Consider the following 52,495-nt stretch of genomic DNA (forward strand, 5'->3'; position numbering starts at 1 on the left):
AGGATCGTACATTCCCTAAAACGAGCATTTATTATGAAGATGAATTTGAACATTTACTAAAAATAGAAAAGAAACGTTACGAAACATTATCTTATCCATATTCCTATTTTGAATTTACTGTTCCACAAGATTCCTTAGAAATGATAAATTCTATTTTAAAAGATCATTTGCGTGATATTGATATATTCGGTTATAGTACGACCGAACAAAAAGTTATGATTCTATTACCTGGCACTGAAGAAAAATTTTTATTACCAGTCAAAACTCGTATACAAAACGCTCTTTCTTCTAAAGGAGTGGTATTCTAATGATTTTACTCCTTCTTTACTTTATTTATGCTATTTTGGTTTTTCTTTTATTTCGATTTACGAAAGGTTTGATTACTGAAGATAAGAAAGGAATTATTGAGTTTTGCTTGATTATCTCTCTCCTTTTCCCGCTTGTCGGACTTATTGTATCAGCAATCATGTTATTACTGAATATAAGACGCTCCAAGACCGAGTGGTTACAGCAATACTCTGAGTATGTTTCCTTTCAAGTTGATCATTATGAAGATATTTTGGCATCAGCAAAACAAGATATGGACCTAATTTCATTTTCTTCTGGATTAGAACTAGATAAGCCTGAATTACATAAACAACTCATTGTACAGTTAAGCTCCTCCCCTATTTCCAATGAAGGAGGCTTATTGAAAGAAGCCATTCACCATAAAGATCCTGAAACTGTACATTACGCAGCAACTACTATTAATTTACTAAATGAACGGTACGAAAAACAGATCGAATACTTAAATAAGCAATTCCTACAAAATCCACAAAATGAAATTGCAAAAGAATTGGTTTCTAACTATTTAAGATATGTAGACAGTGGTCTTCTTTCTAATCAGCAAAAGGAAAAAATAATCGCCGAATTTATGAATTTTATTACACAAAGTGTAGAACTATTCCCTACCGAACCTCTTTATCCTTTCCACCTTGGAAATCTGTTTCTACATACAAAACAATATGCAAAGTCTGAAGAACAATTTTTAAATCTTATTCATTTCTATCCTGAATCATATTACGGTTACGTTGGGTTACTTGAAATATATTATGAGCAAAAGTTATGGGACGAGCTCTATAACTTAATCAATAATCTAGCAGCTGCAAAAAGAGTTCATATACTACCGCGTAAATATCAATTATTTGTAAGGCAGTTTGGAGGCGCACACATTGAAAAAGGGGATTAATATATATATCGGAATTGTTAGTATCATTTTATTTCTCTTAATTATATCCATCCTTATATATCGAACAGAAAATTTCTATCAAAAGTTTTCTGTTCCTAAAACTAAAGAAACAGATACTGTTAAAACACTCAAAGCAAAAGATGTAGCCCAAAATGGACAAAAAATGCAATTATACGTTTTAAAAACGGATAATACATTAGGGCAACAAGTCGAATTTAATACGAAAAAGGCAATGGATTACGCACACCTACACTATAAAAATATTACAGCTAATGAAATTAAGGGACTTACTCCCTCTCCCTATACAGGAATTATTATTACAGGTGAAATAATGGCGCAACTTCCACAAGCCGATATTCAAAATTTTGTACAAATGGGCGGAAGAATTATTATCGCAAACCGACTTGATTCAGATTCTTCCTGGAACACATTATTTGGTATTACAAAAAAAGAAGGCTTCAAAGATGTGAAGGGATTAACCTTTGAAGAAGTTTTATTCCCTGGTTATCCTGATCTCTCAAGTTCTTCTCCATTGTTCACTCATAGCTCAATGAATATTACGCTAGATGAGAATACAACTAATACTTGGATTACTGCAGAAGATACTCCCATCCTTTGGACCAATGACTACGGTGAAGGAAAAGTCTTATATTGGAATACAACAGCATTGAACGATAAATTAGGTAGAGGTATGTTCGTTCAATCACTGGGTACTATTTTCCCGACTTTCGCTACAGTACAACTTGGAGCGGAGATTATGTATATCGATGACTTCCCATCTCCAATTCCAAGTGGAGAACTAAAAAACTTAACAACAGAAAAAATTTCTGTTGAAGAATTTTATAAAAAACATTGGTGGAAAAATATGAAGGATATCTCTGAAGAGCTTGATATTAAATATACAGGGGTTGCAATTGGGACATATCAAAATAAAGTAACGCCACCCTTTGAAAATTTTACAGGTAAAAATAGAAATACCTATTTATTATTTGGGAGAGAATTATTAAGTCACGGTGGAGAAATCGGTATTCATGGCTATAACCATCAACCTTTATTATTACCACCAGACCCAGTAGATAAAGCACTTGAATATGTTCCATGGAATTCAAAAGAGGACATGGAGAGATCCTTAGATGCTTTACAAAGACTCGTGTATAACTTCTTTCCAAACGAAAAACTGAAAACCTATGTACCACCATCCAATATTATAAATACGACTGGATTAAGTGCATTAAACGACGCGGTCCCAACTATGGAAACAGTTGCTTCTCTATATGTGGGAAGTAAAAGTAACGGCAGTTTAATTCAAGAATTTGGACCAGACGAGCACAACAAAAATATTTATCACTTCCCACGTATTACGAGTGGCTATGCCATTTCAGATGAAGAACAATTTATTTTAGCTGATGTTACTGCAAATTTAGGGGTTATCTCACATTTCGTCCATCCAGATGATATCCTTGATGAAAAACGTTCGGGTAATTTAACGTGGGAAGAATTATTTAAAGCTTATAAAACGACAATTAAAGAAATACGAGAAAAATATCCTTATATAAAAAGTATGACACAAAGTGAAGCAACTGCTTCCATGAAAATTTATCAAACCGGTGATTTAGCTGTTTCTTATGAAGATGATGCTGTTCACATTGCATATAAAGGATTACCAAACCACACTGCAACGATTATACGTGTGGAAGAAGGGAAAAAATTAAAAACCGGTTCATTCCCATACGGCACAGTTACAAAGCTAGATTCACAAATTTATAGCGTTATATTAAAACAAGCTAACGCTACAATTCCAATTAAAGGGGTATAGCAGATGAGAATAGGTTTAGTCGTTGAAGGAAGTTATCCTTTTGTCAGTGGCGGAGTAGCAAGTTGGGTACAAATGATTATCCAACAATTTAAAGAACATGAATTCACCATCTTTGCGATCGTACCGCAAATAAAAACAGAAGAGGAATATCAATATGAAATTCCTAACAATGTAAAAGATATCATTATGATTCCCTTACAATCAGAAAGTGACTCAAACCATATAAAAACCAATTTAACGACTGATGAAGTACAAACACTTCAAAAATGGTTTACATTCCAAGCTAACGACACAGAAGCATTACAAATATTAGGGAACAAGCAAAAGCTAGGAACACTACATTCCTTCTTCGAAAGTCGTGAATTTTATGAAATAGTGAAAGAAAGCTATTTGTATGAAGAAAGTAGTGGTTCTTTCTTAAATTACTTTTGGATGTGGAGATCTATGTTCACACCAATCATTCAAATTTTACAAATTGATTTTCCTGAATTAGATCTTATCCATTCTGTATCTACAGGCTATGGTGGGCTTCTTGGAGCTGCAATTAGTGCCAAATCTGACATACCATTTATTCTAACAGAGCATGGTATTTATTCTCGGGAACGTGAAGAGGAAATACTCCAATCAACTTGGATACCAATCGAATACAAAAAAAGATGGGTTTCTTTCTTCCATCATTTATCTCACCAAGCATATGAACAAGCTGCTGATGTGATTACGTTATTCGGACGGAATAGTGCATATCAAAAAGAACTAGGAGCTCCGGCCCATAAACTAAAAATTGTTCCAAATGGTGTTACTTTATCTGACTATAAAGGGCTACGTAAGCCAAAACATAATTCAGATAAACTCATTATTTCTGCTATTATACGAGTTGTGCCAATTAAAGACGTAAAAACAATGATTTATGCAGCTAAATTATTATTAGAAAAAGATATTCCGTTTATCTTCTACTTATTAGGTCCTGATACAGAAGAACCAGAGTATGCCCAAGAATGTCGTGATTTAATTCAGCAACTTGGATTAAAAGAACATGTAATAATGACTGGCAGAGTAAACATTAAAGATTACTTAAAACAAACGGATATTCTCGTATTAACTAGCATATCTGAAGGGCAACCACTAGCTATGTTAGAAGGAATGGCATCGGGATTACCATGGGTTGTTACAGACGTTGGTTCTTGTAAGGAGTTAATTTATGGACAAGATGAAGATCCTTACGGCCAATGTGGCTTTGTTGTACCACCTGTATCTCCTGAACAAGTTGCCACCCACTTAGAATGGTATTATCGCCACCCTGAATCCATTCAACAATTCGGAAACAATGGGCGTAATCGTATTGAAGCATATTATCAATTATCAGGTGTTGTTGATAGTTATCGTAAGCTTTATTTAGAAAGGGGTGCGAAAACATGGCAGGTATAGGATTTCGATTACAAAAATTATTTCAGGAAGACTACTATTCTTCAAGGGTAAAAGCTTATGGATTTTCGTTATTTGTTACAGCTGGTCCTTGGTTAGTCGTTATTTTAGCAGTAACAACTATTAGATTCATTTTGAGTTTATTTCATTCTATTTCAATTGAAGAACAGCGTCTTTTCACTATTTCAATTTCATATTGCTTTATTTTTTCTCAAATTATTTACGGAGCATTGCAGCTCATTGTAACTAGATATGTAGCTGACCTTTTATACGAACAAAAAGCTGATAAAGTATTTTCTTCATTTTTAGGAATGACGAAGATCACACTTTTTTTAGCTATTATGTTATGGCTTTTGTTTGCATTTTTCACACCGTTAGCTTTATATTATAAAATCGTGATGCTATTTTTATTTTTAGCTTTAAATATCATCTGGATTCAGTCCATTTATTTAACAGCAGCTAAAGATTATCAATCAATTGCACTGGCATTTTTAATCGGATCCATTTTTTCCCTATTAGGAATTATCCTAGTAGCTTACTGGCACCCTACACTTGGGTTAGAACATGGATCTGCCCTATTGCTTTTAATTTCTTTTACAATTGGTACTTTCATTACACTAGTATGGTTAAGTATCGTTATTGTACGAATGTTTCCAAATAGCGATGCTACTGAACAATTTACCTTTCTTTCTTATTTAGATAAATATCCAGAGTTATTTTGGTCAAGCCTATTTTACAATGTGGGTATTTGGGTATGTAATTTTGTTATTTGGTTTGGAGACGGTCGGGGAAATATTGAAAACACATTTATTTATCATCAAATTTATGATACTGCTGTTTTCTGGGCGTATTTAAGTATTATCCCAACCTATATTTTCTTTGTAGTATCCATTGAAACCAGGTTTTATGAAAGATATAAAAAGTTCTTCGGTTCGGTAAACAATGGCGGAACATTACATACGCTTTTACAATTAAAAGATTCCATGAACTTTGTCTTAAAGCAGGAAATGGAACGTATACTTCGTAATCAAGGTATTTTTTCCTTACTTATTATTTTTATAATATGGATGTTTAGTTCGCAATCTGGAAACACAACACTTAATTACTCTATTCTGCAACTAACTATAGTTGGTGCTTATGCAAATGGAATGGTGCTCGTTATTACATTACTACTTCTATACTTTGAGGATCGTAAAGGGGCATTTCGAACATCAGCTATTTTCTTTTTTGCAAACTTGTTATTAAGCCTTATCCTGCTTCCATTTGGATTCAATGGTTACGGCATTAGTTTCGCAGTTGGATCTTCTATTACATTCCTATATGCTATTTCTAGACTCTTTACTTACATTAAAGATATTGATTATTATACATTTTGCCAGTCAAATATTCCTATAAAACAGCGGACCTTTTTTACCAAATTAGCTAATAAACTTAACGGGAAATAAATACAAAAATGACCTTTGCTCATGCAAAGGTCATTTTTTATATCTACATATTAAACTTCCAAATAGCCATTTTTATTATTTGATTGCCATCTCCAAGAATCTGCACACATTTCTTCTAATCCACGTTTTGCTTCCCATCCTAGTTCACGTTTTGCCTTTGATGCATCTGCAAAACATATTGCCACATCGCCAGGACGACGCTCTGTAATTTTATAAGGAACCTTTTTTCCTGAAACCCTTTCAAATGCTTCAACCATCTCAAGTACACTATACCCTGTACCTGTGCCCAAATTATAAGCATCTACTCCTGTTGTATTCAGTACTTTCTCTAGCGCTTTTACGTGACCTTTTGCTAAGTCTACAACATGTATGTAGTCACGGATGCCTGTTCCATCTTTCGTTGGGTAGTCATTTCCAAATACACTTAATTCTTTTAGCTTACCTACTGCCACTTGTGTGACATATGGCATTAAGTTATTTGGAATTCCATTTGGATCCTCTCCAATACGTCCACTTTCATGTGCACCAAATGGGTTGAAATAGCGAAGTAATGCGATACTCCATTCTCTATCTGCAAATGCTACATCACGCATAATTTGCTCAATCATTAATTTCGTTTGACCATATGGATTTGTTGCACTTAATGGAAACTCCTCTGTAATCGGTGACGTTTCCGGGATACCATATACAGTTGCGGATGAACTAAAAATCATCTTCTTTACATTATGTTTCTGCATTACTTCACATAGCACTAAAGTGCTCGTAATGTTGTTATGATAATATGTTAATGGAATTGCTACTGATTCCCCTACAGCTTTAAACCCTGCAAAGTGAATAACTGCTTCGATTGCATTTTCTTCAAAAATCGCGTCAAGTGCTTCTTGATTTAAAACATCTTCTTTATAAAACTTAAATTGCTTTCCTGTTATTTCTTTCACTCGATTTATAGATTCTACCGAGCTATTCGAAAGATTATCAACTACTATAATTTCGTAACCGCTATTTAGTAATTCTACACATGTATGACTACCAATATACCCTGCTCCACCTGTTACAAGTATTGCCATAATTATAGTCCTCCATATTTCATTCATTATAAACTTCTCAAAGTATATCACATATTTCTTATCCTATGTTTAATATGCGAACACAGAAACTTACATTTTATCCCATAATAATTTTATAACATATACGATTCCAATCAAGTAATAAGAAAAACGCCACATAATTTTTGTTATGTGGCGTTTTTCTTATTAAATTACGTAACAATATACACTTAGAAAATGTGCAAGACTACCTAATAATACAAAAACGTGAAAAATCTCATGATGTCCCATATATTTAAACTCTAGCCATTTTGGCTTTGTTCCATAAATAAATCCACCAATTGTATAAAAAATGCCCCCAAGTACTAAGAAAACAATGCCCCCTGTACTTAAATTCTCAGCTAACGGTGCAAAGAATAAAACAATTAACCAACCCATCGTAATATAAATTGCTGTCGATAACCATCTTGGACAATTAAACCAAAACATTTTAAACACAATGCCACAAATCGCAGTTGCATAGACTAAACAAAATAATAGCAAACCACTTGCTGAATTTAATGTAATTAAGCAAAAGGGTGCATATGTACCTGCAATTAATATAAAAATCATAGAATGATCTAGCTTCCTAAAGAAGTAAATAACACGTTCATTGGCCACAACACTATGATATACAGCTGATGCCGTATAAAGGACCATCATTCCAATCCCAAACAAAATAACAGCTGTAATTGCAGCAAATGATGGCATCTTGATAGAAACTTTCACAAGCATAGCTAATAAGGCAATAAATGATAATATCGCTCCACCTAAGTGAGTAAATGCATTAACTGGTTCCCTTACGTAAGCATTCATAATAACACCCCTCATATAATTACATGTAGTTTTAATAACTACGTGTAATTATATACACATTTCTTTTTAAGGTCAACATTTACAATTTATTTGTTTCGTAATACCATATTTAAGGATGTATTAGACATTAAGTTCCACTAAGTTATAAAAGTGAGGGATTCTACGTGGAAAATATAAATGAATTACTTGAGACATTGCATTTAGAAAAAAATATTAAACTTGAGGATATTCCAAATGTCGACTTATATGTAGATCAAGTTGTCCAACTATTTGAGAATACTTATGCAGATACAACGAGAACGGATGATGAAAAAGTATTAACAAAAACGATGATTAATAATTACGCAAAAGGGAAACTATTCATCCCTATCAAAAATAAAAAGTATTCAAAAGAGCATATGATTTTAATTAGCTTAATTTATCAATTAAAAGGTGCTCTTTCCATTAACGACATAAAAAGTTCATTAGAAACTATAAATGACTCCTTATTAAATGATGATTCATTCGAATTAAATACGTTATACAAAAATTATCTTGCTCTTACTGAAAGCAATGTCGAAAGCTTTAAACAAGACGTAAATAACCGTGTTACAGAAGTAAATGAGATTTCTTCCTTAGAAGACACAAAGCTAGAAAAATTTCTACTACTAACATCCTTCGTGACTATGAGTAATATGTATAGACGTTTAGCGGAGCAACTAGTGGATGATTTAAAAGAATCATAAATAAAAACTATCCACCTATTAAAGTGGATAGTTTTTATTTACTTAATTGCTTCATGAACTTTTAGTTGTTTCCCTTTAATCGTTGTAGTCTTCATGACTTTCAAGACAAGTGGTCCTTTTCCATTTAATATTTCAACGTAAGAAACATTATCTTGTATCGTAATAATGCCTATATCTTCTGCTGTAATACCTTTAATTTTAGCGATTGTACCGACGAAATCTACCGCCCTAATTTTCTTTTTCTTCCCGCCATTAAAGTAAAGCTTCATAATGCCTTTGTTGATGTCTGCATTTTTATCTTTCTTTATAATTGGTTTAGCATGTATCTTTTCTTCAAATGCAGCTTTCCCTTTCATAACTTCTTCTTTTGAAGGTCCAATTGCCTTTGGAATTTCAAAGCCAATATACTCCTCAATCTCTTCTAAAAATCTATTTTCATATGGTGTTATAAATGTAATAGCTTTTCCACTATTTCCAGCTCGTCCCGTTCTTCCAGTACGATGTACATAGCTTTCTTTTTCAAGTGGAATATCATAATTAATAACATGTGTAATATTATCAATATCAATTCCCCTCGCAGCCACGTCTGTTGCTACTAAATAACGAAATTTTCCTTTTCTAAAATCATCCATGACTTCAAAACGATCTTCTTGTACCATACCACCATGTATTTTGTCACAAGGATAGTTAGCTCGTTTTAATTGTCTATATACATGATCTACATTTTCTTGTGTACGGCAGAAAATAATACAGCTATCAGGATTCTCAATCGTTGTTACATCTTTAAGTAGTGAAAGCTTCTCGTCTTCTATCGCCTCAAAAAGAGTATGTTCAATTTTATCCGTCGTAATCCCAGCCGCTTTAATTTCAATATGAGTTGGTGCATTCATATATGTACGTGATAACCTTTCAACATCTTCCGGTAAAGTTGCTGAAAATAGCATTGTCATTCTATTTGTAGGTAATTCATCAATAATTGCCTCTACTTGATCGATAAAGCCCATGTTTAGCATTTCATCCGCTTCATCAATCACTAAATATTTTAATCGCTCTAAAGAAAGGGTCCCTTTTTCAATATGATCCAATACACGCCCTGGAGTCCCTACTACAATATGCGTCTTTTGCTTTAACTCTAATTTTTGACGTGCAAATGGGGATTTACCATAAATTGCGGCGGCTTTAATTCTTTTGAATCGCCCTATATTTGTAATATCTTCTTTCACCTGTACCGCAAGCTCTCTCGTTGGTGTTAAAACTAATGCTTGTGGTTTATTCTCTGCCCACTCCACCATTTCACAAAGTGGAATACCAAATGAAGCTGTTTTTCCACTTCCCGTCTGGGACTTCACAACAAGATCCTTCTTTTGTAATGCGACTGGAATAACCTTACCTTGTACTTCTGTTGGATGATCATACCCTAACCCAGTAAGTGCCCTTACAATTTCTTTACTTAATTTATACTCAAAAAACCCTTTTTCACTCATATATTAACCTCATTTTATTCTGTATTATTTTCTTTTTTATCTTTTGTATACGTTACTATCGCCCTACTTATTATACTTGAAACCTCACATAAAAAGATGGATTATGCCAGATTCATCTTTTTACATAGAAATAAACCTTATCATTTCATATATTGTTCAACTACTTGATAACATCTTTTGCTCGTATTATTAGCATTAACCTTTTCATAGAATCCTACATCCACTCAAAAAAAATAAAAAGAATACATACATCCTTGTATAATTATCTTAATTTTTCAACCTTTTTATAGACGAACAATATAAAACAAAAAACATTTTAAATTCGTTTTTAACGTTGTTTTTTACATATAAAATCTACTTTTTAAAAAAACGTTAAGAAATCCTTTGACTTTTTAATGAAAACAATGTAAATTATCATATGGACGAACATTTTTAATTAATAAAAATAAAATATTCGTATTTTAGGGGTGTAAATGATGGAAAACGTATTCGACTATGAAGATATTCAATTAATTCCTGCAAAATGCATTGTAAATAGCCGCTCTGAATGTGATACAACTGTCACTTTAGGAAAACATAAATTTAAATTACCTGTCGTACCTGCAAATATGCAAACGATTATTGATGAAAGAATTGCAACGTATTTAGCTGAAAATAATTACTTCTATATCATGCATCGTTTCCAACCAGAGAAACGAATCTCATTCATCAGAGATATGCAATCACGTGGATTAATCGCTTCTATTAGCGTTGGTGTAAAAGAAGACGAGTATGAATTCGTACAACAATTAGCTGCTGAGCACCTTACGCCTGAATACATCACGATTGATATTGCGCATGGACATTCTAATGCTGTAATCAACATGATTCAACATATTAAAAAGCATTTACCAGAAAGCTTCGTTATCGCTGGAAACGTTGGAACTCCAGAAGCGGTAAGAGAATTAGAGAACGCTGGTGCTGACGCAACAAAAGTTGGTATTGGACCTGGTAAAGTTTGTATTACTAAAATTAAAACAGGCTTTGGAACTGGTGGTTGGCAACTAGCTGCACTTCGCTGGTGTGCAAAAGCTGCAAGTAAACCAATTATCGCTGACGGTGGTATTCGTACACATGGCGACGTAGCTAAATCTATTCGATTTGGGGCGACTATGGTTATGATCGGTTCTCTATTCGCTGGTCATGAAGAGTCTCCAGGGGAAACAATCGAAAAAGACGGCAAACTTTATAAAGAGTACTTCGGTTCAGCTTCTGAATTCCAAAAAGGTGAGAAGAAAAACGTTGAAGGTAAGAAAATGTTCGTTGAGCATAAAGGTTCTTTAGAAGACACTTTAATCGAAATGGAACAAGATCTTCAATCTTCTATCTCTTACGCTGGTGGAACAAAATTAGACTCCATTCGTACTGTAGATTATGTAGTCGTAAAAAACTCTATTTTCAACGGTGATAAAGTATATTAATTTTTAAACTTAACTCGAAGGACAAGCAGTTTTATGCTTGTCCTTTTTCATATATAGAAATGTAAAATATTTTAATTTTACTGAATTTTCTAGTATCATATTTTTAGATACTTATAATAAGGGGGATATAATATATGAAAGATGTAATTGAGAAACGCTATATTCGTGCAGAAGTTCCTACTGAATTAACATGGGACCTCTCTGATTTATACGAATCTGATAAAGAGTGGGAAACTGCATTACGTGTATTAACAGATGATATAAAAAAACTTGATGCGTTTAAAGGACAATTACACAATAGCCCTACCACCTTATTACATTGCCTACTTTTAGAAGAAGAGCTTTTAATGAAGTTAACAAAACTATATTCATATGCAAATTTAAAAGAATCTACTGATCGTACAAATCCAGTTATTCAAGCGAACTCTTCCAAAATTGCCGCTTTATGGACGAAAGTACATACGGCGCTATCCTTTATTCATAATGAAATTCTCTCATTAGAAGAAGGCACAATTGAAAAATATTTAACGGAAGAAACAAAACTTGAACCTTTCCGTAAATCATTACTAGACATATTACAAAAAAGGCCGCACACGCTCTCTCCTGAAACTGAAGAAGCACTTGCTGCACTTGGCGAAGTACATAGTTCTCCATACAAAATTTACGGTATGACTAAATTAGCCGATATGGATTTTAACTCCATACAAGATGAACAAGGAAATGAACTCCCTGTGTCGTTTGCATTATTTGAAAGCAAATATGAGTTTTCTCCAAGCGCAGACATACGTAGGAAAGCATACTCATCATTTGTTTCCACCTTGAAACGATATAAGAATACAGTGGCAACAACATATGCGACTGAAGTAAAAAAACAAGTAACACTCTCTCGCTTACGCAAATTTGAATCTGTTACTCATATGCTTTTGGAACCTCAAAAAGTTCCACTTGAAATGTATAACAATCAACTCGATATTATTTATAAAGAATTGGCGCCTCATATGCGCCGTTTTGCAGATTTAAAAAAGAAAGTATTAGGACTCGATGAAATGCTGTTCTGCGACTTACACGCACCTTTAGATCCCGAATTTAATCCGACAATTACTTACGAAGAAGCTGGAAAACTTATTCAAGACTCTTTACAAGTACTCGGGGATGAATATAGTTCCATTATCGAAAAAGGATTCAAAGAAAGATGGGTCGACCTTGCAGATAACGTAGGCAAGTCAACTGGAGCATTTTGTTCAAGTCCATATGGTTCTCATCCGTACATTTTAATTACATGGCAAAATACGATGCGCGGCTGTTTCACATTGGCTCATGAATTTGGGCATGCTGGTCATTTTTATTTAGCAAATAAAAACCAGCGTATTATGAATGTACGTCCATCTATGTACTTCGTTGAAGCACCATCTACAATGAATGAATTACTATTAGCCCAGCATTTATTAGCGACGAATGACGATAAGAGAATGCGTAGATGGGTGATCCTGCAACTACTCGGCACATATTATCATAACTTTGTTACTCACTTACTTGAGGGAGAATATCAAAGAAGAGTATACAGCCTAGCAGAAGAAGGTGGAGCACTTACAGCTACAACTTTAACTGAAATAAAAGCAAATGTACTTTCAACATTCTGGGGAGATTCCGTAAAAATTGATGAAGGTGCTGGATTAACTTGGATGCGTCAACCTCATTATTATATGGGCTTATATTCTTACACGTATTCCGCAGGCCTCACTGCATCTACTGCGGTGGCTCAAATGATTAAAGAAGAAGGACAACCTGCTGTTGATCGCTGGTTAGATGTACTTCGCGCTGGTGGTACGATGAAACTACTGGAATTAATGAAACATGCTGGAGTCGATATGTCAAAACCAGATACAATCCGCAGAGCTGTTTCTTACGTTGGTTCCTTAATTGATGAATTAGAGCGCTCTTATCAAGAATAAAGTGAAACTTTAATCAGTGGGGGCCATCCCCCACTGATTATTAGCCCTCACCAATCGGGCTTTTACGGACAGTTGATTCCCTACCTAACTTCTTTGCTTCCGCTGAATTTTGAGGTAGGAATCTTACTGCCCGGCAAATAGCGGGATAAAAAATAAGCCCTCGCTTTATGAGGGCTTATTTCATGTTTACTTTCCAAATCTTTTACGGTATCCACATTTTCTACATAGCTCTTCAACTGCAACTCTTCTGGAAAATCCATCAACAATGTTTGTTGCTCTTTCGCCTTCTATAATGTTAGAGAATGAATCATTATTAATATTTCCAAGGTTAATAATCCCTTCACCATCTAAACAACAAGGAATAACCGTTCCGTTCGCTAAAATACCAGCTTGATTTCGAAGCCCATGACAGAATCCTTTTCCATCATCCTCTTCTTCATGCAATGCTGGCCACTGGAATTCATAGTCTTGATTAATAAAGACACGTTCCGCAATTTTTATACCTTTTCCTGGTGTAAGCTTCTCTTCAATTTGATAAGATAAATTAAACTCATTTTCAATGATAGATAATAACTCTCTATTCTTCTGGATTTCAGCATTTGTTTTATTATCCTGCGTTAAGTTCCATAATCTAAGTGAAACGATTAAATCCGATTGACTTGTCGCCTCTCTAATGAAGGAAAGTATACTTCTTACATACCCCTCTTTGTCTTGTGAACCTGGGTGCCCATCAAAACTATGCAGTGAAAAATTCATTTGTCTTAAAGCAGGCTTATTTAACAATCTATGCCTTCTCTTATTAATTAACGTTCCGTTCGTTGTAATATTAACTTTAAACCCTTTTTCATGGCTTAAATCTAACAATTGATCTATTTTTGGATGCAGCAACGGCTCACCCTTCACGTGCAAATAAATGTAGTCTGTGTGTGGTTTAATTTGGTCTAACCTTTTCGCAAAATCCTCCACAGAAATGAATTGCTTCTGTCTTTCCGTCGGCGGACAAAAGCTGCACGCAAGATTACATACACTCGTAATCTCCAAGTAAAATTTCTTAAACTTCTTCACCTTTAACTCCTCACTTCTATGACTACTTATACTTTTTCCTCTTCATATTACAGCATACTTTTTTAGAAATAGAAACATACTTATTTTAGGAAATATAGAAAACGGCCACATCTGTAGCCGTTTGAATGTACTATTACTATTTATGATACGGTTCTCCACGATTAATCCGAAACGCCCTATACACTTGCTCAAGCAATACTAATCGCATTAATTGATGTGGTAACGTCATCTTTGAAAAAGAAAGAGATTCATTTGAACGCTTCATTACTTCTGAACTTAGTCCAAGTGATCCGCCAATTACAAAGGCAACTTTACTCTTCCCATATGTAGCAAGACGATCTAAGCTTACTGCAAATTCTTCTGATGATTTTTGCTTTCCTTCTATCGCTAACGCAATGACATGCGTATCATCAGAAATTTTATCTAGTATACGTATACCTTCTTTTTCTTTTACAATTAACATTTCTGCTTCACTTAAATTTTCTGGTGCCTTTTCATCTGGCAATTCAATTACTTCTACTTTTGCGTATGCAGATAATCGTTTTAAGTATTCTGCTATACCTTGTTTTAAATATTTTTCTTTTAATTTCCCAATTGAAATAATCGAGATATTCACACGTATTCCCCACCTTACAAACATGTTATCCACATAACTTATCCACATATCCACAATTGTTACCCACATATTGTGTGAGAATCTGTGTTCGATACAACATATGTCGCCTCATTTTGACAAAATTCACATGTTTTTTTCTCTTTTTCTGAGTTATCCACATTGTTAATAACTGGCGCGACTTCACACTCATCCACAATAATATCTAAAGCTAATTCAACATGTTCTAAACAACAAGCTAAGTTCATATTCTTCACCTCACTTTTCTACAATAGAAAACAGGAGGTAGGCCCTCCTGTTTTTAATACTTTTGAATGCCTAGTTTAACCGTTGTTGTTGCTCGTTTTGTACCACGATAAAACGTAAGAGTCATTTTATCATTAATTTTTTTATCATATAAGGCCGTACGGAATCCGATAATATCGCGAACTGGTTTCCCATCTACTGCTACAATCACATCGTGTTCTCGCAAACCAGCATCTGTACCTGGCGAAGGGCTTTTCACATCTAAAATGCAAACTCCCTCTGTTACATTGCCTGGTAAATGCAATGTTTTTGACCAATAGTAGTTTGGAATTTCATTTAATGATCTCAGTTCAATTCCAACATACGGTCTTCTTACTTTTCCGTACTTCTCTAATTCATTCATAATTGGAACAGCTCTAGTAACAGGAATAGCTAGCCCAATTCCTTCTACTTCTTTTGCCGCAATTTTCATTGAGTTAATACCAATTAATTGGCCTGCTGCGTTTACAAGCGCACCACCACTATTACCCGGATTAATTGCTGCGTCTGTTTGCAATACTTCTACTTGCCAATCATAATGTCCATCTTGATCTAAATCTACAGGGACAATACGCTCATTAGCCGAGATAATACCTTGTGTGACGGTTCCAGAAAATTGGAGCCCGAGCGGGTTTCCAATCGCAATGACTGGTTCTCCTCTACGAACAGTATTAGAATCGCCAATCTCAATTACTTTTTTCACATGCTTTGCATCTATTTCTAGTACAGCCAAATCTGTGACCACATCGGTTCCTAATACCTTTCCAGGAACCTTCTTACCATCACTTAAACTTACTTCAATACGATTTGCTCCAGCAACAACATGATTATTCGTTACAATGTAAGCTTGACCATCTGTCTTCTTATAAATTACACCTGATCCCGTACCTGCTTCTGAATCTGCCTCTGAAAAATTATCTCGTTGAATATTAATAACTCCAACAACAGCTTCAGACGCACGATCAACAGCATCCACAAAACTAATTTGTTTAATGCCTTGAGCTTCCGCCATATTACTTCCACTTGCTTCAGCTTGCGGAAACGCATCCGTATCATTTGAAAATAAAGGAGCTCCAAATGCAAATAAAGAAGCTCCTACAATTGTTCCTGCTATGCTAGAAATAACAATACCTTTATGCTTCTTTTTTCTTGCACGTTTCATACGATAATTTTCTTCATCAATAAAGGACATATTTGTTCACCTATCTTCCTGAAAACAACTATATTCACCTTTATTGTTTACTAAAATGAAGAATTATACGTATTGAATTTTTGTCGGCATTTTTGGATCTGTATCGTGAATTTCAAAGGCTTCGCCCACTCCAAATCCCTTTTCCTCTAATACTTGTGATACTGACATACGCGCTAGTTCTTTCATGTTATTATCTAAACTTAAATGGGCTAAATAAATATGTTTTGTCTCATCTGTAATTACATCCGCCATTGCTAATGCAGCATCTTCATTACAAACGTGCCCCACATCACTTAAAATACGTCGTTTAATACTCCATGGATAACGTCCCATACGAAGCATTTCTACGTCATGATTACTTTCAAATACGAAAGCATTAGCTCCCTTAATAACACCTTTCATACGGTCACTCACGTACCCTGTATCTGTAATAAGGGCTAATTTTCTATTATTGTTATGAAAAGCATAGAACATCGGCTCTGCCGCATCATGAGACACCCCAAATGACTCGACCTCAATATCACCAAATGTTTTCACATCCCCAACTGAGAAAATAAACTTTTGCTCAGTTGGGATATTTCCTATTAAGTGTTCCATTGCATTCCATGTTTTCTCATTTGCATAAACAGGTAAATCATATTTACGTGCCAATACACCTAAGCCTTTAATATGGTCACTATGTTCATGTGTTACAAGAATACCCGATACATCATTTATATTTAATTCTGCCTGTTTAAATAAAGCCTCTGTTGCTTTACCACTTAAACCTGCATCGACAAGTAACTTCTTTTCATCTGTTCCTACATATAGCATATTCCCTGTACTTCCACTTGCAAGTACGCTAAAATGCAAACCCATTCTTTCTCACTCCAGTATGTTCATCAACCACTTGATTTTCCTTTTCCCCTAATTCCATAACTTGTCCTTCAATTGCATTTACAAAGAAGTCCTGCTTCTGCTCCGTCTTTAAGTTCCACGTTGGAGCAAGTACTTGGTTATTAGAAGTAGATGCGGTAAGGTTGGCATAACCAATTTGCGCTTCTTTTACATGTGTATTCCCATGAATTTTATTTTTTAAATACAGATTTTCTAAAGCGGTTTGGGCAGTAATAATTTCTTGCTGTTTCGTTTTTTCACTTTCGCCCATTTCTTTTAAATCTGTTAACATCGTCTGCGTGTACGACACAAGTTCATTTTTTTCATTTAATTCCACAACAATCATCGCCTGATCGTTATAGAAAATAGGCTTATCTTTATATTTTTGGAAGAAGTAAATTTTAGAATCTTTCATCGCTCCAAACTCATACTTTTGTCCATCCAATACATAGTTCTTCAAAAAATCATTATACTTATCTTTTGATAACGATTTTGTATTTAAAAAGGGCTCTTTTAGCTTACTTTCTATCTTGTACATATTTTGTATATGCGCCGTTTGATTTTTTAAAGACTGTATGTCTTCTTCTTTAAATGCCTTGTTTTCAGCCCTAATAAATGACTCTTTTTTCGGTTCTTTAGGGAAATTACCCATAGTAATTTTGTTTGCTTTTAATTCTTGATCTATCTTTGTTTCTGCAATAAGCTCCAATTGATTACTATCTTGCTTTTGAATGAATTGAAAAATGAGAAAGAGGTCCAAAACAAAAAAGGTCACAATAAATATGGTTTTAATCCGATCCCAATCCATTTAGTCCCCCCTCATTCCACTCATATATTTTTTGTTTGCCAGCTTCATCTTCAACAAACTTTACATACCAAATTGGCTGTAGTCTCGCTACTTGCCCATCTAGTGATAATTTGTATCCAATCCCAATGTCTTTAATGGATCTTTTATCTACCGCGGCATTATTTTCTAAGGATGCTATTACAACATGACCTGACGGAAGAGTAACCTTCTGCTCTATACCTTTCGTATTTAAAGAAAGCAACGGTCTTTCATATTCCATTACTTCTTCTGATCCCCATACTTGTCTCAATTCAGCTAATCCATCAGTATTGAATACGGGATATCCATCTTCCTGTAAGCGGAATACTGTCTGTCCTTTATTCATATAGTCCAAACGATATGAATCCAAACTCCCACTGTGACCATTTACAAAATCAAAACTTTTTTGTAAAAGCATTAAATTATCTGGCTTTTTCTCACTTAAAACAGAAGAATTTTTATACTTTAGCATATGCTGATCATTTTCAATCTCCATAGACCTAATACCATCTGTAAATATTTCTTTCGATCCCTCGATAATAGGGCTTAAATAACGTGGGTCACTAAAAAGAGCATTCTTAAATGTATCAACCGCCAAATTAGATGAAATATATGTTATATTACTTAATTCTGTCGTTCCATCTGGTAAAAATAGCTTTTTCATATCATTAATTTGATAGTCAAAATAAGGTTTCGCTGATACTATAAATTGATTTTGTGCATTTACAATATCTTTTAAATACACACCACTTAATTTTGCTTCATATATTCTAGAGTTATCACCATCGGAAACAAAATTAATTTTAATTTCTTGATCCCTACTTCTAGAAGGGTCAAGAATAATTCGATTAAAGTGTTTAGGCTTATCTATACTCTTTTCTTTCATACTAAACATAGATTTAACTGCATCAAATGGGATGTTGGTAGGGAAAATAAGTTCAATTTTCCCTTCACCATGCACATAAGAAAGAAAGTCAGCCTTAGCAATCGATATCTCTTTGAACTCATGTAATTCCCCTGCTTCCAAAGTTCTATAGATTGATTCTATATCTCCCTCTCTTTTGCTCCCGTAATGATTTTTATCTTTATGCACAATGATAGAAGTAGGGCGGACAACATCGGCGATTTTCGTTTGAGTATTTCCCTCATTCCCCTGTACAAATTTTGCGTTTTGCATAGATGTGGAATCTGGCACATACGTCCATAAGTTAAAAGTAAGAAATAGACTAATTACAACTAAATTAATTAAAACTATCGTTTTAACATTCTCCATACTCATTCCCATTCGTCCTCTTCATCTGCTGCCATAGGCAATGTGAAATAAATTGTTGTCCCTTTTCCTTCCTCACTCTTTGCCCAAATCGAGCCACCATGTGCCTCAATCATTTCTTTCGCAATTGCTAATCCAAGTCCTGTACCGCCCATTTGTCTTGAACGTGCTTTATCTACGCGATAAAAACGTTCAAAGATTTTATCGACGTTTTCTTTCGGAATCCCCATTCCTTGATCACTTACACTAATCTCCAATAATTCTCCGCGATCACGTAAACGATATGTTACTGTTCCACCTTCTGGTGAATACTTTAATGCATTCGAAATAATGTTATACAATACTTGCGTAATTTTATCCGTATCCATATCAATAAATCGAGATTTTTTAGAGAAAGATCGTTTGAAGCTTACGTTTTGCTCTTTAGACATTTCAAAACGATCAATAATGTTATTAAAGAAGTCAGTAAAGTCGACCCATTCTTTCATTAAACGATGTTCTGTACTATCGAGTTTAGATAGTTGCAATAACGCATTTACAAGTCTAATCATTCTTTCTGTTTCTTCTTGTGTAACTGTTAAAAACTGTGGTGCAATATTTGGATCTTGCCACGCACCGTCTGTAAGTGCCTCTAAGTAACTGCGCATTGTCGTTAATGGCGTTCTTAATTCATGAGAGACGTTTGCTACAAACTCGCGGCGTTCTCTTTCTATACGCTCCTGCTCAGTCACATCATATAATACGGCAATTAAACCATTTGCTTTCCCTGTCTCTTTTTGAATAACAGAGAAACTAGCGCGTAAAATATATGGCTCATTTCTCGTACTAAAATCTAATAAAACAGAATCCGGCTCTTCGTATAAATGATCGAGCGTAAATTCTTCTTGTATTCCCAATACTTCTAAAACAGATTGATCGAGCGCCGTTTCACGCGAAACATTTAGCATCTTTTCCGCAGGATCATTTAATAAAATAATGTCCCCTTTTCGGTCAGTAGCAATTACTCCATCTGTCATATGTGATAATACGGATGACAATTTACGTCTTTCACTTTCTGTTGAAGAACGAGCTTGTTGTAATTTTTTTGATAAATTATTGAAAGATAATGCTAATTGTCCAATTTCATCATGGCTATGCACTTTTACTTTTCTTGAATAGTTTCCTTTTGCCATTTCAATTGCTTGTCTTCGCATATCAGAGATTGGTCTCGTAATCGTTTGAGCTAACAAAATTCCAAGTACAGCTGTTACGAGTAATGCAATAACGGTTCCGGTCGCAAAGATTTGATTAATATCCTTCATCTGCTTATAAACATCTTCCATGGATGCAACAACGTAAATAGCACCAAGTGCATCTTTGTTGTTATCATCCATAATAGGAGTAATCATAACTTGTACACGGTGACCTGTACGGCCATCCTTCTCAATTTTCACTTCTGGTTTTTTTTGTACCAATACCCGCTGAACAGCTATATCAGTTGACGTTCTATTTACCTTGTTTTGCTTTGACTCATCTGAAATAGCGAGCAGCTTTCTATTCGCATCAAATACACTTACCTCTTGAATATCCTTCTTTCGATCAGAGGCAAATTTTCGAATGGAAGTTTTAATCGTTTCACCTGTTGATTCTGTCTCTGCTTTTGTATAACTTTTTTTAAACTCTTGTTTCAAGTTATACGATAATAAGTTCGTTTGTTGCGTTAAAGAATCTCTAAAACCTTGTACAAGACTCTTTTCTAACTCTCTTACGAAATATACCCCAATAACTTGCATAGCTATCAATATTAATAGCATATATATGAGTACAAATTTTAAATGAATAGATTGAAAAAAACCGACTTTCTTCATATACTATTCCTGCTCTGGGTCACGCAAGTAATACCCTACTCCACGTCTAGTGACAATTAATGTAGGATGACTTGGATTATCTTCAATTTTTTCACGCAGACGACGTACTGTTACATCCACTGTACGTACATCTCCAAAATAGTCATAACCCCAAACTGTTTGCAATAAATGTTCGCGTGTCATAACTTGTCCTAAATGTTTTGCCAAATAATGTAATAGCTCAAATTCACGGTGTGTAAGCTCAATATTTTCCTCACGTTTCGTTACACTATACGCATTTGGATTGATAACAATTGGTCCAATAACCATTTCCGTATTTTCTTCTTTTTCTGCCGCACCACCTTGCTGATGACGACGTAAATTCGCCTTCACGCGAGCAAGTAATTCCCTCGTACTAAATGGCTTCGTTACATAATCATCTGCGCCAAGCTCAAGTCCTAATACTTTATCAATTTCAGAATCCTTCGCTGTAAGCATAATAATCGGCATTTCTGAGCTTTTACGTATTTCACGGCAAACCTCTAAGCCATCCTTACCTGGTAGCATAATATCTAATAAAACCATATCTGGCTGTTCTTCAGTCGCTTTTTCAATTGCTTCATCACCATCGTGCGCCATTACAATTTCAAAACCTTCTTTTTCTAGGTTGAACTTCAAAATATCTGCAATCGGCTTTTCATCATCAACTACTAAAATTTTCTTTCCCATCATCGTTTATTTCCTCCTTATAAAGTGAAGCTTTAATCAACCCTCACCAATTGGGCTTTCACGGGCAGCCCTCCCTCCACCTAGCTTCTTTGCTTTCGCTGAATTTTAAGGTGGAGGCCTTACTGCCCATTAAATAGCGGGGTAAAAATATGGTCAATATCCCTAAACACATTGATGTCTACATAGTATGTCCCTATATGACCGCATCTTTTGCTTAAGTACTTTCTCCTCTATTCTCACAGACTCATGTATGATCCACTTTTACACGGAATCCTATACGATCTATAGAAAAACCTCTAGCTTCAACTGCTAGAGGCTCCTCATTCTATTTTAAAATAACTACTCAATTTTGTAAAATTACACAAATAAAAAGGATATTAAGTGGGCCCACTTAATATCCTGAGAGTGGCTCGGGACGGAATCGAACCGCCGACACGAGGATTTTCAGTCCTCTGCTCTACCGACTGAGCTACCGAGCCAAAACTATATATAAAACCACTAATGGTGGTATAAACAAAAGTGGCGGTCCCGACCGGGGTCGAACCGGCGATCTCCTGCGTGACAGGCAGGCATGTTAACCACTACACCACGGGACCAAAAATGAACATAAAAAAACATGACCCGTACGGGATTCGAACCCGTGTTACCGCCGTGAAAGGGCGGTGTCTTAACCACTTGACCAACGGGCCACGAAAAATAAAATGGTGAGCCATGAAGGACTCGAACCTTCGACCCTCTGATTAAAAGTCAGATGCTCTACCAACTGAGCTAATGGCTCATACTCACCAACGTCATATTTTCGTGACGACAAGATGTATCATAACATGTTTTATTTATTTTTTGCAATACCTTTTTTTATTTTTTATAAAAAACAAGAAAAAACTCATGCGGACATGAGTTTTTCCTTAAAAATATCAATTAAGCTTCGTATACGTTACGAACGATATTCGTTTGATTACGATCTGGTCCAACTGAGAACATAGATAATTGAATTCCTGTTAACTCAGAAACACGTTCTACGTATTTTCTTGCATTCTCAGGAAGTTCGTCTAATGATCTTACACCAGTAATATCTTCTGTCCAACCTGGAAGCTCTTCGTATACAGGCTCACATTTCGCTAAAATGTTTAAGTTTGCTGGAACTTCATCGATAACTTCGCCATTGTATTTGTAAGCAACACAAATTTTAAGAGTTGGAATACCAGTTAGAACGTCGATAGAGTTTAATGATAAATCTGTTAAACCACTAACACGACGCGCATGTCTTACAACAACGCTATCAAACCAACCTACGCGGCGTGGACGACCAGTTGTCGTTCCATACTCACGACCAACTTCACGAATTTGATGACCAATTTCATCATGAAGCTCAGTAGGGAATGGACCATCACCTACGCGGCTTGTATATGCTTTACATACACCTACAACGCGAGTAACTTTTGCAGGGCCAACTCCAGTTCCAACTGTTACACCACCAGCAATTGGGTTAGAAGATGTAACGAACGGATACGTACCGTGGTCGATATCAAGCATAACACCTTGTGCACCTTCAAATAATACACGGTGATTATTATCTAATGCATCATTTAATACAACAGACGTATCACACACATATTGCGCGATTTGTTGTCCGTACTCGAAGTACTCTTCGAAGATTTCTTCTACACTGAAACCTTCTGTATCGTACATTTTTTCAAACAAACGATTTTTTTGTGCTAAATTGCGCTCAAGCTTCTCTTTAAATGCTTCACGGTCTAAAAGATCAGCCATACGAATACCAATACGAGCAGCTTTGTCCATGTATGCAGGACCGATACCTTTTTTCGTTGTACCGATTTTGTTATCACCTTTACTTGCTTCTTCTAACTCATCTTGTTTTAAGTGATAAGGCAAAATAACGTGCGCACGGTTACTTACGCGTAAATTATCAGTACTTACACCACGATCGTGTAAGTATTTTAACTCTTCAAGTAATGCTTTCGGATCTACTACTAAGCCGTTTCCGATTACACAAATTTTCTCTTTATAGAAAATACCAGATGGAATTAAGTGTAATTTATATTTAACTCCGCCAAAAACAATTGTATGTCCTGCGTTATTTCCACCTTGATATCTTGCAACTACTTCCGCATGCTCAGAAAGAAAATCAGTGATTTTACCTTTTCCTTCGTCGCCCCATTGTGTTCCTACAACTACTACTGAAGACATTATTAAAGCACCTCCGCAATTTTCAAACGATCTATTCAAACAATATAATTGTACCAAAACCGAAAAAGAAGTCAACCAAAAAGCGAACATTTTTTTATCAAAAAACTTTTTCGTTCGTAAGAATTATATTTTCACACTATGAAAGCCTTATCTTTTCTATAAAAAAAAAGAAACACATCTTATTATAAGAAATGCGTTTCTTTTTTATACTATCGTTATGCCGGCGGCGCATGTCCATCTTCGAAACGACGTTCTAAGTTAACGAACTTATTGAACTCTTTAACGAATGCGAGCTCTACTGAGCCTACTGGACCATTACGCTGCTTTGCAATAATAATTTCAATCGTATTTTTATTTTCCGTTTCTCGATCATAGTAATCTTCACGATATAGGAAGGCTACGATATCGGCATCCTGCTCGATACTTCCCGATTCACGAATATCAGACATCATCGGACGTTTATCTTGACGAGATTCTACACCACGAGATAACTGTGACAAGGCAATAACAGGAACTTGTAATTCACGCGCAATCCCTTTTAGTGTACGAGAAATCTCAGATACTTCCTGCTGACGGTTCTCTCCTGATTTCCCACTTCCTTGAATAAGCTGTAAGTAGTCAATCAAGATCATACCAAGACCCTGTTCTTGTTTTAATCTACGACATTTTGCTCGAATCTCATTTACTTTAATCCCCGGCGTATCATCAATATAAATACCAGCGTTAGAAAGGCTACCCATTGCCATCGTTAATTTCGCCCAATCATCAGAAGTTAACGATCCGGTACGAAGTCTTTGCGCATCAATATTTCCTTCTGCACAAAGCATACGCATAACAAGCTGATCAGCACCCATCTCTAGACTAAAAATCGCTACATTTTCATCCGTTTTCGTTGCTACGTTTTGTGCGATATTTAATGAAAATGCCGTTTTACCTACCGACGGACGTGCCGCCACGATGATTAAATCATTTCGCTGGAATCCTGCCGTCATCTTATCTAATTCAGTAAATCCAGTCGGTATCCCGGTCACTTCACCTTTTTGATTATGCAAAAGTTCGATTTTATCGTAAGCATCTACAAGAACGTCTTTAATATTTTGGAATGCTTTCGCATTCGTCTGATGAGATACTTCTAATATTTTTTTCTCAGCCTCATTTAAAAGACCATCCACATCATCTTCTCTCTCATATCCATCAGATACAATATGAGTCGCCGTTCGAATTAAACGACGTAACAGTGCTTTTTCAGCGATGATTCTTGCATAATACTCTACGTTAGCAGCAGTCGGAACAACTTCTGCTAATTCTGCTAAGTAAGAAACCCCACCAACTTCTTCTAGTAATCCTTGATCAGCCATTGCTGACGTCATCATTACTAAGTCAATTGGCTCCCCCTTATCAGATAAACCAAGCATGACTTCAAAAATCTTTTGATGTTTCGTTCGATAAAATGAGTCAGGTACTAATAGTTCCGATGCCGATGTTAACGCATCCTGATCAATCAATATAGCACCTAAGACTGCCTGCTCAGCTTCTATATTATGCGGAGGGGTACGATCAGCCATTACATCACTCATACGCAATCCTCCTTGCTTAACTTAGTTTTATTGTTCACTAACATGAACTTTTACTGTTGCTGTTACTTGCGGATGCAATTTCACAGTAACGTTTGTATAGCCTAATGCACGAATTGCATCATCCATTTCAAATTTACGCTTATCAAGTTTAATATTGTGAGATTTTTGCATTGCATCTACGATTTGTTTACTTGTGATTGAACCGAATAGACGGCCACCTTCTCCAGATTTAGCCTTTAATTCTACAGTTAATTTCTCTAACGTTTCTTTTAATTGTTTTGCATTTTCAAGCTCTGCTGCTGCATCTTTTTCTTCTTTGCGCTTTTGAGCTTCTAAAGTTTTCATACTGCTATTCGTCGCTTCAGCAGCTAATCCTTGTTTTAGTAAGAAGTTATTTGCATAACCATCTGGTACGTTTTTTACTTCCCCTTTTTTCCCTTTACCTTTTACGTCTTTTAGAAAAATTACTTTCATGATTGTGTGCCTCCCTGTAAATAGTCATCAATAACAAATCGAAGCTTCTCCTCAGCTTCATCTACTGTAACATTTTTCATTTGTGTGGCTGCATTCGTTAAATGCCCGCCACCACCTAAGTTTTCCATAATTAGCTGCACATTCACTTCACCTAAAGACCTGCCGCTAATTCCAATGAAATTCTCGCCACGTTTTGCAATAACAAATGATGCAATAATTCCTGTCATTGTTAATAATGTGTCCGCTGATTGCGCAATAAGCACTTGATCGTAGTAATCATCGCTATCAACTTTTGCAATCGCAATTCCATTTTTATAAATGTACGCATTTTTAATAGCTTTTGCAACCCGTAAATACTGATCCATATCTTCTTTTAAAAGCTCTTGTACAAGTACAGTATCTGCACCGTGTGAGCGTAAATAAGAAGCAGCATCAAACGTACGAGCACCTGTCCGGAATGTAAAGCTTTTCGTATCAACAATAATACCTGCTAATAATGCTGTTGCTTCTAACATTGTCATTTTTAAATTTTTCGGTTGGTATTCAAGTAATTCCGTAACAAGTTCCGCCGTGGAAGAAGCGTATGGCTCCATGTAAACAAGCAATGGATCTTCAATAAAATCTTCTCCTCGGCGATGATGGTCAATAACAACTACATTTTCAATTTTGCGTAACAGCTTTTCTTCCATCACCATTGAAGGCTTATGCGTATCAACAACAACAAGTAATGAATCATCATTTGCAAATTCCATCGCTTGTTCTGGTGTAATAAAGTGAGACCATAACTCTTCATTTTGTTTCACTTTATCCATTAAACGCTTAATTCCCTTATCAGAATCATTTTCATCGAGCACAATATATCCTTTGCGCTCATTTAATTGCGCTACCTTTAAAATACCAATCGCAGCACCAATTGCGTCCATATCAGGAGCCCTATGCCCCATTATAATGACATTGCTACTTTCTAATACTAAATCCTTTAATGCATGCGAAATCACTCTGGCACGTACACGAGTACGTTTTTCCACCGGATTTGTCTTACCACCATAAAACTTAACTTTACCTGTCGCTTGTTTAATAGCTACTTGATCTCCACCACGCCCAAGCGCAAGGTCTAGACCTGATTGAGCCATCGCTCCAAGCTCGGATAAAGGTAAATCACCTGATCCAACACCTACACTTAATGTAAGTGGTATATTCCTTTTGGATGTTTCTTCACGTACTTGGTCTAAAATACTAAATTTCCCTTTCTCCATCTGCGCTAAAATACTTTCATTTAGTACAACGAAGAATCTTTCCGAAGATGCACGTTTTAAATATGCCCCATACTTAACGGCCCATTCATTTAGACGGGATGTCACAAGACTTGTTATATTCGTACGTAATTGATCATCTAATCCTTGTGTAACTTCATCATAATTATCTAAATAAATGACAGCTAAAACAGTACGTTGATCCTCGTACATCTTTTCAATCTCTGTTTGTTCTGTTACATCAAAGAAATAAATTAACTTTTCTTCTTTCCTTACAAAGACACGAAACTTTCGATTATTTAAAGAGACTATATCATCGGATGTTTCTCCCTTAATAAAAAGAAGTAACGTTTCTGATACATCATAAAGGTGCCATCCAGCTAATGCATGCTGCCCCAGACATGAAGATAAATAAGGATTTGCCCAATCAATCCCATAATCCTTATTGTATAACAAAATACCAATCGGCATCTGGTTAAATGCCTCATTACTCACTTTCTTTACCCTTGTAATCATATCTGTCGTATGTTTTTCAAAATTCTTTTGGAAAGTAAGTTCAAATCGTACAACAACAAAAAGGACGATACAAAAAATAAAGAAGGAGACTATCCCCATTAGTAAATGAAAATAACAGAGGATTGAAATGAGCACAAACACAAAAAATGCCAATACGTAAACAGGATATAAAAACCACTGTTTCTTATAAAATTCAGGCATGTATACAACTCCTATAAAGTAAAACTAACTTATCTTCCAGTTAGTAATACAGATTAAAATAGTATAAGGAATATTATTTTATCCTCCTATTTTAGAACGCAATGAAATCCCTAAATCAATTATACCTAAGATTGTCACAAGAGGAAACAGCATCGGGATAAACATGCAGGCGATAAAACTAATAATAGGAACCCCTTTCGTAAAACCTTTGCTATGCGCCAGAAAAGCGATAAACGTCAAACCTTGCAGCACGAGTAGTAAAGCAAATATGACATATAGGTTAGAAAATACCATATGTAAATATGATGTCGGTTCTACTTTTATAAAAGTTGATAGCAAAATAAATACAACGTAATACCAAACAATACTCTTTGGTAATTGTATATCCTTAAATTTAGGCCAAGGTATGACATCGTGTTTTAACTTTCTCAAAACACTACCTGATATCATAACTGTAATCCAAGAAAAACATACTGAGACCATGACAAGTAAACTTGGGAATAACGTTTGTAACACATCATTAAATTGTGCAAATAGCTCTTTTTGCTCTTTACTAATAGGCATGCCCGCAGCTGTAACTATCTTTTCGCTTTGCGCCATACTTTCATTAAACATATTTTGCATTTGCTTCATTAAATCTATGTTAAAAAACTTTATACTCGCAACATAAATGAGCATAATACCAATTAAGTAAGCAAGCGTCCCTGCCATCAAAATTTCTACTGGCTTCTTTTGTTTTTTATACATATGTCCTAAAACGATACCTATTAATCCAAACATAGTTGTCTTTACTAGGTTCATCGGTTGACTAACAATAACAGTAATAAAAAGCGCTGCCGTAAAAATTACAAAAGCATTAGATATTTTATATCTTATCGTTAGCAATATAAATGGCAACGGCAACGCAAACGTTACAACTGTGCCTAAAATTGGAACATACATAGATATAAGCAATAACATTGCATATATTGCTAACAACGCCGCACCTTCAGTAATAAATTTCGTATTCCTCATCATCTAACCTCTCTTTCAAAAAAGAAAAGCATAGCAAAATGCACAGTAGAGTCCGACTCTACTGTGCATTTCATACGCTATTATTCACCAACATATGGTAAAAGTGCCATTTGACGAGCACGTTTAATTGCAACTGTAAGTTTGCGTTGGTATTTTGCGCTTGTTCCTGTTACACGACGAGGTAAAATTTTACCACGCTCAGAAACGAAACGTTTTAATAAATCAACATCTTTATAATCGATGCGAGTGATGCCGTTAGCTGTGAAGAAACACACCTTACGACGTTTCGCACGTCCACCTTTGCGTCCTGCCATGTCTATTTCCCTCCATTCTTTGTTAAAACTAACAAATTTACTGTATTAGAACGGTAAATCGTCGTCGGAAATGTCGATCGGTTGACCTACATTTGAAAATGGATCGTCATTCTTCGTAAATCCAGAGTTACCTTGGTTGCCTGAATTACTAGATTGACCAAATGGGTTAGAGCTTTGGTTACCGAAACCAGCTCCTGATGGTTGCTGATTAAATGAACCACGTTGCTCCCCACCGCCATTACGCGGCTCTAAAAATTGTACGCTTTCCGCAAGAACTTCTGTTACATATACACGTTTACCATCTTGTCCCTCGTAATTACGAGTTTGAAGACGCCCATCTACGCCTGCTAAGCTACCTTTTTTCAAATAATTTGCTACGTTTTCTGCTTGTTTACGCCATATTACACAATTAATAAAGTCAGCTTCACGCTCACCTTGTTGATTCGCAAATGCGCGATTCACAGCTAACGTAAAAGTAGCTACTGCAACACCATTGGGCGTGTAACGTAAGTCAGGGTCCTTAGTTAAACGACCAACGAGGATAACACGATTCATCAATCGAACCACTCTCCCTTATATATCAATTATTTTTCTTCTTCTTTAACAACGATATGACGAAGGATATCTTCGTTGATCTTAGCTAAACGATCGAATTCGTTAATCGCTTCTGCGTTAGCATTCACGTTTAAGATCATGTAGAAACCTTCACGTAAGTCGTTGATTTCGTAAGCTAAACGACGCTTACCCCACTCTTTCGTGTTAATGATTTCTGCACCATTGTTTGTTAAAACACCTGCAAAACGTTCAACTAAAGCTTTTTGAGCTTCTTCTTCAACGCCAGGACGAATGATGTACATAATTTCGTACTTTCTCATTACACTTTCACCTCCTTTTGGTCTAAACGGCCCGTAATGGGCAAGGAGCAATTAATTTATAGTAATTACTCACGAGTTTAGATTATATCATAGTAAGTTAGATGAATCAACTCACCCATACATAAAAAACTTGGCAAACACATAATATATTTGCCAAGTTCATATCTTTATTTTTCCTAGGAAATATTAAATTAAACGTTGAAACGGAAATGCATAACGTCTCCGTCTTTTACGATATACTCTTTTCCTTCTAAACGAACTTTACCAGCTTCTTTTGCAGCTGTCATAGAACCGTTTGTCATTAAGTCTTCGTAAGAAACTGTTTCTGCACGAATAAATCCACGCTCAAAGTCTGTATGAATTACGCCGGCACATTGTGGTGCTTTCATACCTTGTTTGAACGTCCATGCACGTACTTCTTGTACACCTGCTGTGAAGTAAGTAGCAAGTCCTAATAAATCATATGCAGCACGAATTAATTGATCTAAACCAGATTCCTCAATGCCCAGTTCTTCAAGGAAGACTTTTTTCTCTTCCTCGTCTAGCTCAGCAATTTCTGATTCGATTTTTGCACATACAACGATTACTTGAGAATTTTCATTTGCAGCAAATTCTTTTACCATTTGTACGTATTTGTTTTCAGAAGGATCGATAACATCGTCCTCGCTTACGTTTGCTACGTATAACATTTCTTTCGTTGTCAGTAAATGAAGACCTTTAACAATCTTCATTTGCTCTTCTGTAAATTCAACAGTACGAGCTGGTTTACCCTCTTCAAAAGCTTCTTTTAAACGTACTAAAATTTCATGCTCATATACTGCTTCTTTATCCTTTTGTCTTGCTAATTTCGCAACACGTTCGATACGTTTATCAACAGATTCTAAGTCTGCTAAGATTAGCTCTAAGTTGATTGTTTCAATATCATCAATTGGGTCTACTTTACCTGAAACATGCGTAATATTTTCGTCTTCAAAACAACGAACAACTTGGCAAATTGCATCTACTTGGCGAATGTGAGATAAGAATTTATTTCCTAAACCTTCACCTTTACTCGCACCTTTTACGATACCTGCAATATCAGTAAACTCAAATACAGTCGGAACAGTTTTTTTCGGTTCTACTAATTCCGTTAATTTATTTAAACGCTCATCTGGTACTTCTACAATTCCTACGTTTGGATCAATTGTACAGAATGGATAGTTTGCAGATTCTGCTCCTGCTTGTGTAATTGCATTAAATAAAGTTGACTTCCCTACGTTAGGTAATCCAACAATCCCAGCCGTTAATCCCATATTTTTCACTCCTATGTCTCAATCTTTCATCATTATAGATAGTAACGAAAAAAATGACAAGTTTCCTCCAAACGAAAAAAAGTAACAGCTACCCACTGTAACTGTTACTTTCTCTCTATTCTTCGTGCTTCACAAGTATTTTTTTCACCTTACGATCAAACTCTCTTCGAGGAATCATTACTGAATGGTCACATCCCTCGCACTTAATGCGGATATCCATTCCCATACGAATAATCTTCCAACGATTCTCCCCACATGGGTGGGCTTTCTTCATTTCCACAACATCGTACAAGTTATACTGCTTTTGCTCCATTCTCCAAACCCCTCTCCATATTAAATTGCTTTTCCACTCACTAACTCTTCACGATTATATAAAACCATACGTGGATATGGAATTTCAATACCATGTAAATCTAGACGATTTTTAATTTCTTTACGAAGTGCCCTTGCAATAACTGCATGTTGCATCGGCTCTACTTCTGCAATAACACGTAATATAACTTCTGATGCAGCTAATGTTTGCACGCCTAATAACTGAGGCGTTGTTACCATTTGCTCATATTGTGCAGGTAATTCTTCTAATAATTCTTCAATGACTTGCTCTGCTTTTGCTATATCAGCCTCATACGAAATAGATACGTCAACAAATGCTACACTATTACTAACTGAATAGTTGGTAACCTGAACAATACTTCCGTTTGGTAAAGTATGAATTTCACCTGTCCAACTTTTCACTTTCGTTGTACGAAGTCCAATTTCTAAAACGACACCTTCAAACTGACCAATTTTCACATAGTCACCAACTGAAAATTGATCTTCTAACAAGATAAATAACCCTGTAATAACATCTTTCACTAAACTTTGAGCACCAAATCCGACTGCTAAACCAATTACCCCAGCACCGGCTAATAAACCTGATGCATTAATATTAAACACACCTAAAATCGCAATTAACATAATGAACATAACAACGTATGCCACAATATTTTCAAGTAACTTCGCTACTGTAACTGTACGACGTTCTGAAATTTGAATTGGAGAACGACTTCCCATACGAAACGCATTTCGTACAACCGCTCTTGCAATTCGCACTACAATTGCACCAATTGTTAAAATGATACATATTTTTAATGTCGCAATTCCAATATGAGCCCAACGATCAGCATCTAGTAAATACTGTTTCGTAGCATTAAACCACTTCGTTAATACATCCATGTACCTCTACCTCTCCAGCCAAAATTTCTTTTTAGTTATCCTTCTTATTGTATCAGAAGTCTCCTAATTGCTGAAAAAATTTTATGACTTTAATTCCATTTGTTAACCTCCATGCAGGTATAAAATGGAACGAATATATATATACTAGTACTATTATTTCCGTTCTCACTTAAATTTTACAGCAAGTACGCACTTATAGTTTTCCATTTTACTCACCATATAACATATTTTGAAAATTTATTAAAAGGATGGGTGCTTCATGAATATTGGAAGTTTTCGCTTACCTTTTTTCGAAAAAGAAACTCAAAATGTTATGCACCAAGATTTAGAAGCCTCCGAGACAATTAGTAACTTCTTACTTTCCCATATCCCTATTAAAACTCATATACCAATCATTCTCGTTTGTATCGGAACAGATCGTTCCACAGGAGATGCACTCGGTCCGTTAGTCGGTACGAAACTAGAACAAGTAGGAATTACAAACTTCCAAGTTTTCGGCACACTAGATGAACCAGTACATGCGCTAAATTTAGAAGAAAAAATTCAGAATATACAGAAAGATAATCCTACTTCATTTATCATTGCGGTTGATGCTTGTTTAGGAAAATCTCAAAGTATCGGTTCCATCACTACCGGAATGGGGCCTAGTAAACCCGGAGCTGCGATGAACAAGAAATTACCAGCAGTTGGTGATTTACATATTCATGGCATCGTAAATCTAAATGGTTTTATGGAGTTTTTCGTTCTGCAAAATACAAGATTAAGTTTAGTTATGAAAATGGCTGATGTAATTGCACAAAGCATAAAAGAAACAGACCAAAAATTATCTGTATTAAAAAAAGCAAACCATCTATAAATAATAAGATGGTTTGCTTTTTAGTTTTGCTGCGCTAATAATTCTAAAATGCGATTTAAATCTTCTTTATTGAAAAATTCAATTTCGATTTTACCTTTTTCCTTTTTTGTTTCTTTAATTTTTACCTCTGTGCCAAACTTTTCTCTTAAGAACGTTTCGCGTTCTACGAAAAATATGTTTCTCTCTTTTTTTACTTGTTTTGTTTCACGTGAAACGCGTTGATTAATCTCCTGAACAATTTTCTCTAATTGACGAACATTTAATCCTTCTTTTTCAATTCGTTTCAGTAAAGATTTCAACTGTTCTTCATCTTTTATCGTAAGTAAAGTTCTCCCATGAGCCATTGAAAGTTGACCGTTTGCAATCATATCTTGCACAAAAGAAGGGAGGCTTAATAATCGCGTATAGTTTGCAATGTAAGGTCTACTCTTACCAAGACGTTTTGCTAATTGTTCTTGCGTCACATTTAGCTCATTCATTAACATTTGATATGCCATTGCTTCTTCCATTGGATTTAAATCTTCTCGTTGTAAGTTTTCAAGCAATGCAAACTCCATCATTTGCTGCTCATTTAATTGTCTTACAACGGCAGGTACTTTTTCGAGTCCCGCTTCTTTAGCAGCACGATATCTTCTTTCACCTGCAACAATTTCATATCCTTTAATACTCTTTCTAGCAATTAATGGTTGTAATATGCCGTGCTCTTTAATAGAGGCCGATAATTCCTGAATCGCCTCTTTATTAAAGTGTTTACGTGGTTGATATGGATTCGGTCTTAATTCAGTTATCGTAATCTCCTGAATTGTCTCTTCTTCTTTCACATCTAAATCAGGAAAAAACACATTGATTCCTCTTCCTAATCCTTTAGCCACCTGCAATCACTTCCTCTGCTAAATCTATATATACTTCTGCCCCTCTTGATTTAGCGTCATACTGCATAATTGGTTTCCCATGACTTGGTGCTTCACTCAAACGAACATTACGAGGGATAATCGAACGGTATACTTTATCTCTAAAGTATTTTTTCACTTCATCTATAACCTGAATCCCTAAATTTGTACGGGCATCTAACATTGTTAGCAATACACCTTGAATTGCTAGATTTTTATTTAAGTGCTTTTGCACAAGTCGAACTGTATTTAATAGCTGACTTAACCCTTCTAGTGCGTAATATTCGCATTGAACAGGAATAATAACAGAATCTGCTGCAGTTAATGCATTAATCGTTAATAACCCTAAGGACGGGGGACAGTCGATAATAATATAATCATATTCATCACGAACTGGCTGTAATGCCCTTTGCAAACGTACTTCCCGGGAAATAGTCGGTACCAATTCAATTTCAGCACCTGCTAATTGAATTGTAGCGGGTAGAACATCTAAGTTTTCAGTTGCGGTTTTCTGTATAACCCCTTGAACATCTGCATCTTCCACAAGAACATTGTAAATACATTGATCTAATTCGGATTTTTCAATTCCCACACCCGTCGTTGCATTTCCTTGAGCATCAATATCTACAAGAAGGACCTTTTTACCTACTTGTGCCAATCCAGCCCCTAAATTAACAGATGTTGTTGTTTTTCCAACGCCACCCTTTTGATTGGCTATAGCAATGATTTTTCCCATGATGTCACCTACTTTCAACCTTTCTATCTTATTCTAGTAACAATTACGTTTATTGTAACATGAAATAAAAGTTTTTCTTTTACGTCCTTATTAAACTTCAAAATTTATTTGTAAACTCCTTCTTCATCTAACAAGAAAATATAGTAAAAGAGACCTATCCAATAGGATCAGGTCTCTAACACACCATTATTATTTTTTCTTCGGAATTTGAATTGTAATTTGATAGTACTCGTCAAACTCTTCTTCCTCAGAATTAACATTTAAACCACTGTCAGCAACCATTTGTAATGACTGCCTAATTGTATTCATGGCAATTCTCGTATCTCGACTTACTGCTTTTTGCTTTGCCTTACGCTTCGGTTTTGCTTCCTCTAGTAATTTCGCAATTCGTTCCTCTGTTTGCTTTACATTCAGTTGTTTCTCCACAATTTCCTGTAAAACCTTCAGTTGTAATTCCTCATTCTTTAAAGGGATGAGCGCACGGGCATGGCGTTCTGTAATACTTTTTTCTAATAACGCATTTTTTATTTCTTCAGGCAACTTTAACAATCGCAACTTATTTGCGATTGTGGATTGTCCTTTTCCGAGTCTTTGTGCCAATGCTTCTTGCGTTAAATTATGTAACTCAATTAGCTTTTGATATGCCACAGCTTCCTCGATTGCTGTTAGTTCCTCACGTTGCAAATTTTCAATTAAAGCCACAGAAGCTGTTTCTGTATCATTTAAGTTTTTTATAATTGCAGGAACCTTTTCCCACCCTAACTTTGTTGCTGCACGGAAACGCCTTTCTCCAGCAATAATCTCGTACTTCTCATCCTCATATTGCCTCACAACAATTGGCTGAATAAGTCCGTGTGTACGAATCGTTAATGCTAGTTCCTCAATACGCGCGTCATCAAAAACTGTTCGTGGTTGATAACGGTTAGGGGTAATATTTACTATCGGAATTTCTTGTATTTCTTCATATACCTTTTTATCTATTTCTTCATGGCTTTCGTCTTGTAATTCGAATTCGCTCTCTTTATCTCCAAAGCCAAATAAACGAGAAAACGTATTTTTCATACATATTCCACCACCTTTAGGCCTATTGACTATTCTCCATAAAATGTTTCCTATGAAACATTTACGTTTTCATTTATATAATTTAATCTTACGTCTAATAAGATTTATTTTTCAATAGGTAATTTATTGGGTGTTCCCGGTTTGCGTGGATATTTCTTTGGTGTCTTGCGCTTTTTCTCGATTAATAAAATATTACGTTCACTTTCTTCAAACGGTAATTGGAACGTAGACATTTCTTTTAAATCCCCGCCTAGCACCTCTAAAGCATACTTGCCATTTTCAATTTCTTCGTTTGCTGCAGCACCTTTCATTGCAATGAATGTTCCCCCAACTTTTACAAGTGGTAAACACAGCTCACTTAATACTGAAAGACGTGCGACTGCACGTGCCATTACAATGTCGTACGCTTCACGTACACCTTCTTTTTTTCCAAATGTTTCAGCACGATCATGACAAAACGCGACGTCACTCAATTCCAACTTTTGTGCTAAATGATTTAAGAAATTAATACGTTTTTGTAATGAGTCTACAATCGTCACTTTTAAATGCGGGAAACAGATTTTTAAAGGAATACTTGGGAATCCAGCTCCTGCGCCAACATCACAAATTGAGAATGGTTTAGAAAAATCGTAATAAAAAGCAGCTGTAATGGAATCAAAAAAGTGTTTTAAATATACTTCCTCTTTTTCCGTAATAGCCGTTAAATTCATTTTTTCATTCCATTCTACTAATGTTTCGAAGTAGATTTCGAACTGCTCTAACTGTCTAGAAGAGAGGGTGATACCCTTCTCTTCTAGCATAGATTGAAATTGTTCTATGTTCATCTAACAATATCTCCTTACTATTTATTGGTTCGATACTCGCGCAATTTTTCCTTGTTCAATATACACAAGTAAAATGGAAATGTCTGCTGGATTTACGCCCGATATACGTGAAGCCTGCCCCACTGAAAGTGGACGAACATCTTTCAATTTCTGTCTAGCTTCTGATGCAAGGCTAGAAATCGCATCATAATCAATATCGACAGGAATTTTTTTACTTTCCATCTTCTTCATACGCTCTACTTGCTGTAAAGATTTTTCGATATATCCTTCGTACTTAATCTGAATTTCAACTTGTTCTGTAACTTCATCACTTAATTCTACTTCACTTGGTACTAAAAGATGGATATGCTCATATGTCATCTCTGGACGACGTAATAAGTCACTTGCACGTATTCCATCTTTCAATTCACTTCCACCAATATTGCGAATTAATTCTTGAACTTCAGGACGTGGTTTAATAATAATGCTACTTAAACGTTCCTTTTCCTGTTCAATTTGTAATTTTTTATTTGTAAATCGCTCATAGCGTTCTTCTTTAATTAATCCAATTTCATGACCAATTTCAGTTAAACGAAGATCCGCATTATCATGGCGTAATAATAGACGATACTCTGCACGAGACGTTAATAAACGATATGGTTCATTCGTCCCTTTCGTTACAAGATCATCAATTAAGACACCAATATAAGCATCCTCACGACCTAAAATAACTTCTTTTTTACCTAAAGAACGACATGCTGCATTAATTCCGGCCATAAGCCCTTGTCCTGCTGCCTCTTCGTAACCAGAAGTTCCGTTAATTTGTCCTGCTGTATATAAATTTTTAATTTTTTTCGTTTCAAGTGTTGGCCATAGTTGCGTTGGCACAATTGCATCATATTCAATTGCATAACCTGTACGCATCATTTCAACATTTTCTAGACCAGGGATTGTTCTAAGCATATCACGCTGTACGTCTTCTGGTAAGCTTGTGGATAAACCTTGTACGTACACTTCTTGTGTGTTACGTCCCTCTGGCTCTAAGAAAATTTGATGACGTGGTTTATCATTAAACCTTACTACTTTGTCTTCAATTGAAGGACAATATCTAGGACCTGTTCCCTTAATCATACCAGAATACATAGCTGAGCGATGTAGGTTTTCATCTATTAAACGATGTGTTTCCGTACTTGTATACGTTAACCAACATGGAATTTGATCCATAATAAACTTTGTCGTTTCAAAAGAGAAAGCGCGTGGCTTATCGTCACCTGGCTGAATTTCTGTTTTACTGTAATCAATCGTATTACTATTTACGCGCGGAGGTGTACCTGTTTTAAATCTAACAAGATCAAATCCAAGCTCCTCTAAATGTTCCGATAAAGTAATAGATGGTTGTTGATTATTTGGACCACTCGAATATTTTAAATCTCCCATAATAATCTCACCACGTAAAAACGTACCAGTCGTAATTACGACTGTTTTTGCTGTATATTCAGCACCAGCTTGCGTAATTACCCCTTTACATTCGCCATCTTCAACGATCAAACGCTCTACCATTCCTTGGAACAACGTTAAGTTTGGTGTTTCTTCAATTGTTTTCTTTAATTCATGCTGGTAAGAGAACTTATCTGCTTGTGCTCGCAGTGCACGTACAGCTGGCCCTTTACCTGTATTTAACATACGCATTTGAATATGCGTTTTATCAATGTTGCGTCCCATTTCTCCGCCTAATGCATCAATTTCACGAACAACAATCCCTTTTGCTGGTCCACCAACAGAAGGGTTACATGGCATAAACGCTACCATATCTAAGTTAATTGTTAACATTAATGTTTTGGAGCCCATTCGTGCTGCCGCAAGACCAGCTTCACATCCTGCATGACCTGCACCGATTACTATGACATCGTATGAACCGGCATTGTATCCCATTGTTTATTCCTCCTAATAATCTCTATCTTTCTGAAACATCACTATATTATTTTCCTAAACAAAATTGAGAGAACAACTGGTCAATTAAGCTCTCATGAACGGTGTCACCAGTAATTTCACCAAGTATTTCCCACGTTCTTGTTAAATCAATCTGCACCATATCAATTGGAACACCATTTTCTATCGCCTCAATTGCATCTCCAATTGTTTTTCCTGCTTGTGTTAATAATCCAATATGTCTCGCGTTAGAAACATATGTTACATCTGCAGAATCAATTGTTCCTTCAAAGAATAAATCAGCGATTGCCGTTTCAAGCTCATCTATTCCCTGTTCCTCAATTAACGACGTTGTAATAACACGATTCCCCGCTGCTAATTCTATAACACGTTCCATATCAATTGCTTGCGGTAAATCTGTCTTATTTACAATAACAATGAAATCTTTTCCTTGTACGGCACGGAATAGATCTTCATCCTCATTCGTTAAAGCTTCGCTATAATTAACGACAACTAACACTAAATCAGCTTGACTCATCATTTCTTTTGAACGCTCTACACCAATTCGTTCAACAACATCTTCTGTTTCACGAATTCCGGCCGTATCTATAAGTTTAAGTGGTACACCACGCACATTAACGTACTCTTCAATAACATCACGAGTTGTTCCTGCAATATCAGTTACAATTGCCTTTTTCTCCTGAACGAGACTATTTAATAACGATGATTTCCCAACATTAGGTCTACCAATGATTGCAGTAGCAATACCTTCACGTAAAATCTTTCCTTGCTTTGATGTTTCTAATATTTTTGCAATTTCAGCACGAACATGTGTAGCTTTCTCAATTAAAATATTATGTGTCATTTCTTCCACATCATCATATTCTGGGTAATCTATGTTTACCTCAACATGAGCTAACGTTTCTAATATATCCTGACGCAGACGGCCGATTAATTTAGATAATCGTCCTTCCATTTGATTAATCGCTACGTTCATTGCTCGATCTGTTTTTGCACGGATTAAGTCCATAACAGCTTCTGCTTGTGATAAATCAATACGGCCATTTAAAAAAGCACGTTTTGTAAATTCACCAGGCTCCGCTAATCGTACTCCTTGCGCTAAAATAAGCTGCAATACTTTATTTACCGAAACAAGCCCACCGTGACAGTTAATTTCTACTATATTTTCACGTGTAAAAGTCCTCGGTGCACGCATAATAGACACCATTACTTCTTCAATAACCTGATTTGTATCTAAATCAACAATATGACCATAATGAATTGTGTGAGAAGGAACCTCTGTTAAATCCTTCCCTTTAAAAATACGATTAACCTTTTCAACCGCATCATCCCCACTTACTCGAACAATGGCAATTGCACCCTCTCCAAGCGCTGTGGAAATCGCGGCAATTGTATCAAATTCCATGTCCTTTCACCTCACTTGCTTATTTATCTCTATTTCAACATGATTATTTTCTTCACTAAATTATTAGAATACCATAACGAACCTATCTACAAAAGAATAATAACTCATTTTATTATGTCCTCATGTAAAAAACACTAAACTTATTCACAGTGGATAAGTTTAGTGTTTTTTAGTTATCCACACCTATTTTCCCCTCAAAAAAACCGGCACTCAATTGAGTAACCGGTCACTTGGAAGATATTACAACATGTCGATGTGGTTCTTTTCCTTCAGAAGTTGTAATGATATTTTGATGATTAGATAATGCTTGGTGGATAATCTTTCGTTCAAAAGATGGCATAGGCTCCAATACAACTCTTTTTTTCGTACTTACTACTTGTTTGGCTAATCGATAAGAAAGTGCTTCTAGCGTAGCTTTTCTTTTACTACGATAATTTTCAGCATCTAATGTGATACCAATGTACTGCTTCGTATTACGATTCGCCACAAGTTTTGTTAAATACTGTAAAGAATTCAAGGTATTCCCTCTTTTTCCAATCAAAACACCCACATTTTCGCCGTAAATTGTAAATTCAACTTCGCGTCCTTTTACAATTTTACTAATCTCAGCTTCCACACCCATATCGTGAATAACATTTTTTAAATATTCTTCACATTCTTGAATTGGATCTTTCTTCAATACAACTTCTACTACTGCAGGTCGGTTCCCAAATAAACCTAAGAACCCTCTCTTACCCTCATCGATAATATTTATATCTACTCGGTCTTTTGAAACATTTAATTGTCTTAAAGCATCCTGTACTGCCAGCTCGACTGTTTGTCCTTTAGCAGTAATTATACTCACTTGCTTGATCCTCCTGCCTTACTAGCCTTAATTTCCGGCCCTTTGATCAAGTACATTTGAGCGATACCAAAGATATTACCAACAACCCAGTAAAGTGATAATGCAGCTGGGAAGTTAATTGCAAAGATTAAAATCATGATTGGCATTAACCAAATCATCATTGCCATTTGCGGATTTTGACCAGCAGTTCCTGCCATTGCAAGTTTTTGCTGAATAAATGTCGTAATTGCCGCAACAACCGGTAAGATATAGAACGGATCTGCTTGTCCTAAGTCGAACCATAAGAATGTATGCTTACTAATTTCTGATGTTCTCATAATCGCATGGTAAAACGCGAATAAAATAGGCATCTGAACAAAGATTGGTAAACATCCTGCTAATGGATTTACACCATTTTTTTGATACAACTGCATCATTTCTTGTTGTAGTTTTTGCTGCGTTGCTTGATCTTTAGAGCTATATTTCTCTTTTAACTTCACCATTTCTGGTTGTAACGCTTGCATTGCTTTCGTACTCTTCGTTTGTTTAATCATTAATGGTAATAATGCAAAACGAATGATAAGAGTTGTAACAACAATCGCTAAACCGTAATTACTACCAAATAAGTTGGCAAAATACGTAATTAACTGAGAAAGCGGGTATACGAAGTATTCATTCCAAATTCCAGTGCTTTTTGGTGTAATTGGCTGATTTACTTCACTACAGCCAGCAGTAATCGCCATTAATACAACAACCATGGCTAGTAAACCTAATTTCTTTTTCAAAGCCTACTCCTCCTTGTATCGGTATGTATATAGTGTAATTCATTTCCTTACGCTACTTTTTTATTCTTTTCATACCAGAGCGTTTAAAGACATGAATTAAGCTTTTCTTTACTTCTTCATATGTCATCTCTGCACAAGGCTTCCTTGCTATTATAACAAAATCTTTTCCAGAATCTATCTCATCTTTTAATTCTATGATCGACTGGCGAATCATACGTTTAATTCGGTTACGCACTACTGCATTTCCTATTTTCTTGCTGACAGAAAGGCCAATACGAAAGTTTGGCTGCTCTTCTTTATCTAGTTGATACACAACAAATTGACGATTCGCAGTCGATTTTCCTTTTTGAAAAACCGTCTGGAATTCATCATTCTTTTTTATACGATGTTTTTTCTTCATATCAATTGACACTCCTGTAGTTCATCAGCGGAAATTCACTATTATTAGAAAAAAAGACCACTGAACGATCAGTGGTCTACGCAGATAATACTTTTCTTCCTTTACGACGACGAGCTGCTAGCACTTTACGTCCGTTCGCTGTGCTCATACGGCTGCGGAAACCATGTACTTTGCTGCGCTTACGTTTATTTGGTTGGTAAGTTCTTTTCATTATATGACACCTCCCTGAGGAATATCTGTTAAAGACAGTCTTATAAATTATAGTTAATCAACTAGGAAAATGTCAATGGTTCTAGAAATTTTCATCAAATATTCATTTTGAACCTATTCACATACTTTTTCACAGACGCTATATTTCCTTGTGGATAAATGTTTTTTTCTGTTTTTTATATCCACAAACTCTTTTCGTACTTTTACACAGTATATCGTGTTGTGGACAAGTTTATTCCACAAGGTATTGATTTTGTGGATAACTTTCTTAATTTCATTGCTATAGCTACTTTTTTTTGATATTATAGTTGTGTTTTCACTTTGAATAAGTTTTCCACATCATTATCTTATCCACAATTTGTGTATAACATGTGGACAGTTTTAATCACATGTGGGTAAATGATTATCCACATTTGCTTTTTTTGTCGAAAACCCTATCTCATATACAAACGACGTTTTTAGGTTTTAAAATACGTTTCGTATAAATATACATTTTATATTTATTTAGGTTGTACATTTGTTGCGCAACCTTATTCTTTTACCATCTTAGTAAAGGAGGGACACCTTTGGAAAACATCTCTGATTTATGGAACAGCGCCTTAAAAGAACTAGAAAAAAAGGTCAGTAAACCAAGTTATGAAACATGGTTAAAATCAACGACCGCACATAATTTAAAGAAAGATGTATTAACAATTACGGCTCCAAATGAATTCGCCCGCGATTGGCTAGAATCTCATTATTCAGAGCTAATTTCAGAAACACTTTATGATTTAACAGGGGCAAAATTAGCTATTCGCTTTATTATTCCCCAAAGTCAAGCCGAAGAGGAGATTGATCTTCCTCCTTCTAAACCGAATTCAGCACAAGATGATTCTAATCATTTACCACAGAGTATGCTAAATCCAAAATATACGTTTGATACGTTTGTTATTGGCTCTGGTAACCGTTTTGCTCACGCTGCTTCATTGGCCGTAGCCGAAGCGCCAGCTAAAGCATATAATCCCCTCTTTATTTATGGGGGAGTTGGACTTGGAAAGACCCATTTAATGCATGCAATTGGTCATTATGTAATTGAACATAACCCAAATGCCAAAGTTGTATATTTATCATCAGAAAAATTTACAAATGAATTCATTAATTCTATTCGTGATAATAAAGCTGTCGATTTTCGTAATAAATACCGCAATGTGGATGTTTTATTGATAGATGATATTCAATTTTTAGCGGGAAAAGAACAAACTCAAGAAGAGTTTTTCCATACATTCAATGCATTACACGAAGAAAGTAAACAAATTGTAATTTCCAGTGATCGGCCACCAAAAGAAATTCCAACTTTAGAAGATCGTCTTCGTTCTCGCTTTGAATGGGGACTCATTACGGATATTACGCCACCAGATTTAGAAACGCGGATTGCAATTTTGCGCAAAAAGGCAAAGGCTGAAGGACTTGATATACCAAATGAGGTCATGCTTTATATTGCAAATCAAATCGATTCAAATATTCGTGAACTAGAAGGTGCACTCATCCGAGTTGTAGCTTATTCATCTTTAATTAACAAAGATATTAATGCTGATTTAGCAGCCGAAGCACTTAAAGATATTATTCCAAATTCTAAACCAAAAATTATCTCCATTTATGATATTCAAAAAGCTGTAGGAGATGTTTATCAAGTAAAATTGGAAGATTTCAAGGCGAAAAAGCGAACGAAATCAGTTGCCTTCCCTCGCCAAATTGCAATGTATTTATCACGTGAACTGACAGACTCCTCCTTACCTAAAATAGGTGAAGAATTTGGTGGACGTGATCATACAACAGTTATCCATGCTCATGAAAAAATTTCTAAGCTACTTAAGACGGATACGCAATTACAAAAGCAAGTTGAAGAAATTAACGATATTTTAAAGTAGTAGCTGAATAGTGTGAATAACTTTCCTTGTTTTACGCACAGTCTATCCACATGTAGATAGACTGTTTTTACATCCTTTAACAGGGTTATCCACATATCCACAAGCCCTATTACTATTACTACTATTTTTTATCTTTATTAATTAAATAAAATCTTATACTTACCGGAGGTTTTTCTTTATGCGTTTTACAATACAAAAAGACTATCTTGTAAGAAGTGTACAAGATGTAATGAAGGCTGTTTCTTCTCGTACAACAATTCCGATCCTTACGGGGATTAAAGTTGTCGCTACAGAAGAAGGAGTTACATTAACAGGAAGCGATGCTGATATTTCAATTGAATCTTTCATTCCAGTTGAAGAGAATGGAAAAGAAATCGTAGAAGTGAATCAATCAGGAAGTATTGTTTTACAGGCTAAATATTTTAGTGAAATTGTAAAGAAGTTGCCTAAAGAAACTGTAGAAATTTCTGTGGAAAATCATTTGATGACAAAAATAACTTCTGGAAAATCAGAGTTTAATTTAAATGGTTTAGATTCTGCAGAATATCCATTGTTACCACAAATTGAAGAACATCATGTTTTTAAGATTCCAACGGATTTACTTAAACATATGATTAGACAAACTGTATTTGCAGTTTCCACTTCTGAAACAAGACCAATCTTGACAGGTGTAAACTGGAAGGTATATAACAGCGAACTAACTGGCATTGCTACAGATAGTCACAGACTAGCTCTTCGAAAAGCAAAAATTGAAGGCATTGCAGATGAGTTCCAAGCAAATGTTGTTATTCCAGGAAAAAGTTTAAATGAATTAAGCAAAATTCTAGATGAGTCTGAAGAAATGGTAGATATCGTTATTACGGAGTATCAAGTATTATTCCGTACAAAACATTTATTATTCTTCTCAAGATTGTTAGAAGGAAATTACCCTGATACAACTCGCTTAATTCCAGCGGAGAGCAAAACAGATATTTTTGTAAATACAAAAGAATTTTTACAAGCAATTGATCGTGCATCTCTTTTAGCAAGAGATGGTCGTAATAATGTTGTAAAATTATCAACTTTAGAGCAGGCAATGCTAGAAATTTCCTCGAATTCACCAGAAATCGGAAAAGTAGTAGAAGAAGTTCAATGTGAAAAAGTAGATGGAGAAGAGTTAAAAATATCTTTTAGTGCAAAATATATGATGGATGCACTAAAAGCATTAGATAGTACTGAAATTAAGATTAGCTTTACTGGAGCAATGAGACCATTCTTAATTCGTACAGTAAATGATGAATCCATTATTCAATTAATTTTACCGGTTCGTACTTACTAAGTAAGAAATAAGGGTTGCTAGTTTTCAGATGCTAGTAGCCCTTATTTGATTTTTGGGTATTACTTTCCTAATGCTAGTTTATTTAGTACAATGAAAGAATGAACACTTTCAGAAAGTGAGCGATTTTATGAAACGTATTAAAATTTCAACAGAGTATATTACACTAGGGCAATTTTTAAAGTTAGCCGATGTAATTGATACAGGTGGCGCTGTAAAATGGTTTTTACAAGAATATGAAGTGTACGTGAATCAAGAACTTGAAAATAGAAGAGGTCGCAAACTATATGCGAACGATATTATTGAAATTCCAGGAAGCGGAAGTTTCCAAGTTCAGTCATAAAGGGGGAGCCCTTTGTTTATTTCAGAAATACAATTAAAAAACTATCGCAATTATGAAAAGTTAGAGCTTTCCTTTGAAGATAAGGTAAATGTAATTATCGGCGAGAATGCGCAAGGGAAAACGAATTTGATGGAAGCTATTTATGTTTTAGCGATGGCGAAATCTCATAGAACCTCTAATGATCGCGAACTTATCCGTTGGGATGAAGATTTCGGTCAAATTAAAGGAAAGCTACAAAAGAGAAATAGTTCTTTGTCTTTGGAATTAAATATCTCGAAAAAAGGTAAAAAGGCAAAATTAAATCAACTTGAACAACAAAAATTGAGTCAATATATTGGCGTGATGAATGTTGTCATGTTTGCCCCAGAAGATTTAAATCTTGTAAAAGGAAGCCCTCAAGTAAGAAGACGCTTTTTAGATATGGAATTAGGCCAAATAGCTCCGGTCTATTTGTATGAATTGAGTCAATATCAAAAGGTGCTCACACAACGAAATCACTTGCTAAAAAAGATGCAAGGGAATAGTAAGAATGAGGAAACGATGTTGGATGTATTTACACTTCAACTTATTGAGCATGGTACAAAAATTTTGCAAAAACGCTTTGAATTTTTGCATTTACTACAAGAATGGGCAGCTCCAATTCATCGTGGTATAAGCCGTGGGTTAGAAGAATTAGAAATTGTCTATAAACCGAGTGTAGATGTATCAGAATCAATGGATTTGTCGAAAATAAAAGAAGTATACTATGAAAGTTTTCAATCCGTGAAACAACGTGAAATTTTCCGTGGTACGACTTTAATTGGTCCTCATCGTGATGATTTACAATTCTTCGTTAATAGTAAAAATGTTCAAGTCTTTGGTTCGCAAGGACAACAACGAACGACCGCACTGTCCCTAAAATTAGCTGAAATTGAATTGATTTACTCAGAAGTTAAAGAATATCCGATTCTTCTATTGGATGATGTATTATCAGAATTAGATGATTATCGTCAATCGCATCTGTTAAATACAATTCAAGGAAAAGTGCAAACATTTGTGACAACGACGAGTGTCGACGGAATTGAACACGAAACATTAAAAGAAGCGAAAACAATTCATGTAACGAACGGCACGGTAGATTGTGAAATAGATAGGGCGTAATCCCTGTTTAAATGGAAAAGTAGGTGATCTTTGTGTCAATGGAACAAAAGCAAATGCAAGAAAATTCATATGATGAAAGTCAAATACAGGTACTTGAAGGGCTAGAAGCAGTTCGAAAACGCCCTGGTATGTATATTGGATCTACAAGCGGAAAAGGACTTCACCATCTTGTATGGGAAATCGTCGATAATAGTATTGATGAAGCACTTGCAGGTTACTGTGATGAAATTAACGTTAGTATCGAAGAAGATAATAGTATTCGTGTAACGGATAATGGACGTGGTATTCCAGTTGGTATACAAGAAAAAATGGGACGTCCTGCTGTAGAGGTTATTATGACCGTTCTTCATGCTGGTGGTAAGTTTGGCGGCGGCGGTTATAAAGTTTCTGGTGGTTTGCATGGTGTTGGGGCATCTGTAGTAAATGCCCTATCAACAGAACTAGAGGTATTTGTACATCGTGAAGGTAAAATCCATTATCAAAAATACGAAAGAGGTATTCCGGTTGCGGATTTAAAAGTCATTGGTGACACAGATCAAACAGGAACGATAACTCGATTTAAACCAGATCCAGAAATTTTTCAGGAAACAACAGTATACGAATTTGATACGCTCGCAACTCGTATGCGTGAATTAGCATTTTTAAATCGTAATATTAAATTAACAATTGAAGATAAACGTGAACATAAGCAAAAGAAAGAATTCCATTATGAAGGTGGAATTAAATCATACGTCGAGCATTTAAATCGCTCAAAACAACCAATCCATGAAGAACCTGTATATGTAGAAGGATCAAAAGATGGTATTCAAGTTGAGGTTTCCTTACAGTATAACGAAGGATATACAAATAATATTTACTCATTTACGAATAACATTCATACGTATGAAGGTGGAACACATGAAGTAGGGTTTAAAACAGCTTTAACTCGTGTGATTAACGATTATGGACGTAAAAATAGTATTTTAAAAGATGCAGACAGTAACTTAACGGGTGAGGATGTTCGTGAAGGTTTAACTGCAATTGTATCAATTAAACATCCAAACCCACAATTTGAAGGACAAACGAAGACGAAACTTGGGAATAGTGAAGCAAGAACGATTACAGAGTCTGTGTTTTCAGAGGCATTTGAAAAGTTCTTACTAGAAAACCCGAATGTTGCACGAAAAATCGTAGAAAAAGGTACGATGGCAGCACGTGCACGTGTTGCAGCGAAAAAAGCACGTGAATTGACACGCCGCAAGAGCGCATTAGAAGTTTCAAGTTTACCTGGTAAATTAGCAGATTGCTCTTCGAAAGATCCAGCAATTAGTGAAATTTACATTGTAGAGGGTGACTCTGCCGGTGGATCAGCAAAACAAGGGCGTGATCGTCACTTCCAAGCGATTTTACCGCTAAAAGGTAAAATTATTAACGTTGAAAAAGCAAGATTGGATAAAATTTTATCTAACGATGAAGTGCGTACAATTATTACTGCAATTGGTACGAACATTGGCGGCGATTTTGATATTGAGAAAGCTCGTTATCATAAAGTTATTATTATGACGGATGCCGACGTAGATGGTGCGCATATTCGTACCCTATTATTAACGTTCTTCTATCGTTATATGCGTCAAATTATTGAACATGGTTATATCTATATTGCACAGCCACCGTTGTTTAAAATACAACAAGGTAAAAAAATTCAATATGCTTATAATGAGAAAGAGCTTGAAAAGATTTTAGCTGAATTACCAGCTCAACCTAAACCCGGGATCCAACGTTACAAAGGTTTAGGAGAAATGAATCCAGCTCAGCTTTGGGAAACGACAATGGACCCAGAAGTGCGTTCATTACTTCAAGTTTCCCTTCAAGATGCAATTGAAGCAGATGAAACATTTGAAATTTTAATGGGGGATAAAGTAGAGCCACGTCGTAACTTTATCCAAGAAAATGCAAAATACGTGAAAAACCTTGATATTTAAATGAGTAATGACAGGAATCTGAGTATTCCTGTCTTCTACATATAAATCAATGTATGTGTAACGGAAATGTAAGAGGAGGTGCTCGTTGATGTCAGACAATCAACAACAAGCACGAATTCGAGAAATTAATATTAGTCATGAAATGCGTACCTCATTTTTAGATTACGCAATGAGTGTTATCGTATCTCGTGCATTACCAGATGTTCGTGATGGATTAAAACCTGTGCATCGTAGGGTTTTATATGCGATGAATGATTTAGGAATTACGGCTGATAAAGCGTATAAGAAATCAGCACGTATTGTTGGTGAAGTAATTGGTAAGTATCACCCTCATGGTGATTCAGCTGTTTATGAAACAATGGTACGTATGGCGCAAGATTTCAGTCAACGTTATATGCTTGTTGATGGGCATGGTAACTTTGGATCTGTCGATGGAGATTCAGCAGCAGCAATGCGTTATACAGAAGCAAGAATGTCTAAGATTTCTATGGAGTTAATACGTGATATTTCAAAAAATACGATTGATTATCAAGATAACTATGATGGTTCTGAAAGAGAGCCAATTGTATTACCAGCGCGTTTTCCTAACTTACTAGTAAATGGTACGACAGGTATTGCAGTTGGTATGGCAACGAATATTCCGCCGCATCAACTTGGCGAAGTAATTGATGGGGTATTGGCATTAAGTCATAATCCTGATATTACTATTGCAGAATTAATGGAGTGCATTCCAGGACCAGATTTCCCGACGGCAGGTTTAATTTTAGGAAGAAGTGGTATTCGTAGAGCGTATGAAACAGGACGCGGTTCTATTATACTTCGTGCTAAAGTTGAAATTGAAGAGAAGTCAAATGGCAAACAATCTATTATCGTAACGGAACTACCTTATCAAGTAAATAAGGCGCGATTAATTGAAAAAATTGCAGAATTAGTTCGCGATAAGAAAATTGAAGGTATTACAGATTTACGTGATGAATCAGATCGAAATGGTATGCGTATTGTTATGGAAGTACGTCGTGATGCCAATGCTAATGTATTATTAAATAACTTATATAAACATACAGCACTTCAAACGAGTTTCGGTATTAACATGCTGTCTCTTGTAAATGGAGAGCCACAAGTGCTGAACTTAAAACAAAATTTATATCATTACTTGGAACATCAAAAGGTAGTAATTCGTAGACGTACAGCTTATGAACTAGAAAAAGCAGAAGCGCGTGCTCATATTTTAGAAGGATTACGAATTGCCTTAGACCATCTGGATGAAGTTATTACATTAATTCGTAGTTCGAAAACAGCGGAAATTGCAAAGCAAGGTTTAATGGAACGTTTCGGCTTAAGTGAAAAACAAGCGCAAGCTATTTTAGATATGCGTTTGCAACGTTTAACAGGTTTAGAACGCGAAAAGATTGAACAAGAATATCAGGACTTAATGAAGTTAATCGCTGAATTAAAAGCAATCTTAGCAGATGAAGAAAAGGTTCTTGAGATTATTCGTGAAGAATTAACGGAAGTAAAAGAGCGCTTCAATGATAAGAGACGCACAGAAATTACAATTGGTGGTATGGAGTCTATTGAAGATGAAGACTTGATTCCAGAACAAAATATCGCCATTACGTTAACTCATAATGGTTATATTAAGAGGTTACCAGCTTCCACGTATAAAACACAGAACCGTGGTGGACGTGGTGTGCAAGGAATGGGGACAAATGATGATGATTTCGTCGAGCATTTATTAACTACTTCTACGCATGATCATATTCTATTCTTCACTAATAAGGGGAAAGTATACCGTACGAAAGGATATGAAATCCCAGAGTATAGTCGTACAGCGAAAGGTATACCTATTATTAACCTATTAGGTGTAGATAAGGGCGAATGGATTAACGCCATTATTCCAATTCGTGAATTTGGTGACGATGAATTCTTATTCTTCACAACAAAACAAGGTATCTCTAAGAGAACACCACTTTCATCATTTGCAAATATCCGTACGAATGGTTTAATTGCAATCTCTCTTCGTGAAGAGGATGAAGTAATATCTGTACGTTTAACATCTGGTGATAAGGATATTATTGTAGGAACAAGCAATGGTATGTTAATTCGTTTTAACGAGCAAGATGTGCGTTCTATGGGACGTAACGCGGCTGGTGTAAAAGCAATTACATTAGGTGAAGAAGATCAAGTTGTAGGTATGGAAATTGTCGAAGAGGATGTAAATGTTTTAATTGTAACGAAAAATGGTTATGGAAAACGTACGCCAATTGATGAATACCGTCTACAAAGCCGTGGTGGTAAAGGTCTGAAGACTTGTAATATTACAGATAAAAACGGGAAATTAGTAGCTGTTAAATCTGTAACAGGTGAAGAAGATATTATGTTAATTACAGCAGCGGGTGTTATTATTCGTATGCCAGTTGATCAAATCTCTCAAATGGGACGTAATACACAAGGTGTTCGTCTAATTCGATTAGAGGATGAGCAAGAGGTAGCGACAGTAGCAAAAGCACAAAAAGATGATGAGGAAGAAACGAGTGAAGAGGTTTCTTCAGAAGAATAAGAGGGGAGATATCTCCCCTCTTTATTTTTTTATAATAATACTTGCATAGGGAAGGGAAAGCCTATATAATAGGCAGAGTCAGCAAATGAGAGATATAAGTTATCGAAAAAACTTGTTGACGAAAATAATATACTATGATATATTATAAAAGTCGCTGAAACGCGATGTTGAACTTTGAAAACTAAACGAAACAAACAACGTGAAACGTCAATTTTTATTTTAGATGCTAGACAAACTAACTTTATTGGAGAGTTTGATCCTGGCTCAGGATGAACGCTGGCGGCGTGCCTAATAC

General features: G+C 35.6%; 48 protein-coding genes and 4 tRNA genes (1 of these 52 running past the window's edge). 15 read left to right on the plus strand and 37 right to left on the minus strand.

The window, feature by feature from the left end:
* The 5 genes in view from ACTFR9_RS18510 to pelG are tightly spaced (at most 3 nt apart) and all read left to right on the plus strand, a layout consistent with a single transcriptional unit that may run on beyond the window.
* Positions 1-308, plus strand: the 3' end of a protein-coding gene (locus tag ACTFR9_RS18510; protein WP_000559346.1) for a hypothetical protein. Its footprint begins 916 nt before the window's first position; only the last 308 of its 1,224 coding nucleotides appear in the window; the start codon falls outside the window, past its left edge; it ends in the stop codon at positions 306-308.
* The gene (locus tag ACTFR9_RS18515; protein WP_000601986.1) at positions 308-1,228 is read left to right on the plus strand and encodes a tetratricopeptide repeat protein; all 921 of its coding nucleotides are present in this window, start codon (positions 308-310) and stop codon (positions 1,226-1,228) included. Before ACTFR9_RS18510 ends, ACTFR9_RS18515 begins: the two co-directional genes overlap by 1 nt.
* The gene (locus tag ACTFR9_RS18520) at positions 1,212-3,044 is read left to right on the plus strand and encodes a DUF2194 domain-containing protein (protein WP_229136582.1); all 1,833 of its coding nucleotides are present in this window, start codon (positions 1,212-1,214) and stop codon (positions 3,042-3,044) included. The genes ACTFR9_RS18515 and ACTFR9_RS18520 overlap by 17 nt, the downstream gene beginning before the upstream one ends.
* A gap of 3 nt (positions 3,045-3,047) precedes the next feature.
* Positions 3,048-4,469, plus strand: a complete 1,422-nt coding sequence (gene pelF, locus ACTFR9_RS18525; protein ID WP_049114171.1) for a GT4 family glycosyltransferase PelF — start codon at positions 3,048-3,050, stop codon at positions 4,467-4,469.
* Positions 4,457-5,911: an exopolysaccharide Pel transporter PelG gene (gene pelG / locus ACTFR9_RS18530; RefSeq protein WP_000907292.1), complete on the plus strand. Its 1,455-nt coding sequence runs from the start codon at positions 4,457-4,459 to the stop codon at positions 5,909-5,911. Before pelF ends, pelG begins: the two co-directional genes overlap by 13 nt.
* Before the next feature lie 50 nt (positions 5,912-5,961).
* Here pelG and galE read toward each other — a convergent pair whose 3' ends face one another.
* Positions 5,962-6,978, minus strand: a complete 1,017-nt coding sequence (gene galE / locus ACTFR9_RS18535) for a UDP-glucose 4-epimerase GalE (protein WP_000996533.1) — start codon at positions 6,976-6,978, stop codon at positions 5,962-5,964.
* Positions 6,979-7,164: 186 nt separating this feature from the next.
* Entirely contained in the window at positions 7,165-7,812 is a 648-nt protein-coding gene (trhA, locus tag ACTFR9_RS18540) for a PAQR family membrane homeostasis protein TrhA (RefSeq protein ID WP_000995364.1), read from the minus strand.
* Positions 7,813-7,976: 164 nt separating this feature from the next.
* Here trhA and ACTFR9_RS18545 point away from each other — a divergent pair, with 164 nt between their 5' ends.
* Entirely contained in the window at positions 7,977-8,537 is a 561-nt protein-coding gene (locus ACTFR9_RS18545) for a DUF1836 domain-containing protein (RefSeq protein ID WP_000427879.1), read from the plus strand.
* 38 nt (positions 8,538-8,575) lie between these two features.
* Here the strand turns inward: ACTFR9_RS18545 and ACTFR9_RS18550 are convergent, their stop codons facing one another.
* A complete protein-coding gene (locus ACTFR9_RS18550) occupies positions 8,576-10,021 on the minus strand; it encodes a DEAD/DEAH box helicase (protein WP_001290603.1) in 1,446 nt (481 codons plus the stop codon).
* Between the two features lie 476 nt (positions 10,022-10,497).
* Between ACTFR9_RS18550 and guaC the strand changes: the two genes are divergently transcribed.
* On the plus strand, positions 10,498-11,481 hold the full coding sequence (gene guaC, locus ACTFR9_RS18555) for a GMP reductase (protein ID WP_000432434.1): 984 nt from the start codon (positions 10,498-10,500) through the stop codon (positions 11,479-11,481).
* Between the two features lie 134 nt (positions 11,482-11,615).
* Entirely contained in the window at positions 11,616-13,433 is a 1,818-nt protein-coding gene (pepF, locus tag ACTFR9_RS18560) for an oligoendopeptidase F (protein ID WP_229136580.1), read from the plus strand.
* Positions 13,434-13,619: 186 nt separating this feature from the next.
* On the opposite strand, the gene ACTFR9_RS18565 is transcribed toward pepF, so the two are convergent.
* The 24 genes from ACTFR9_RS18565 to ACTFR9_RS18680 all read right to left on the minus strand — a co-directional run bounded on the left by ACTFR9_RS18565 (position 13,620) and on the right by ACTFR9_RS18680 (position 33,054).
* Entirely contained in the window at positions 13,620-14,498 is an 879-nt protein-coding gene (locus ACTFR9_RS18565; RefSeq protein ID WP_000713636.1) for a radical SAM/SPASM domain-containing protein, read from the minus strand.
* A 136-nt stretch (positions 14,499-14,634) separates the two neighbouring features.
* Positions 14,635-15,114 carry a 23S rRNA (pseudouridine(1915)-N(3))-methyltransferase RlmH gene (rlmH, locus tag ACTFR9_RS18570; RefSeq protein WP_001027003.1) on the minus strand — a complete coding sequence of 160 codons (480 nt, stop codon included), beginning with the start codon at positions 15,112-15,114 and terminating at the stop codon, positions 14,635-14,637.
* 59 nt (positions 15,115-15,173) lie between these two features.
* Positions 15,174-15,359, minus strand: a complete 186-nt coding sequence (locus ACTFR9_RS18575; protein WP_229136579.1) for a CxxH/CxxC protein — start codon at positions 15,357-15,359, stop codon at positions 15,174-15,176.
* Positions 15,360-15,412: 53 nt separating this feature from the next.
* Complete coding sequence (locus tag ACTFR9_RS18580; protein WP_000008039.1) at positions 15,413-16,588, minus strand: S1C family serine protease; 1,176 nt, start codon at positions 16,586-16,588, stop codon at positions 15,413-15,415.
* Between the two features lie 63 nt (positions 16,589-16,651).
* Positions 16,652-17,446 carry an MBL fold metallo-hydrolase gene (locus tag ACTFR9_RS18585; protein WP_000522836.1) on the minus strand — a complete coding sequence of 265 codons (795 nt, stop codon included), beginning with the start codon at positions 17,444-17,446 and terminating at the stop codon, positions 16,652-16,654.
* On the minus strand, positions 17,430-18,272 hold the full coding sequence (locus ACTFR9_RS18590; protein ID WP_000383723.1) for a two-component system regulatory protein YycI: 843 nt from the start codon (positions 18,270-18,272) through the stop codon (positions 17,430-17,432). Before ACTFR9_RS18590 ends, ACTFR9_RS18585 begins: the two co-directional genes overlap by 17 nt.
* On the minus strand, positions 18,253-19,569 hold the full coding sequence (locus tag ACTFR9_RS18595; RefSeq protein WP_000061586.1) for a YycH family regulatory protein: 1,317 nt from the start codon (positions 19,567-19,569) through the stop codon (positions 18,253-18,255). The genes ACTFR9_RS18590 and ACTFR9_RS18595 overlap by 20 nt, the downstream gene beginning before the upstream one ends.
* Positions 19,566-21,407, minus strand: a complete 1,842-nt coding sequence (walK, locus tag ACTFR9_RS18600) for a cell wall metabolism sensor histidine kinase WalK (RefSeq protein ID WP_000755380.1) — start codon at positions 21,405-21,407, stop codon at positions 19,566-19,568. Before walK ends, ACTFR9_RS18595 begins: the two co-directional genes overlap by 4 nt.
* Before the next feature lie 3 nt (positions 21,408-21,410).
* Positions 21,411-22,118, minus strand: a complete 708-nt coding sequence (gene walR, locus ACTFR9_RS18605; RefSeq protein ID WP_000971872.1) for a cell wall metabolism DNA-binding response regulator WalR — start codon at positions 22,116-22,118, stop codon at positions 21,411-21,413.
* 403 nt (positions 22,119-22,521) lie between these two features.
* Positions 22,522-22,594 (minus strand) — tRNA-Phe (locus ACTFR9_RS18610).
* Positions 22,595-22,635: 41 nt separating this feature from the next.
* A tRNA-Asp gene (locus ACTFR9_RS18615) sits at positions 22,636-22,711 on the minus strand.
* Positions 22,712-22,732: 21 nt separating this feature from the next.
* Positions 22,733-22,804, minus strand: a tRNA-Glu gene (locus tag ACTFR9_RS18620).
* 13 nt (positions 22,805-22,817) lie between these two features.
* Positions 22,818-22,893: transfer RNA gene (locus ACTFR9_RS18625), tRNA-Lys, on the minus strand.
* Between the two features lie 140 nt (positions 22,894-23,033).
* On the minus strand, positions 23,034-24,323 hold the full coding sequence (locus tag ACTFR9_RS18630) for an adenylosuccinate synthase (RefSeq protein WP_000100224.1): 1,290 nt from the start codon (positions 24,321-24,323) through the stop codon (positions 23,034-23,036).
* Positions 24,324-24,538: 215 nt separating this feature from the next.
* Entirely contained in the window at positions 24,539-25,900 is a 1,362-nt protein-coding gene (dnaB, locus tag ACTFR9_RS18635; protein WP_001286244.1) for a replicative DNA helicase, read from the minus strand.
* 27 nt (positions 25,901-25,927) lie between these two features.
* The gene (rplI, locus tag ACTFR9_RS18640) at positions 25,928-26,374 is read right to left on the minus strand and encodes a 50S ribosomal protein L9 (RefSeq protein WP_000864231.1); all 447 of its coding nucleotides are present in this window, start codon (positions 26,372-26,374) and stop codon (positions 25,928-25,930) included.
* Positions 26,371-28,344, minus strand: a complete 1,974-nt coding sequence (locus tag ACTFR9_RS18645; RefSeq protein WP_001113897.1) for a DHH family phosphoesterase — start codon at positions 28,342-28,344, stop codon at positions 26,371-26,373. Before ACTFR9_RS18645 ends, rplI begins: the two co-directional genes overlap by 4 nt.
* A gap of 78 nt (positions 28,345-28,422) precedes the next feature.
* Positions 28,423-29,358 carry a YybS family protein gene (locus ACTFR9_RS18650; protein ID WP_001246427.1) on the minus strand — a complete coding sequence of 312 codons (936 nt, stop codon included), beginning with the start codon at positions 29,356-29,358 and terminating at the stop codon, positions 28,423-28,425.
* Between the two features lie 80 nt (positions 29,359-29,438).
* Entirely contained in the window at positions 29,439-29,672 is a 234-nt protein-coding gene (gene rpsR, locus ACTFR9_RS18655; RefSeq protein WP_000918873.1) for a 30S ribosomal protein S18, read from the minus strand.
* Between the two features lie 45 nt (positions 29,673-29,717).
* A complete protein-coding gene (gene ssb, locus ACTFR9_RS18660; RefSeq protein ID WP_033682562.1) occupies positions 29,718-30,230 on the minus strand; it encodes a single-stranded DNA-binding protein in 513 nt (170 codons plus the stop codon).
* Between the two features lie 26 nt (positions 30,231-30,256).
* Positions 30,257-30,547, minus strand: a complete 291-nt coding sequence (rpsF, locus tag ACTFR9_RS18665; RefSeq protein WP_001233779.1) for a 30S ribosomal protein S6 — start codon at positions 30,545-30,547, stop codon at positions 30,257-30,259.
* Between the two features lie 191 nt (positions 30,548-30,738).
* Positions 30,739-31,839 (minus strand): redox-regulated ATPase YchF, encoded by a 1,101-nt coding sequence (gene ychF / locus ACTFR9_RS18670; RefSeq protein ID WP_000524669.1) that lies wholly within the window; start codon positions 31,837-31,839, stop codon positions 30,739-30,741.
* A gap of 115 nt (positions 31,840-31,954) precedes the next feature.
* Positions 31,955-32,152: a DUF951 domain-containing protein gene (locus ACTFR9_RS18675; protein WP_000436051.1), complete on the minus strand. Its 198-nt coding sequence runs from the start codon at positions 32,150-32,152 to the stop codon at positions 31,955-31,957.
* A 20-nt stretch (positions 32,153-32,172) separates the two neighbouring features.
* Positions 32,173-33,054 carry a mechanosensitive ion channel family protein gene (locus tag ACTFR9_RS18680; protein ID WP_000382911.1) on the minus strand — a complete coding sequence of 294 codons (882 nt, stop codon included), beginning with the start codon at positions 33,052-33,054 and terminating at the stop codon, positions 32,173-32,175.
* 259 nt (positions 33,055-33,313) lie between these two features.
* On the opposite strand from ACTFR9_RS18680, the gene yyaC reads away from it, so the two are divergent.
* Positions 33,314-33,910: a spore protease YyaC gene (yyaC, locus tag ACTFR9_RS18685; protein WP_001020729.1), complete on the plus strand. Its 597-nt coding sequence runs from the start codon at positions 33,314-33,316 to the stop codon at positions 33,908-33,910.
* A 20-nt stretch (positions 33,911-33,930) separates the two neighbouring features.
* Here the strand turns inward: yyaC and spo0J are convergent, their stop codons facing one another.
* The 10 genes from spo0J to rpmH form a co-directional block, all read right to left on the minus strand.
* Positions 33,931-34,782: a stage 0 sporulation protein Spo0J gene (gene spo0J / locus ACTFR9_RS18690; protein WP_001051838.1), complete on the minus strand. Its 852-nt coding sequence runs from the start codon at positions 34,780-34,782 to the stop codon at positions 33,931-33,933.
* Positions 34,775-35,536, minus strand: a complete 762-nt coding sequence (gene soj, locus ACTFR9_RS18695; RefSeq protein WP_000516114.1) for a sporulation initiation inhibitor protein Soj — start codon at positions 35,534-35,536, stop codon at positions 34,775-34,777. The genes spo0J and soj overlap by 8 nt, the downstream gene beginning before the upstream one ends.
* 189 nt (positions 35,537-35,725) lie before the next feature.
* A complete protein-coding gene (noc, locus tag ACTFR9_RS18700; protein ID WP_000799029.1) occupies positions 35,726-36,598 on the minus strand; it encodes a nucleoid occlusion protein in 873 nt (290 codons plus the stop codon).
* Between the two features lie 104 nt (positions 36,599-36,702).
* Positions 36,703-37,422 carry a 16S rRNA (guanine(527)-N(7))-methyltransferase RsmG gene (rsmG, locus tag ACTFR9_RS18705; RefSeq protein WP_001019621.1) on the minus strand — a complete coding sequence of 240 codons (720 nt, stop codon included), beginning with the start codon at positions 37,420-37,422 and terminating at the stop codon, positions 36,703-36,705.
* A gap of 21 nt (positions 37,423-37,443) precedes the next feature.
* Positions 37,444-39,333, minus strand: a complete 1,890-nt coding sequence (mnmG, locus tag ACTFR9_RS18710; protein WP_000541033.1) for a tRNA uridine-5-carboxymethylaminomethyl(34) synthesis enzyme MnmG — start codon at positions 39,331-39,333, stop codon at positions 37,444-37,446.
* A 46-nt stretch (positions 39,334-39,379) separates the two neighbouring features.
* A complete protein-coding gene (gene mnmE, locus ACTFR9_RS18715; protein ID WP_000393773.1) occupies positions 39,380-40,756 on the minus strand; it encodes a tRNA uridine-5-carboxymethylaminomethyl(34) synthesis GTPase MnmE in 1,377 nt (458 codons plus the stop codon).
* A gap of 226 nt (positions 40,757-40,982) precedes the next feature.
* Positions 40,983-41,600 carry an RNA-binding cell elongation regulator Jag/EloR gene (jag, locus tag ACTFR9_RS18720; protein WP_000022804.1) on the minus strand — a complete coding sequence of 206 codons (618 nt, stop codon included), beginning with the start codon at positions 41,598-41,600 and terminating at the stop codon, positions 40,983-40,985.
* Complete coding sequence (gene spoIIIJ, locus ACTFR9_RS18725; protein ID WP_000727751.1) at positions 41,597-42,364, minus strand: YidC family membrane integrase SpoIIIJ; 768 nt, start codon at positions 42,362-42,364, stop codon at positions 41,597-41,599. The genes jag and spoIIIJ overlap by 4 nt, the downstream gene beginning before the upstream one ends.
* A 52-nt stretch (positions 42,365-42,416) precedes the next feature.
* The gene (rnpA, locus tag ACTFR9_RS18730; RefSeq protein WP_229136864.1) at positions 42,417-42,764 is read right to left on the minus strand and encodes a ribonuclease P protein component; all 348 of its coding nucleotides are present in this window, start codon (positions 42,762-42,764) and stop codon (positions 42,417-42,419) included.
* A 76-nt stretch (positions 42,765-42,840) separates the two neighbouring features.
* On the minus strand, positions 42,841-42,975 hold the full coding sequence (rpmH, locus tag ACTFR9_RS18735) for a 50S ribosomal protein L34 (protein ID WP_000831901.1): 135 nt from the start codon (positions 42,973-42,975) through the stop codon (positions 42,841-42,843).
* A 565-nt stretch (positions 42,976-43,540) separates the two neighbouring features.
* Here rpmH and dnaA point away from each other — a divergent pair.
* From dnaA to gyrA, 6 genes are all read left to right on the plus strand, one after another.
* Positions 43,541-44,881 (plus strand): chromosomal replication initiator protein DnaA, encoded by a 1,341-nt coding sequence (gene dnaA, locus ACTFR9_RS18740; RefSeq protein ID WP_000428025.1) that lies wholly within the window; start codon positions 43,541-43,543, stop codon positions 44,879-44,881.
* A gap of 178 nt (positions 44,882-45,059) precedes the next feature.
* A complete protein-coding gene (gene dnaN, locus ACTFR9_RS18745; protein WP_001212896.1) occupies positions 45,060-46,199 on the plus strand; it encodes a DNA polymerase III subunit beta in 1,140 nt (379 codons plus the stop codon).
* Between the two features lie 127 nt (positions 46,200-46,326).
* On the plus strand, positions 46,327-46,539 hold the full coding sequence (gene yaaA, locus ACTFR9_RS18750; RefSeq protein ID WP_000821367.1) for a S4 domain-containing protein YaaA: 213 nt from the start codon (positions 46,327-46,329) through the stop codon (positions 46,537-46,539).
* Positions 46,540-46,551: 12 nt separating this feature from the next.
* On the plus strand, positions 46,552-47,679 hold the full coding sequence (recF, locus tag ACTFR9_RS18755; RefSeq protein ID WP_000470750.1) for a DNA replication/repair protein RecF: 1,128 nt from the start codon (positions 46,552-46,554) through the stop codon (positions 47,677-47,679).
* A gap of 38 nt (positions 47,680-47,717) precedes the next feature.
* A complete protein-coding gene (gene gyrB, locus ACTFR9_RS18760) occupies positions 47,718-49,640 on the plus strand; it encodes a DNA topoisomerase (ATP-hydrolyzing) subunit B (protein WP_000435990.1) in 1,923 nt (640 codons plus the stop codon).
* An 88-nt stretch (positions 49,641-49,728) separates the two neighbouring features.
* The gene (gene gyrA, locus ACTFR9_RS18765) at positions 49,729-52,200 is read left to right on the plus strand and encodes a DNA gyrase subunit A (RefSeq protein ID WP_001282851.1); all 2,472 of its coding nucleotides are present in this window, start codon (positions 49,729-49,731) and stop codon (positions 52,198-52,200) included.
* Positions 52,201-52,495 lie beyond the last annotated feature (295 nt).

Source organism: Bacillus cereus group sp. MYBK222-1, from assembly GCF_051916425.1.
Taxonomy (GTDB): Bacteria; Bacillota; Bacilli; order Bacillales; family Bacillaceae_G; genus Bacillus_A; species Bacillus_A paranthracis.

Bases quoted from the DNA above. Each gene is read 5' to 3' on its own strand.
- ACTFR9_RS18590 (WP_000383723.1), bottom strand. From the start codon at position 18,272: ATGGATTGGGATCGGATTAAAACCATATTTATTGTGACCTTTTTTGTT.
- galE (WP_000996533.1), bottom strand. From the start codon at position 6,978: ATGGCAATACTTGTAACAGGTGGAGCAGGGTATATTGGTAGTCATACA.
- mnmG (WP_000541033.1), bottom strand. From the start codon at position 39,333: ATGGGATACAATGCCGGTTCATACGATGTCATAGTAATCGGTGCAGGT.
- rpsF (WP_001233779.1), bottom strand. From the start codon at position 30,547: ATGAGAAAGTACGAAATTATGTACATCATTCGTCCTGGCGTTGAAGAA.
- rsmG (WP_001019621.1), bottom strand. From the start codon at position 37,422: ATGAACATAGAACAATTTCAATCTATGCTAGAAGAGAAGGGTATCACC.
- ACTFR9_RS18515 (WP_000601986.1), top strand. From the start codon at position 308: ATGATTTTACTCCTTCTTTACTTTATTTATGCTATTTTGGTTTTTCTT.
- noc (WP_000799029.1), bottom strand. From the start codon at position 36,598: ATGAAAAATACGTTTTCTCGTTTATTTGGCTTTGGAGATAAAGAGAGC.
- pepF (WP_229136580.1), top strand. From the start codon at position 11,616: ATGAAAGATGTAATTGAGAAACGCTATATTCGTGCAGAAGTTCCTACT.
- ACTFR9_RS18585 (WP_000522836.1), bottom strand. From the start codon at position 17,446: ATGGGTTTGCATTTTAGCGTACTTGCAAGTGGAAGTACAGGGAATATG.
- ACTFR9_RS18645 (WP_001113897.1), bottom strand. From the start codon at position 28,344: ATGCCTGAATTTTATAAGAAACAGTGGTTTTTATATCCTGTTTACGTA.
- ychF (WP_000524669.1), bottom strand. From the start codon at position 31,839: ATGGGATTAACGGCTGGGATTGTTGGATTACCTAACGTAGGGAAGTCA.
- yaaA (WP_000821367.1), top strand. From the start codon at position 46,327: ATGAAACGTATTAAAATTTCAACAGAGTATATTACACTAGGGCAATTT.
- ACTFR9_RS18580 (WP_000008039.1), bottom strand. From the start codon at position 16,588: ATGTCCTTTATTGATGAAGAAAATTATCGTATGAAACGTGCAAGAAAA.
- yyaC (WP_001020729.1), top strand. From the start codon at position 33,314: ATGAATATTGGAAGTTTTCGCTTACCTTTTTTCGAAAAAGAAACTCAA.
- ACTFR9_RS18680 (WP_000382911.1), bottom strand. From the start codon at position 33,054: ATGGATGTATTAACGAAGTGGTTTAATGCTACGAAACAGTATTTACTA.
- mnmE (WP_000393773.1), bottom strand. From the start codon at position 40,756: ATGGAATTTGATACAATTGCCGCGATTTCCACAGCGCTTGGAGAGGGT.
- soj (WP_000516114.1), bottom strand. From the start codon at position 35,536: ATGGGAAAAATCATTGCTATAGCCAATCAAAAGGGTGGCGTTGGAAAA.
- gyrB (WP_000435990.1), top strand. From the start codon at position 47,718: ATGGAACAAAAGCAAATGCAAGAAAATTCATATGATGAAAGTCAAATA.
- dnaB (WP_001286244.1), bottom strand. From the start codon at position 25,900: ATGAGTGATGTAATGGCTGATCGTACCCCTCCGCATAATATAGAAGCT.
- ACTFR9_RS18575 (WP_229136579.1), bottom strand. From the start codon at position 15,359: ATGAACTTAGCTTGTTGTTTAGAACATGTTGAATTAGCTTTAGATATT.
- gyrA (WP_001282851.1), top strand. From the start codon at position 49,729: ATGTCAGACAATCAACAACAAGCACGAATTCGAGAAATTAATATTAGT.
- rpmH (WP_000831901.1), bottom strand. From the start codon at position 42,975: ATGAAAAGAACTTACCAACCAAATAAACGTAAGCGCAGCAAAGTACAT.
- ACTFR9_RS18630 (WP_000100224.1), bottom strand. From the start codon at position 24,323: ATGTCTTCAGTAGTAGTTGTAGGAACACAATGGGGCGACGAAGGAAAA.
- pelG (WP_000907292.1), top strand. From the start codon at position 4,457: ATGGCAGGTATAGGATTTCGATTACAAAAATTATTTCAGGAAGACTAC.
- guaC (WP_000432434.1), top strand. From the start codon at position 10,498: ATGGAAAACGTATTCGACTATGAAGATATTCAATTAATTCCTGCAAAA.
- rnpA (WP_229136864.1), bottom strand. From the start codon at position 42,764: ATGAAGAAAAAACATCGTATAAAAAAGAATGATGAATTCCAGACGGTT.
- rpsR (WP_000918873.1), bottom strand. From the start codon at position 29,672: ATGGCAGGACGCAAAGGTGGACGTGCGAAACGTCGTAAGGTGTGTTTC.
- walK (WP_000755380.1), bottom strand. From the start codon at position 21,407: ATGAAGAAAGTCGGTTTTTTTCAATCTATTCATTTAAAATTTGTACTC.
- trhA (WP_000995364.1), bottom strand. From the start codon at position 7,812: ATGAATGCTTACGTAAGGGAACCAGTTAATGCATTTACTCACTTAGGT.
- ACTFR9_RS18595 (WP_000061586.1), bottom strand. From the start codon at position 19,569: ATGAGTATGGAGAATGTTAAAACGATAGTTTTAATTAATTTAGTTGTA.
- ACTFR9_RS18550 (WP_001290603.1), bottom strand. From the start codon at position 10,021: ATGAGTGAAAAAGGGTTTTTTGAGTATAAATTAAGTAAAGAAATTGTA.
- pelF (WP_049114171.1), top strand. From the start codon at position 3,048: ATGAGAATAGGTTTAGTCGTTGAAGGAAGTTATCCTTTTGTCAGTGGC.
- walR (WP_000971872.1), bottom strand. From the start codon at position 22,118: ATGATGGGAAAGAAAATTTTAGTAGTTGATGATGAAAAGCCGATTGCA.
- rplI (WP_000864231.1), bottom strand. From the start codon at position 26,374: ATGAAAGTAATTTTTCTAAAAGACGTAAAAGGTAAAGGGAAAAAAGGG.
- ACTFR9_RS18650 (WP_001246427.1), bottom strand. From the start codon at position 29,358: ATGAGGAATACGAAATTTATTACTGAAGGTGCGGCGTTGTTAGCAATA.
- ACTFR9_RS18675 (WP_000436051.1), bottom strand. From the start codon at position 32,152: ATGGAGCAAAAGCAGTATAACTTGTACGATGTTGTGGAAATGAAGAAA.
- dnaN (WP_001212896.1), top strand. From the start codon at position 45,060: ATGCGTTTTACAATACAAAAAGACTATCTTGTAAGAAGTGTACAAGAT.